At 63.4% G+C, this 56596-nt stretch carries 53 protein-coding genes, 6 tRNA genes and 1 pseudogene (1 of these 60 cut by a window edge); 33 read left to right on the top strand and 27 right to left on the bottom strand.

What is annotated here, in order from left to right; all coding sequences use genetic code 11:
- On the top strand, positions 1–63 hold the final stretch of the coding sequence (locus tag AWB75_RS12260; protein ID WP_061124512.1) for a pyridoxal phosphate-dependent aminotransferase. Its footprint begins 1131 nt before the window's first position; only the last 63 of its 1194 coding nucleotides appear in the window; its start codon lies off the left edge, out of view; its stop codon occupies positions 61–63.
- Between the two features lie 52 nt (positions 64–115).
- Here the strand turns inward: AWB75_RS12260 and AWB75_RS12255 are convergent, their stop codons facing one another.
- Positions 116–1267 carry a transglycosylase SLT domain-containing protein gene (locus AWB75_RS12255; protein WP_061124360.1) on the bottom strand — a complete coding sequence of 384 codons (1152 nt, stop codon included), beginning with the start codon at positions 1265–1267 and terminating at the stop codon, positions 116–118.
- Between the two features lie 22 nt (positions 1268–1289).
- Positions 1290–1598, bottom strand: coding sequence for a hypothetical protein (locus tag AWB75_RS37015; protein WP_143746429.1), 309 nt, complete (start codon positions 1596–1598; stop codon positions 1290–1292).
- A gap of 256 nt (positions 1599–1854) precedes the next feature.
- On the opposite strand from AWB75_RS37015, the gene AWB75_RS12245 reads away from it, so the two are divergent.
- Genes AWB75_RS12245 through AWB75_RS12235 form a run of 3 tightly spaced genes read left to right on the top strand, consistent with a single transcriptional unit; the run spans position 1855 to position 5128 of the window.
- Complete coding sequence (locus tag AWB75_RS12245) at positions 1855–3450, top strand: UbiD family decarboxylase (RefSeq protein ID WP_061124358.1); 1596 nt, start codon at positions 1855–1857, stop codon at positions 3448–3450.
- A complete protein-coding gene (locus tag AWB75_RS12240) occupies positions 3447–4454 on the top strand; it encodes an asparaginase (RefSeq protein WP_061124357.1) in 1008 nt (335 codons plus the stop codon). Before AWB75_RS12245 ends, AWB75_RS12240 begins: the two co-directional genes overlap by 4 nt.
- A 5-nt stretch (positions 4455–4459) precedes the next feature.
- Complete coding sequence (locus tag AWB75_RS12235) at positions 4460–5128, top strand: LysE family translocator (RefSeq protein ID WP_061124356.1); 669 nt, start codon at positions 4460–4462, stop codon at positions 5126–5128.
- A gap of 10 nt (positions 5129–5138) precedes the next feature.
- Here AWB75_RS12235 and AWB75_RS12230 read toward each other — a convergent pair whose 3' ends face one another.
- The 3 genes from AWB75_RS12230 to AWB75_RS38100 form a co-directional block, all read right to left on the bottom strand.
- Positions 5139–6104: a threo-3-hydroxy-L-aspartate ammonia-lyase gene (locus AWB75_RS12230; protein WP_061124355.1), complete on the bottom strand. Its 966-nt coding sequence runs from the start codon at positions 6102–6104 to the stop codon at positions 5139–5141.
- 140 nt (positions 6105–6244) lie between these two features.
- Positions 6245–6568, bottom strand: coding sequence for a hypothetical protein (locus AWB75_RS12225; RefSeq protein WP_061124511.1), 324 nt, complete (start codon positions 6566–6568; stop codon positions 6245–6247).
- A gap of 360 nt (positions 6569–6928) precedes the next feature.
- The gene (locus AWB75_RS38100) at positions 6929–7372 is read right to left on the bottom strand and encodes a hypothetical protein (protein WP_200822969.1); all 444 of its coding nucleotides are present in this window, start codon (positions 7370–7372) and stop codon (positions 6929–6931) included.
- 514 nt (positions 7373–7886) lie between these two features.
- Between AWB75_RS38100 and AWB75_RS12215 the strand changes: the two genes are divergently transcribed.
- The 3 genes from AWB75_RS12215 to trmB all read left to right on the top strand — a co-directional run bounded on the left by AWB75_RS12215 (position 7887) and on the right by trmB (position 9396).
- The gene (locus AWB75_RS12215; RefSeq protein WP_061124353.1) at positions 7887–8447 is read left to right on the top strand and encodes a YggT family protein; all 561 of its coding nucleotides are present in this window, start codon (positions 7887–7889) and stop codon (positions 8445–8447) included.
- A 52-nt stretch (positions 8448–8499) separates the two neighbouring features.
- Positions 8500–8574: transfer RNA gene (locus AWB75_RS12210), tRNA-Gly, on the top strand.
- A 66-nt stretch (positions 8575–8640) separates the two neighbouring features.
- Positions 8641–9396, top strand: a complete 756-nt coding sequence (gene trmB / locus AWB75_RS12205) for a tRNA (guanosine(46)-N7)-methyltransferase TrmB (protein ID WP_061124352.1) — start codon at positions 8641–8643, stop codon at positions 9394–9396.
- A 72-nt stretch (positions 9397–9468) separates the two neighbouring features.
- Here the strand turns inward: trmB and AWB75_RS12200 are convergent, their stop codons facing one another.
- The 3 genes from AWB75_RS12200 to AWB75_RS12190 all read right to left on the bottom strand — a co-directional run bounded on the left by AWB75_RS12200 (position 9469) and on the right by AWB75_RS12190 (position 11320).
- Entirely contained in the window at positions 9469–10302 is an 834-nt protein-coding gene (locus AWB75_RS12200) for an undecaprenyl-diphosphate phosphatase (RefSeq protein WP_061124351.1), read from the bottom strand.
- 63 nt (positions 10303–10365) lie between these two features.
- Positions 10366–10959 (bottom strand): DUF1439 domain-containing protein, encoded by a 594-nt coding sequence (locus tag AWB75_RS12195; RefSeq protein ID WP_061124350.1) that lies wholly within the window; start codon positions 10957–10959, stop codon positions 10366–10368.
- A gap of 55 nt (positions 10960–11014) precedes the next feature.
- The gene (locus AWB75_RS12190) at positions 11015–11320 is read right to left on the bottom strand and encodes a YkgJ family cysteine cluster protein (RefSeq protein ID WP_061124349.1); all 306 of its coding nucleotides are present in this window, start codon (positions 11318–11320) and stop codon (positions 11015–11017) included.
- Positions 11321–11472: 152 nt separating this feature from the next.
- Here AWB75_RS12190 and hemN point away from each other — a divergent pair, with 152 nt between their 5' ends.
- From hemN to guaD, 9 genes are all read left to right on the top strand, one after another.
- Positions 11473–12855 carry an oxygen-independent coproporphyrinogen III oxidase gene (hemN, locus tag AWB75_RS12185; protein WP_061124348.1) on the top strand — a complete coding sequence of 461 codons (1383 nt, stop codon included), beginning with the start codon at positions 11473–11475 and terminating at the stop codon, positions 12853–12855.
- Between the two features lie 150 nt (positions 12856–13005).
- Entirely contained in the window at positions 13006–14391 is a 1386-nt protein-coding gene (locus AWB75_RS12180; protein WP_061124347.1) for an amidase, read from the top strand.
- Between the two features lie 130 nt (positions 14392–14521).
- Positions 14522–15040 carry a disulfide bond formation protein B gene (locus AWB75_RS12175; protein ID WP_061124346.1) on the top strand — a complete coding sequence of 173 codons (519 nt, stop codon included), beginning with the start codon at positions 14522–14524 and terminating at the stop codon, positions 15038–15040.
- A 259-nt stretch (positions 15041–15299) separates the two neighbouring features.
- Complete coding sequence (xdhA, locus tag AWB75_RS12170; RefSeq protein ID WP_061124345.1) at positions 15300–16778, top strand: xanthine dehydrogenase small subunit; 1479 nt, start codon at positions 15300–15302, stop codon at positions 16776–16778.
- The gene (gene xdhB, locus AWB75_RS12165) at positions 16775–19138 is read left to right on the top strand and encodes a xanthine dehydrogenase molybdopterin binding subunit (protein ID WP_061124344.1); all 2364 of its coding nucleotides are present in this window, start codon (positions 16775–16777) and stop codon (positions 19136–19138) included. Before xdhA ends, xdhB begins: the two co-directional genes overlap by 4 nt.
- A 44-nt stretch (positions 19139–19182) precedes the next feature.
- Complete coding sequence (xdhC, locus tag AWB75_RS12160) at positions 19183–20193, top strand: xanthine dehydrogenase accessory protein XdhC (protein ID WP_061124343.1); 1011 nt, start codon at positions 19183–19185, stop codon at positions 20191–20193.
- 44 nt (positions 20194–20237) lie between these two features.
- A complete protein-coding gene (locus AWB75_RS12155; protein ID WP_061124342.1) occupies positions 20238–21260 on the top strand; it encodes an adenosine deaminase in 1023 nt (340 codons plus the stop codon).
- A 5-nt stretch (positions 21261–21265) separates the two neighbouring features.
- Positions 21266–22636, top strand: a complete 1371-nt coding sequence (locus tag AWB75_RS12150; protein WP_061124341.1) for an NCS2 family permease — start codon at positions 21266–21268, stop codon at positions 22634–22636.
- 29 nt (positions 22637–22665) lie between these two features.
- Entirely contained in the window at positions 22666–23994 is a 1329-nt protein-coding gene (gene guaD / locus AWB75_RS12145) for a guanine deaminase (protein WP_061124340.1), read from the top strand.
- Between the two features lie 21 nt (positions 23995–24015).
- Here the strand turns inward: guaD and AWB75_RS12140 are convergent, their stop codons facing one another.
- Complete coding sequence (locus AWB75_RS12140) at positions 24016–25617, bottom strand: hypothetical protein (protein WP_061124339.1); 1602 nt, start codon at positions 25615–25617, stop codon at positions 24016–24018.
- A 378-nt stretch (positions 25618–25995) separates the two neighbouring features.
- Between AWB75_RS12140 and AWB75_RS12135 the strand changes: the two genes are divergently transcribed.
- Positions 25996–26394, top strand: a complete 399-nt coding sequence (locus AWB75_RS12135; protein ID WP_061124338.1) for a hypothetical protein — start codon at positions 25996–25998, stop codon at positions 26392–26394.
- Here AWB75_RS12135 and AWB75_RS12130 read toward each other — a convergent pair whose 3' ends face one another.
- The 8 genes from AWB75_RS12130 to AWB75_RS12095 form a co-directional block, all read right to left on the bottom strand.
- On the bottom strand, positions 26395–27459 hold the full coding sequence (locus AWB75_RS12130) for a 2-aminoethylphosphonate aminotransferase (RefSeq protein ID WP_061124337.1): 1065 nt from the start codon (positions 27457–27459) through the stop codon (positions 26395–26397).
- Complete coding sequence (aepY, locus tag AWB75_RS12125; RefSeq protein WP_061124336.1) at positions 27459–28628, bottom strand: phosphonopyruvate decarboxylase; 1170 nt, start codon at positions 28626–28628, stop codon at positions 27459–27461. The genes AWB75_RS12130 and aepY overlap by 1 nt, the downstream gene beginning before the upstream one ends.
- Positions 28621–30321, bottom strand: a complete 1701-nt coding sequence (gene aepX / locus AWB75_RS12120) for a phosphoenolpyruvate mutase (RefSeq protein ID WP_061124335.1) — start codon at positions 30319–30321, stop codon at positions 28621–28623. Before aepX ends, aepY begins: the two co-directional genes overlap by 8 nt.
- Entirely contained in the window at positions 30318–31106 is a 789-nt protein-coding gene (locus tag AWB75_RS12115; RefSeq protein ID WP_061124334.1) for a phosphocholine cytidylyltransferase family protein, read from the bottom strand. The genes aepX and AWB75_RS12115 overlap by 4 nt, the downstream gene beginning before the upstream one ends.
- A 24-nt stretch (positions 31107–31130) precedes the next feature.
- Positions 31131–32147 (bottom strand): flippase-like domain-containing protein, encoded by a 1017-nt coding sequence (locus AWB75_RS12110; RefSeq protein ID WP_061124333.1) that lies wholly within the window; start codon positions 32145–32147, stop codon positions 31131–31133.
- Complete coding sequence (locus AWB75_RS12105) at positions 32144–32956, bottom strand: HalD/BesD family halogenase (RefSeq protein WP_061124332.1); 813 nt, start codon at positions 32954–32956, stop codon at positions 32144–32146. Before AWB75_RS12105 ends, AWB75_RS12110 begins: the two co-directional genes overlap by 4 nt.
- Complete coding sequence (locus AWB75_RS12100) at positions 32953–33651, bottom strand: CDP-alcohol phosphatidyltransferase family protein (protein WP_061124331.1); 699 nt, start codon at positions 33649–33651, stop codon at positions 32953–32955. The genes AWB75_RS12105 and AWB75_RS12100 overlap by 4 nt, the downstream gene beginning before the upstream one ends.
- A gap of 183 nt (positions 33652–33834) precedes the next feature.
- Positions 33835–34548 (bottom strand): DUF4136 domain-containing protein, encoded by a 714-nt coding sequence (locus AWB75_RS12095; protein WP_061124330.1) that lies wholly within the window; start codon positions 34546–34548, stop codon positions 33835–33837.
- A 225-nt stretch (positions 34549–34773) separates the two neighbouring features.
- On the opposite strand from AWB75_RS12095, the gene pepN reads away from it, so the two are divergent.
- From pepN to AWB75_RS12070, 6 genes are all read left to right on the top strand, one after another.
- Positions 34774–37494 (top strand): aminopeptidase N, encoded by a 2721-nt coding sequence (gene pepN, locus AWB75_RS12090; protein ID WP_061124510.1) that lies wholly within the window; start codon positions 34774–34776, stop codon positions 37492–37494.
- A gap of 150 nt (positions 37495–37644) precedes the next feature.
- On the top strand, positions 37645–38664 hold the full coding sequence (locus AWB75_RS12085; protein ID WP_061124329.1) for a class 1 fructose-bisphosphatase: 1020 nt from the start codon (positions 37645–37647) through the stop codon (positions 38662–38664).
- 94 nt (positions 38665–38758) lie between these two features.
- Positions 38759–38834, top strand: a tRNA-Thr gene (locus tag AWB75_RS12080).
- A gap of 484 nt (positions 38835–39318) precedes the next feature.
- Positions 39319–39669 (top strand): hypothetical protein, encoded by a 351-nt coding sequence (locus AWB75_RS37010; RefSeq protein ID WP_143746428.1) that lies wholly within the window; start codon positions 39319–39321, stop codon positions 39667–39669.
- A gap of 708 nt (positions 39670–40377) precedes the next feature.
- Positions 40378–40527: a hypothetical protein gene (locus AWB75_RS38095; RefSeq protein ID WP_167390499.1), complete on the top strand. Its 150-nt coding sequence runs from the start codon at positions 40378–40380 to the stop codon at positions 40525–40527.
- Positions 40528–40761: 234 nt separating this feature from the next.
- A complete protein-coding gene (locus tag AWB75_RS12070; protein WP_061124327.1) occupies positions 40762–41364 on the top strand; it encodes a chorismate mutase in 603 nt (200 codons plus the stop codon).
- 7 nt (positions 41365–41371) lie between these two features.
- On the opposite strand, the gene AWB75_RS12065 is transcribed toward AWB75_RS12070, so the two are convergent.
- A complete protein-coding gene (locus AWB75_RS12065) occupies positions 41372–42517 on the bottom strand; it encodes an exonuclease domain-containing protein (RefSeq protein ID WP_061124326.1) in 1146 nt (381 codons plus the stop codon).
- A gap of 706 nt (positions 42518–43223) precedes the next feature.
- Here AWB75_RS12065 and AWB75_RS37005 point away from each other — a divergent pair.
- Positions 43224–43667 (top strand): hypothetical protein, encoded by a 444-nt coding sequence (locus tag AWB75_RS37005; protein ID WP_143746427.1) that lies wholly within the window; start codon positions 43224–43226, stop codon positions 43665–43667.
- A 148-nt stretch (positions 43668–43815) separates the two neighbouring features.
- Positions 43816–44976: a porin gene (locus AWB75_RS12060; RefSeq protein WP_061124325.1), complete on the top strand. Its 1161-nt coding sequence runs from the start codon at positions 43816–43818 to the stop codon at positions 44974–44976.
- Positions 44977–45055: 79 nt separating this feature from the next.
- Here the strand turns inward: AWB75_RS12060 and greB are convergent, their stop codons facing one another.
- Entirely contained in the window at positions 45056–45607 is a 552-nt protein-coding gene (greB, locus tag AWB75_RS12055; protein WP_061124324.1) for a transcription elongation factor GreB, read from the bottom strand.
- Between the two features lie 151 nt (positions 45608–45758).
- Here greB and AWB75_RS12050 point away from each other — a divergent pair.
- From AWB75_RS12050 to AWB75_RS12040, 3 genes are all read left to right on the top strand, one after another.
- A tRNA-Arg gene (locus AWB75_RS12050) sits at positions 45759–45835 on the top strand.
- Positions 45836–45892: 57 nt separating this feature from the next.
- A tRNA-Arg gene (locus tag AWB75_RS12045) sits at positions 45893–45969 on the top strand.
- A gap of 57 nt (positions 45970–46026) precedes the next feature.
- Positions 46027–46103: transfer RNA gene (locus AWB75_RS12040), tRNA-Arg, on the top strand.
- Positions 46104–46160: 57 nt separating this feature from the next.
- Here AWB75_RS12040 and AWB75_RS12035 read toward each other — a convergent pair.
- The 5 genes from AWB75_RS12035 to AWB75_RS12015 all read right to left on the bottom strand — a co-directional run bounded on the left by AWB75_RS12035 (position 46161) and on the right by AWB75_RS12015 (position 51087).
- A complete protein-coding gene (locus AWB75_RS12035) occupies positions 46161–46652 on the bottom strand; it encodes a phage protein NinX family protein (RefSeq protein WP_061124323.1) in 492 nt (163 codons plus the stop codon).
- 65 nt (positions 46653–46717) lie between these two features.
- Complete coding sequence (locus tag AWB75_RS12030; protein WP_061124509.1) at positions 46718–49048, bottom strand: RelA/SpoT family protein; 2331 nt, start codon at positions 49046–49048, stop codon at positions 46718–46720.
- Positions 49049–49185: 137 nt separating this feature from the next.
- The gene (gene rpoZ, locus AWB75_RS12025) at positions 49186–49389 is read right to left on the bottom strand and encodes a DNA-directed RNA polymerase subunit omega (protein WP_006999799.1); all 204 of its coding nucleotides are present in this window, start codon (positions 49387–49389) and stop codon (positions 49186–49188) included.
- A gap of 69 nt (positions 49390–49458) precedes the next feature.
- A complete protein-coding gene (gene gmk / locus AWB75_RS12020) occupies positions 49459–50133 on the bottom strand; it encodes a guanylate kinase (protein ID WP_061124322.1) in 675 nt (224 codons plus the stop codon).
- A gap of 9 nt (positions 50134–50142) precedes the next feature.
- Positions 50143–51087 carry a YicC/YloC family endoribonuclease gene (locus tag AWB75_RS12015; protein WP_061124321.1) on the bottom strand — a complete coding sequence of 315 codons (945 nt, stop codon included), beginning with the start codon at positions 51085–51087 and terminating at the stop codon, positions 50143–50145.
- A gap of 251 nt (positions 51088–51338) precedes the next feature.
- On the opposite strand from AWB75_RS12015, the gene rph reads away from it, so the two are divergent.
- The 5 genes from rph (at position 51339) to AWB75_RS11990 (ending at position 55294) form a co-directional block, all read left to right on the top strand.
- Positions 51339–52097: a ribonuclease PH gene (gene rph, locus AWB75_RS12010; protein WP_061124320.1), complete on the top strand. Its 759-nt coding sequence runs from the start codon at positions 51339–51341 to the stop codon at positions 52095–52097.
- Entirely contained in the window at positions 52090–52707 is a 618-nt protein-coding gene (gene rdgB / locus AWB75_RS12005; RefSeq protein ID WP_061124319.1) for an RdgB/HAM1 family non-canonical purine NTP pyrophosphatase, read from the top strand. Before rph ends, rdgB begins: the two co-directional genes overlap by 8 nt.
- On the top strand, positions 52704–53939 hold the full coding sequence (gene hemW / locus AWB75_RS12000; protein ID WP_061124318.1) for a radical SAM family heme chaperone HemW: 1236 nt from the start codon (positions 52704–52706) through the stop codon (positions 53937–53939). Before rdgB ends, hemW begins: the two co-directional genes overlap by 4 nt.
- An 11-nt stretch (positions 53940–53950) precedes the next feature.
- Positions 53951–55159 carry an MFS transporter gene (locus AWB75_RS11995; RefSeq protein ID WP_200822974.1) on the top strand — a complete coding sequence of 403 codons (1209 nt, stop codon included), beginning with the start codon at positions 53951–53953 and terminating at the stop codon, positions 55157–55159.
- Between the two features lie 45 nt (positions 55160–55204).
- Positions 55205–55294 (top strand) — tRNA-Ser (locus AWB75_RS11990).
- 228 nt (positions 55295–55522) lie between these two features.
- Here AWB75_RS11990 and AWB75_RS11985 read toward each other — a convergent pair.
- The 3 genes and pseudogenes from AWB75_RS11985 to AWB75_RS38450 all read right to left on the bottom strand — a co-directional run.
- On the bottom strand, positions 55523–55885 hold the full coding sequence (locus tag AWB75_RS11985) for a hypothetical protein (RefSeq protein WP_235012076.1): 363 nt from the start codon (positions 55883–55885) through the stop codon (positions 55523–55525).
- A gap of 5 nt (positions 55886–55890) precedes the next feature.
- Complete coding sequence (locus AWB75_RS37000; RefSeq protein WP_143746426.1) at positions 55891–56325, bottom strand: hypothetical protein; 435 nt, start codon at positions 56323–56325, stop codon at positions 55891–55893.
- A pseudogene (locus tag AWB75_RS38450) lies at positions 56288–56596 on the bottom strand (hypothetical protein); the annotation flags it as partial. The pseudogene AWB75_RS38450 and the gene AWB75_RS37000, both read right to left, overlap by 38 nt.

Here is a 56596-nt window from a genome sequence, read left to right as displayed (position 1 = left end):
GCGACCGCGTATTCGAAACTGGAGGAAGCGGTCGAACGGCTCGGCACGTTGTTCCGTCGATGAAAAACAAAAAGGCACCTTCTGTGCCTTTTTTTCGTCTGACGCAACGCAGGTCTTAAGCGCCGAGCTCCGCGGAAGCGACGTGCTTCGTATCGGAATCGCCGTCATCCTGCGATGCCGACTTCTTCGCCGTATCGATCGTCATGTGGACACGCTTGTCCGCGGCGGCCGACGCCAGCACCTGCTTCGGCGCGGCGGTCTGAACCGGCGCCTGCGGCGCGTTGACCGGCACGTTGCGACCGCGCGCGACATCGCGCAGGCGCGAACGCTCGGCCAGCACCTTCGCGCCGTAGCCGCCGTCGTCCTGCGTCGTCGAGCCGACGTAATAGCGCAGGCCGCCCGCCACCGAGCCGCCGCGCGCGATGCAGTCCTTCAGCACGAGCGCGCCGACCTTGATGTTCGCGAGCGGATCGAGCGCCGCGTGCGAGCCGCCGAAGTATTGGAATTTGTCGGAATGAACCTTCGACATGACCTGCATCAGGCCTTGTGCGCCGACGCCGCTTTCAGCATACGGATTGAAGCCCGATTCGATCGCCATCACGGAGAGCAGGAGCAACGGATCGAGGCCGACTTCGCGGCCCGTGTCGAACGCGGCGCGCACGAGCTGGCTGACCGGATCTTCCGCTACGCGGTAGCGACGCGCGATGAAGTTCGCGACGAGCTTCTGCTCGCGCGTGGAGACGAGTACGCGGTCGTCGCGGGCATCGGCGGCAATCCGCTGCGCCGGGATCGTGCTCGCCAGCATGCCGACGGACGGCATCGTGCGCGGATCGAGGCCGTTCGGCGAAATCGCGAGGCTGATGCCGCCGGTGAGATGGTGCGTGCTGGCGTCGTCGGTAGCGGCAGCGCCCAGCGACGGCGCGGCGGCGCCCGGCGCCTTCGACTTCACCGACGCGGTGTTCGCGGCGAGGTTCACGGGCAGCATGGGATCGCTCGGTTGGCGATGCACGGCCGCGAAAGGCGGCAGCGGCTGCCCCGCGAGCAAACGCGCCGGTCCGGCCTGAACGGCGGCCGATACGAACGGCATGATCTGTGCGGCAAACGTGGTGCGCCAGGACGGCAGCAGCCACAGAGCGAGCGCGCTGATGACGGCCGCGCAACCGACCACGGCGAAGAGATGGTGACTCAAACGGCGTCCGCGACGCAGCGCCACGCGTATGATTTGCGCGGCGCGAGTGTCCGAACCCCACCAAGCTGAAGCGTTCATCGATACTCCCAATGTTGCTTGATTAGCGCAGATGAATACGAATAAGCGACGTATTCGATGCGCAAATCAGACACCGCTCGCTCTTGGCAAGCGTAAGCGGCATCGGGGATACGGCATGCGCCGTCTGGAAAGCCGATCCGGCAAAGGTCACCGGGTTGCGCGGCACGAACTGCATGCCCTGAACGCGCACATGGCTTTCCACGCGAAAAACCGGCGTGCAAACGCCGGCAATGACAACCAACAGCCATGAGTCGCCGGGCAGGAGCGGCGCAGGCGACGCATGTGCGTCTGAAAGACCTGAGGCTAAGGTAAAAAGTTTCAAAACCTGCAATAGATTCGAAGCGATTCTATCAGGGTTTAATGATCCGTCAATGCTAAAGACTTCTGTTTCAATTACTTACAGTTATATTGAACAGTGTTCAGTGCTCCGAAAGCACGTCTGTTGGGCGATTCGAACCGGAATTTGCTTAATGTCGGGCAACGCACGGACGCCGACGCAGGTAAAATCGACAATCGCTTGGCGCGCAGCCGTCCCGCCCCCGATTGCTTCGTGTTCCGGGCACCTTCGAGTTCAAATTCGACCATCGATGAAATACAAAGATCTGCGCGACTTCACCGCCCGCCTCGAAGCGCTCGGTGAACTGCGCCGCATTCGGCACCCCGTCTCCCCGGTTCTCGAAATTACCGAAGTCTCCGATCGCGTGTTGCGCGCGGGCGGACCGGCATTGCTCTTCGAAGCGCCCACCGGCCACACCATGCCCGTGCTCGCCAACCTGTTCGGCACGACGCGGCGCGTCGCGCTCGGCATGGGCATCGAGACGGAAGCGCAGAGCGGCGGCGATGTGAGCCTCGGCAGCGATGTGGCCGCGCTGAGTTCGCTGCGCGATGTCGGCAGGCTGCTTTCCGCGCTCAAGGAACCCGAGCCGCCTAAAGGCCTCAAGGACGCGGGCAAGCTGCTCTCGCTTGCGAAGGCCGTGTGGGACATGGCGCCGAAATCGGTCAGCGCGCCGCCTTGCCAGGAAGTGGTGTGGGAAGGCGACGACGTCGATCTGAACAAGCTGCCGATCCAGACATGCTGGCCGGGCGACGCTGGACCGCTGCTCACGTGGGGCCTCACCGTCACGCGCGGTCCAAACAAGCCGCGCCAGAATCTCGGCATCTACCGGCAGCAGTTGATCGGGCGCAACAAGCTCATCATGCGCTGGCTCGCACATCGCGGCGGCGCGCTCGACTTCCGCGAGTTCGCGCTCGCGAATCCCGGCAAGCCCTATCCAGTGGCGGTCGTGCTCGGCGCCGATCCCGCGACGGTTCTCGGCGCTGTGACGCCCGTGCCCGATTCGTTGTCCGAATATCAGTTTGCGGGACTGTTGCGCGGCTCGCGCACCGAGCTCGCGAAGTGCCTGACGCCGGGCGTCGATACGTTGCAGGTGCCGGCGCGCGCGGAGATCGTGCTCGAAGGGTTCATCCATCCGCATGACGGAAACGTGCCGCCCGCGCCCGAAGGCGCCCCGTCGCGTCCCTCGAACTCGGCAGCCGCGAAATACGAGCACGCGCTCGAAGGGCCGTACGGCGATCACACCGGCTATTACAACGAACAGGAATGGTTTCCGGTCTTCACCGTCGAGAAGATCACGATGCGCCGCGACGCCCTGTTCCATTCGACCTACACCGGCAAGCCGCCCGACGAGCCCGCCGTGCTCGGCGTCGCGCTGAACGAAGTGTTCGTGCCGCTGTTGCAGAAGCAGTTCACCGAGATCACCGATTTCTATCTGCCGCCCGAGGGCTGCAGCTATCGGATGGCAATCGTGCAGATGAAGAAGAGCTATCCCGGCCACGCGAAACGCGTGATGTTCGGCGTATGGAGCTTTTTGCGGCAGTTCATGTACACGAAGTTCATCGTCGTGGTCGATGAGGACGTCAACGTGCGCGACTGGAAGGAAGTCATCTGGGCGATCACGACGCGTGTCGACCCGACGCGCGACACCGTCATGGTCGACAACACGCCGATCGACTATCTCGACTTCGCTTCGCCGGTTGCGGGACTCGGCTCGAAGATGGGTCTCGACGCAACCAGCAAGTGGCCCGGCGAAACGACGCGCGAATGGGGCCGCCCGATCGTGATGGATGAAGCGGTGAAACGCCGCGTCGATGGTCTCTGGGCCCAGCTCGGACTCGATAAATGATCGCGGCCACGCTCTATCGCGGCGACGTCATCGAGAACACGCACGCGGCGCACGTCGCCGTCGTCGATGCGAATGGACGCCTCGTGCATTCCTTCGGCGATCCGCGTCGCGTGACGCTGCCGCGCTCGGCGGCGAAACCCGCGCAGGCGCTCGCCGTCATCGAAACCGGCGCGCTCGAGCGTTTCGGCTTCACCGATGAAGACCTCGCGCTGATGTGCGGCTCGCATAGCAGCGAGCCGCGTCATATCGAGCGCGCGCTCGCGATGCTCGCCCGATCGAACGCGACTGAAAGCGATTTGCGCTGCGGCGGCCATCCGCCGATTTCTGACGCGGTGTATCGCGACTGGATCAAACGCGATTTCACGCCGACGCCTGTATGCAGCAACTGCTCCGGCAAGCACGCCGGCATGCTCGCGGGCGCGCGTGCGATGGGCGAATCGCTCGCCGACTATCACTTGCCCGGCCATGCGCTACAGGCGCACGTGAGGCGCACCGTGGCGCGCGCCGTCGATCTCGCCGACGAAGACGTGCAATGGGCCATCGACGGCTGCAATCTGCCCACGCCCGCGTTTGCGCTCGACCGTCTCGCGCGGCTCTACATGAAGATCGCAGACGCGCCGGAAGGCTCGCCGCTCGCACGCATTCATCGCGCGATGACGTCGCATCCGGAGCTCGTCGCGGGTGAAGGTCGCTTCTGCACGCTGTTGATGCAGGCGTTCGGCGGCGAACTCGTCGGCAAGACGGGCGCGGATGCGAGCTATGCGATCGGCGTGCGGCGCGCGGCGAGTTCCGATGCAGGCGCGCTCGGCATCGCCGTGAAGGTCGAGGACGGCAACACGGCGGTGGTGAACGCGATCGTCGTTCACGTGCTCGATCTGCTCGGCATCGGCACGCAAGATCAACGCAACGCGCTCGCGGCCTTTCGCAATCCGCTGACGCGCAACACGATGGGCGTGCCGACCGGCCGTCTCGACGTGAGCTTCACGCTTCACAACCATTCATAACAAACATGCATTCGTGGCCGCTGCTGTCGGACGGGTTTTTTCTGTCGCTGTCGCTGTGTCTGGATATCGGCATCGCGAATGTCGCGATCATTTCCCTCGCGCTGACGCACGGTTTCAAGCCGGGCTTCGTGCTCGGTCTCGGCTCGTGTTTCGGCGATCTGTTCTATGCGGCGCTCGCGCTCGCGGGCATGTCGGCGCTCTTGCAGTTCGATGCGGTGCGCTGGGTCGTGTGGATCGGCGGCGCGATCGTGCTGCTGTTTTTGACCTGGAAGATGGCGCGCGAGGCGCTCAATCCGGCATCCGCGCCGCCCGTCGAAGGCGAAGCGGATTTCAGCGTGCCGCGTCCGAAGCACTGGAAAAGCTTCGTGCGTGGATGCCTGCTCGCGGTGTCGTCGCCGAGCGCGATCCTGTGGTTCGCGGCGGTCGGCGGCGCGCTCATCGCGAAAGCGGGCGCCACGAGCCCGGTGAGTGCGTCCGTGTTTCTCGTCGGCTTCTTCTGCGGCGGGCTCGGCTGGACGTTCTTCATCTGCACGCTCGCGAGCCACGGCAGAAAGCGCGCCGGAACCCGGCTCCTGCGCGCCTGCCACGTGATGTCCGCCGTGCTCTTCGCGTATTTCGCGTACAGCGTGATCGTCAACGGCTACCGCGATCTGATCGTGCGCGCGGCATCGTGACGATCCGTCGTTAGGCGAGGTACTGCGACAGCTTCGGCAAATCGACGTTGCCGCCCGACACGATCACGCCGACGCGCTTGCCCTCGACCGGCACGACCTTCTGCAGCACCGCGGCCGCCGCGAGACAGCCGGTCGGCTCGACGACCATCTTCATGCGTTGCGCGAAGAAACGCAGCGTCTCGACGAGCTGCGCATCGCTCACGGTGACGATCCGGTCGACATGGCGCTGGATGATCGGAAAGTTGTATTCGCCGATATGCGTCGCCGCGGCGCCGTCCGCGATCGTGCGCGGCACCTCGATATGCACGATTTCGCCGCGCGCGAGCGACTGCTGCGCGTCGTTACCCGCTTCCGGCTCGACGCCGATCACCTTGCAGTCGGGCGCGAGCGCCGCCGCCGCGAGCGCGCATCCACCGATGAGCCCGCCGCCGCCCAGACACACGAAGAGATAGTCCAGCGGACCGGTTTCCTCGATCAGTTCCTTCGCGGCCGTCCCCTGCCCCGCGATCACGTGCGGATGGTCGTACGGCGGAATCAGCGTCATGCCGCGTTCCTCCGCGAGCTTGCGGCCGATTTCCTCGCGGCTCTGCGTATAGCGGTCGTACGTGATGACCTCGCCGCCGTAGCCGCGCGTCGCTTCCATCTTGGCGGCGGGCGCGTCCTCGGGCATGACGATCGTCGCGCGGATGCCGGCGAGCTTCGCCGACAGCGCGATCGCCTGCGCGTGATTGCCGGATGAATACGTGATGACGCCCGCGGCGCGCTGACGGTCGTCGAAATGCGAAAGCGCGTTGTACGCGCCGCGGAACTTGAACGCGCCCATGCGCTGGAAGTTCTCGCATTTGAAAAAGAGCGATGCGCCCGCGATGGTATCGGCGGTACGCGAAGTCAGGACGGGCGTGCGATGCGCGAAGCCTTCGATGCGCCTGGCGGCATCGGCGACGTCATCGAATGTGGGGGCGGGAAGTGAGGACATCGGAGTCGGGACGCGAGGGTGAAGGGGATCACCATTGTCCCAAGTTCCATCGCGAAATTCAAAAGCCGCGCGCGCATGAAAAAGGCGATGCAGGTTGCATCGCCTTTTGCGCTTTCCGACTGGACCGCTCAGTGGCGCCCTTAGTGACGCCAATAGTCCGGCCCATGCCGGTAATACCCGTGATGCCGGTAATATGGACGGCCATAGTAGCCGTAACCGCCATAGCCGCCGTAACCGGGGTACCCGCCGACGACCACCGCAGGCGGCGGCGCATAAACGACAGGCGGTGGCGGCGCCACGTACACCGGTTGTGGCGGAGCCATATACACGGGAGCAGGCGGCGCGGCATAGACCGGATACGCCGGCACCCCGATTCCCACGCCCACCGAAACATGCGCTTGCGCCGCGCTCACGAAGCCCACGCCAAGCGCGCCGACCACCAGTAAACCATCGAGCTTTTTCACTTTCGTTCTCCTCGTCGCTTCGCGTGTTGGCCGGGTCTGACGGCTCACGAGCGACGGCATGAAACGAATTTATCGAAAAAGTCGCAGGGTCGCCGTGCCCATTTGTTGCAAATTGCAAGTTCCTTAACGCGGTTACCGACCTGAAAGCCGGACGACGCGCGCGGACATGCGCCGATCGTCCGTTCGACGGACCTCGGCGGCCAGCTTGAGAGCGGCAGCATTCGGCCGGATAGCAATTGCGTAACGTCTATTTACAAAAGAACGAAAAACCCCGCCAGACGATTCGCCCGGCGAGGCTTTTCATGTATTACGTGAGATTCCTAAAAGCGCGCGAATCAACCCACCTTTATATAAGCGAATTCACGCGAGACGTTCGGCGGCACATACGCCGCGCCGATCACGACCCGGGGCGTCAGGCGCTTTTTCTGATCCCACCAGCAACGCCGCTGGGTCTGGCTCAAGAATCGCAAATGCTTTCGATAAGAAAAAATGCTCATGGCGACCTCCGAACGTAGCGAATGAAACCCGGAAGGGAAAAGCCGCCCGGTTTCTTTCGCGCGCCCTTTCCCGCTGAATTCGTGTTCTCTTAGTATTGAGCGCCCTGTTCGTCCCTCGATGTTCGCAAAGAAACCAAGTCTTCAGGTGCATGTGCGGTTCACCACATTCAGCAGAAAGCATGCCTTTTTCGCACTTCAGACGTCCGCCGCGAGAAACCGGGTTTCGTTTGACATCCCTGCCTCTGAGCAGTCCGCCCCGATGATCCGCTTTTTCGCTTTCTGTCTTTATATCCTGCCAGTTTTGCATGAAATGCGCTTTTCCGAGATCGTCTCGGAATGGCAACACTAGGGTTTTCCGATGCTGGCGTTCGCCTCCAAAACCAGCTTCCCGCTTGCTTTCACTTCTCTTTCACCGTTTTGAGCGGCCGATCGCTCGTGCCGCGTGCGACAACGTCCCCAAGCCAACTTAAAGCCATGTTATGGTGACGTCCGGCACCCCACCAGACAGGTTGGTGGACGGGGAATTCAGGCGCCGCAATCAGGAAATCGCGAGGCTTCATCGGGCGGCATGCGTGCATTCGAATCTGCACGATGTGGCACGATGCGCCGCGCATTCCGATGACTTCGGTACGCTAATCAAGTCCAGAGAACGAACAATGATCAAGGTCAGCACTCACGACTCACGCGGCGCGGACAGCCGTCTCACCAGCAGGACTCGCGGGCTTTGCATCGTCCGCTAGCGCCGCCTTCTTCTTTATCTTTTCGCTTATTCGACCCGGCGCAAGTCGCGACACTGCGCACCGCATTCCAGAGGACCCGAGATGTTCGGCGAAATCGCCCGCTTTCTGCTCAATACCCTTTTCACGCTGTTCGGCGCGGCGCTCCTGCTGCGCGCATGGATGCAGGTCGTGCGCATGCCGCCTTACAACCCCGTTTCGAACGCCGTGATGCAGGCGACCAACTGGATCGTCCTGCCGCTGCGCAAGATTCTGCCGGGCGGAAAGATCGACTGGGCGAGCATTCTCGCCGCGCTCATCGCGTCGGCGGTGTATGTCACGCTGATGGTCGTGCTCGCCGGCATCGATCCGACGCTCATGCTGCCGATGCTGCTGCTCGTCGCGTTGCTGACCGTCGTCAAGTGGGCGCTGAATCTCATCATCTGGGTGACGATCCTGATGGCGCTGCTCTCGTGGCTTAATCCGCAATCGCCGGCGATGCCGCTGCTCTATCAGATCACCGCGCCGTTTCTGGACCCGCTGCGGCGCATTCTTCCGCGCTTGGGCGGCATCGACCTTTCGCCGATTCTGCTGTTCGTGATCGTGCAGGTATTGCTGATGGTCGTGACGCGGGTCGCCGTTTCAATGACCTTGTTCGGCATCTGAAGCCCGCGCAATTGCGCCGCGAGACGCGTTGCGCTTACAATAGTCGGCTCTCGCGGGCGTCGTATAATGGCTATTACCGTAGCTTCCCAAGCTACAGACGTGGGTTCGATTCCCATCGCCCGCTCCAGAATCATCACGAAAGCCGCCCTAAGTCACGCTTGGGCGGCTTTTTAGTTTCCAGCATCGCCTTGTCATGAACCACGATCCCCAGGACGACGCCACCGACGGCATCGACGATAACGCATCACCGGAAGCGAACGAAACCAACGAAGCCTCCACGCCGCACCATCGGCGCATCCGCAGCTTCGTCACGCGCGCGGGCCGCGTGTCGCCGGGTCAGCAGCGCGCGATCGATGAACTCGGTCCGCGCTATGTCGTGCCCTACTCGCCGCAACTCGCCGACTGGAGCGCGATCTTCGGCCGGCAGGCGCCGCGCATCCTCGAGATCGGCTTCGGCATGGGCGCGACCACGGCGGAGATCGCCGCCACACGTCCCGGCGACGATTTCATCGGCGTGGAAGTGCACGAACCGGGCGTCGGCGCGCTGCTCAAGCTGATCGGCGAGCAAGCGCTCGGCAATATCCGCATCCTTCAGCACGACGCCGTCGAAGTGCTCGAGCACATGATCGCGCCCGACAGCCTGGACGGTGTGCACATCTACTTTCCCGATCCGTGGCACAAGGCGCGTCATCACAAGCGCCGCCTGATTCAGCCGAAGTTCGTCGCGCAGCTCGTATCGCGCATCAAGCCGGGCGGCTATATCCATCTGGCGACCGACTGGCAGAACTACGCGGAGCAGATGCTCGAAGTGCTGTCGGCCGAGCCGGCGCTGGAAAACACCGCCGAAGGCTACGCGCCGCGCCCCGATTTCCGCCCGGTCACGAAGTTCGAGCGACGCGGCCTGCGGCTCGGACACGGCGTGTGGGACCTGATGTTCCGCCGTCGCTGACCACATAACATCGGCTGGAAACGAAAACGCCACGGCAAACCGTGGCGTTTTTTTCATGGCGCTCGAGAAAGCTCAGTCCGCCCAGCTCAACCCACCGCTATACCCGACGATCAGAATCAGCAGGCCGAAGCCGATCCGATACCACGCGAACGCCGTGAAGTCATGCGTCGCGACGTAGCGCAGCAGCCAGCGGACGCAGACAAACGCGCTGACGAACGCCGCGATCAGCCCGATGGCGAACAGGCCGAGATCGTCCACGGTCAGCATGCGCCAGTACTTCGCCATCTCGTAGAGCGTCGCGCCGAAGATGATCGGAATGGCGAGGAAAAACGAAAACTCCGTGGCGACGCGCCGTTCGAGCCCGAACAGCATCCCGCCGATGATCGTCGCGCCCGACCGCGACGTGCCGGGAATCAGCGCGAAGCATTGCGCAAGGCCGACCTTGAAGGCGTCCGCGTAGGAAAGATCGTCGACGCCGTGCACGCGCGTCATCGCACCGCGATCGCGCTGACGCGCTTCCGCCCACAGGATCACGATGCCGCCGACGATCAGCGCCACCGACACCGGCACCGGCGAAAACAGCACCGCCTTGATGTGCTTTTCGAGCAGCAGGCCGAGCACGACGGCGGGAATCGTCGCGATGATCACGTTGATCGTGAAGCGCCGCGCGTCGGCGCGTGCCGGCAGGCCCGTCACCACCGACGCGATCTTCGCGCGGAATTCCCAGCAGATCGCGAGAATCGCGCCGAACTGAATGACGACGTCGAAGGTTTTCGACTGCGCGTCGGTGTAATTCAACAAGCTGCCCGCCACGATCAGGTGCCCCGTGCTCGATACCGGCAGGAATTCGGTCAAGCCCTCGACGACGCCTAGAATCAGCGCCTTCACCATCAATATCCAGTCCATCCGTCAGCCCTTGTTCGCTGTTATCGCCGTTGGTTGTCAAGCACATCGCGCAGAGTTTTCGACTTACTTCTCGACGATCTGCACACGTATGCCGTTTGTAAGGACTGTGATTGTACCGGGTTCGTAAGACACGCCGGCGAACTGGAGTTCTTCGGGCTTGAAGGTGTGGATCGGGTAACGGTCGAGCAACTGCGCGGCGAGTTGCGCGCCGACCGACGCGATCTGCTGGCTGTACTGCGCGGCGTCGCCGGAAAACTGCGCACCGTCAACGGTCGGCGACACGAGGATGACCGAGCGGCCCGGCGCATCGTATCCGAGTTGCGTCGAGAGCGTGAACGCGCCGGTCACGGGATTGGGCATGAAGGGCGTGGACAGACGCGCATCGACCCGCACCGTCACGCGATTGCGATCCGGCGCCATGCCGACGACGGGATTGCTCAGGACCACGTCGAAAATCTGCGATGCGGTGCGTTGCAGCGGGAACTTGCGCGCCACCGCGTCCTGAACCTGCTGCTTGGAAAATGTGTAGTGGTCCGGAATGAAGGGGAATATCGAGTTCGAAGCGGCTCTTGCCTTCGATGCGAGGGCGAGCGCGGGCAGCGACATGATGGTTGCCAGCACGAACCGGCGCCGCAGCGGCGCGACGGGTTCCGTCATGCGTGATTCTCCAATGTTGTTTCAAGTGTGAGTCGGGGGATTGGACTGCATGCCGTCACGACAGTTGCGTCGGCTGCGCCGGCTGCGTCGGCTGCGTCTGATGCTCCAATCGCTCGATCCAGCTCAACGCATATTCCCGCGTCTCTCCGCACATTTCGTTCGAAGGCTGCAAGCCGCCGCAGCACGCCGGCCTGCGCGGATCGCCGAAGATTTTGCAGCGCAGATCGTCGCCGAGCTGCACGCAACGCTCGCCCGCGCGCTTGCCATGCGGCATCCCCGGAATGGGACTCGAAATGGAAGGCGCGATGCAGCATGCGCCGCAACCCTCGCGGCAGGCATGAGACGAAGAAACGATCGGCATGACGATGCGAAAATTACAGGAACAAACCGGCATTTTCCCACGCCTTCGCTTTGCGCTTCGTCAACCACTGCCATCGGGCTGCGACCTTATCACGCAACGGCTGCGCCTATCGGCCGATTACACTCGGACGGTTCCCCGAAGTCCAGTCCGCCATGCCTCCCGCCGCCCCGCTCTTTCGTCCCGATCTGCTCGCGCGCTACGATGCGCACGGCCCGCGCTACACGTCCTACCCTACCGCCGTCCAGTTCAGCGATTCATTCGATCCCGCGCACTACCGCGAAGCGGCGAAGAACACCAGCGCCAGCGCCGACCTCTCGCTCTACTTCCACATCCCGTTCTGCGACACCGTCTGCTTCTATTGCGGCTGCAACAAGATCGCGACGAAAAACCGCGCGCACGCGCGCCCGTACCTCGACCGCATGAAGCGCGAACTGGCGCTGCAGGCCGCGCTTTTCGAACCATCGCGCCCGGTCACGCAGCTTCATTGGGGCGGCGGCACGCCGACGTTTCTCTCGCACGACGAGATGACCGAGCTGATGTCGGCGACGCGCGAGCACTTCGATCTCGTCGATGACGAGCGCGCCGAATATTCGATCGAAGTCGATCCGCGCGAAGCGTCGGCGGAAACGGTCGCGTTGCTGCGCGAACTTGGCTTCAACCGGCTGAGCCTCGGCGTGCAGGATTTCGACGAGCGTGTGCAGCAGGCGGTGAACCGCATCCAGCCGCGCGAAATGACCGAAACCGTGCTGAACGCCGCGCGCGAGAACGGCTTCAGATCGGTGAGCGTCGATCTGATCTACGGCTTGCCACATCAGAGCGTCGATAGCTTTTCGCGCACGCTCGACGCGATCATCGAGCTGAAACCGGATCGCGTCTCGGTGTTCGGCTACGCGCACATGCCCACGCTCTTCAAGATGCAGCGGCAGATCGACGAAAGCGCGCTGCCTTCGCCCGCCGTGCGCCTCGCGATCCTCGAGCGCGTCATCGCGCGCATGAGCGAGGCGGGCTACGTGTATATCGGCTTGGATCACTTCGCGCTGCCCGGCGACGAGCTCGCGCGCGCGCTCGAAGCCGGCACGCTCCAGCGCAACTTCCAGGGCTACAGCACGCACGCCGATTGCGATCTGATCGGCATCGGCGCGTCGTCGATCGGCAAGGTCGGCGATGTCTACGCGCAAAACGCCCGCGAGCTCGACGGTTACGCGAGCGCGATCGACGCCGGCGAGCTCGCCATCGCGCGCGGCGTGCGCCTTTCCGCCGACGACACCTTGCGCCGCGACGTCATCATGCGTCTGATGTGCGGCGGCGAGCTGCGTTTCGACGATATCGCGATGAAACACGGCATCGCCTTCCCCGCCGCCTTCGCCGACGAACTCGCGCGCCTGGCTCCAATGGCCGACGACGGGCTCATCGACCTCGCGCGCGACGCGATCCGCGTGCTGCCCGCCGGGCGCATGCTGGTGCGCAACGTCGCCTCGATATTCGACCGTTATCTCGGGCAAGCCAGCCTCCGGCGTTTCTCGCGCACCATCTGACGCGCGCGAAGGCATGCGTCGGTGGCTTAGAATGACAGCCACCTTGGGCGAGCCCGCTTCGAGTCACGGCGCGCCCATCCCTTCACTGCCGATGCGAAGCGCCGGGCGTGCCCGGACTTCTCGCATACGGCAACGCCACTGCCCGACGCCATGCCGACCACTTCGCCGCAGTTCGCCCCTCTCGCCCAACTCGCCGCCGATCTCCGCGCCGGCCGCACGACGAGCCGCGCGCTCGTCGAGGCCGCGCTCGAGCGCATCGCCGATCCGGCGGGCCAGGGCTCGACCGTCTTCCTTCAGGTCGACGCCGACCATGCCCGCGCCGCCGCCGACGCCCACGACGCGCTCTTTCGCGCCGGCACCGTGCTCTCGCCGCTCGCGGGCATTCCTGTGTCGATCAAGGATCTCTTCGATATCGAAGGCCAGGTGACGCGCGCCGGCTCCAGAGCGCTCGCCGATGCCGCGCCCGCGAAAGCCGACGCCGTGGCGGTCGCGCGCCTGCGCCGCGCTGGCGCGGTGTTCGTCGGGCGCACCAACATGAGCGAGTTCGCGTTCTCGGGCCTCGGTCTCAATCCGCATTACGGCACGCCGCGCTCGCCGTGGCGCGCGGACCCGTCGGACGCGGGCGACGCGCGCATCGCGGGCGGCTCGTCGTCGGGCGCGGCGGCGTCGGTCGCGGACGGCATGGCGGCCGTTGCGCTCGGCACCGACACCGGCGGCTCCATCCGCATTCCCGCCGCGCTGTGCGGCCTCACCGGCTTCAAGCCGACCGCGAGCCGCATTCCGAAGCAAGGCGGCGTACCGCTGTCGAAGACGCTCGATTCGTTCGGGCCGATCGGCGTATCGGTCGCGTGCTGCGCGCTCGTCGACCGCATTCTCGCGGGACGCGATCCCGGTGTGCCCGCAACGCGCCCGCTCGACGGCGTGCGCCTCGGCGTGCTGACGAACTACGTGACCGACAGCGTCGAACCGCCCGTCGCCACCGCGGTGTCGGCCGCGATCAATCATCTCGCCGCGGCGGGGGCGCTGGTGGACGACGTGCGTTTCGCGCCGCTCGACCGGCTGCCGGAGATCAATCGCTATCCGCTCGTCGCGATCGAAGCGCATGCGTGGCATCGCAAACTGATGGCCGAACGCGGCGGCGACTACGATCCGCGCGTGCTCGCGCGCCTGAAGCGCGCCGAAGCGGCGAGCGCGGCGGACTACATCGACCTGTGCGAAGCGCGCGCCGCGATGATCGAGGAAGCCCGCACGACGCTCTGGCAACGTTTCGACGCGATCGTCTGCCCGACGGTGCCGGTGCTGCCGCCGCGCATCGCCGATCTGGAAACCGACGACGACTCCTTCACGCGCGCCAACGCGCTGATCCTGCGCAATCCGACCGCCTTCAATTTCCTCGATGCGTGCGCGCTGTCGCTGCCGTGCCATCCGCGCGGCGCGGCGCCCGTCGGCCTGATGCTCGCGGGCGCGCCGCACTCGGACGACGTGCTGCTCTCGATCGGCCGCGCCGTCGAAGCCGTGCTGGCGACCACGCGCTGAACGCCCGACGATGCGGCTGATTTTGCGCATCCGGCGTTCGCGCTAGAATTCCCCGCGATACTCACGCAACTCAGGTACTTCCTTCTCGAATCGTTGCGAAATAATGAACAACTCTTTACATCACTTCACCATGCATCAGGACGACCGGGTGATGCGCCGCGAGCGACGCCTGCTCGTGCTGCTCGGTTTCGTCAGTCTCGGTCTCGTCGGCGGCGCGCTGTATCTCCAGTTCGTCCATAACGAAGATCCCTGCCCGCTTTGCATCATCCAGCGCTATTTCTTCGTGCTGGTCGCGGTTTTCGCGTTCCTCGGCGCGGCGTTGCGCAGCTGGCGCGGCATCGCGCTCCTGGAAACGCTCGTCGCGATCGCGGCGCTCGGCGGGCTGGTCACCGCGGTGCGCCATGTGTACGTGCAATCGCATCCCGGCTTCAGTTGCGGTTTCGACGCGCTTCAGCCCATCGTCGACAGTCTGCCGCCCGCAAGCTGGCTGCCACAGGTGTTCAAGGTCGCGGGCCTATGCGAGACGCCGTATCCGCCCATCCTCGGACTGTCGCTGCCGCAATGGTCGTTGATCGCGTTCGCGCTGATCTTCGTGCTCGTCGCAGCCAGCCTGCGGTTCAAGCGCAAGCTGCGCTCGACGACTCGGTAATTTGTTCCGGGCGGCCGTTCCCGCGCCGCCCGTTCTTCCCCGCTTTATCACCGCTTCATCCGCTTCCGCGCGCTTTCCCTTTCGCGCATCAGCGCATCCGCATAATCTTGATACGGGACCGCCAATCTTTTTGAGATATTGCGGTGTTAAGGTCGTGTCTGGATGGCGATCTACGTGCGCGCAGTCCGATTCGCTTCGCCCGCTGGCGACGAACGGAAACCGCGTAACGCGCGCCCGGTCCGCAATGTCGACCCTCACAATGACAAAGCAAACCATCCGCTTCCTTCAGCGCGGCGCCGTGCGCGAAATCGGCGACGCGCCTCCTGCGCGCACGGTGCTTCAGCATCTGCGCGAGACCGCGCTTTGCACCGGCACCAAGGAAGGCTGCGCGGAAGGCGATTGCGGCGCATGCACCGTCGTGATCGGCGAACTCGATACGCGCGGCCGGCTCGCGCTCAAAGCCGTCAACGCGTGCATCCAGTTCCTGCCGACGCTCGATTCGCGCGCGCTCTTCACCGTCGAAGACTTGCGCGGCGACGATGGCGCGCTGCATCCGGTGCAGCAGGCGCTGGTCGATTGTCACGGTTCCCAATGCGGTTTCTGTACGCCTGGCTTCGTGATGTCGCTGTGGGCGCTCTATCACAACCATCCGCGCGATGCGGCGCCGCCTTCTCGTGACGAAATCGCCACCGCGCTTTCGGGAAATCTGTGCCGATGCACGGGTTACCGGCCGATCGTCGATGCGGCGCAGCGCATGTTCGACTACCCGCGCCCGCCTTTCGATGCCGACGCCATCACACGACAACTCGCCGCGCTGAAGCGCACGCGGACGTTCGAATACCAGAGCTTCCACGCGCCCGTCACGCGCGCCGAATTCGCCCGGCTGCGCGCCGCGCATCCGAACGCGCGCCTGCTCGCGGGCAGCACCGACGTCGGCCTGTGGGTGACCAAGCAATTCCGCGATCTCGGCGACATGCTCTTCATCGGCAACGTCGATGAGCTGAAGACGATCGAGCGCGATGCGAACACGCTGACGATCGGCGCGGCGGCATCGCTCGAAGATGCGTATGCGGCGCTCGCCGTCGATTATCCCGAGCTCACCGAACTGTGGACGCGCTTCGCCTCCCGGCCGATCCGCAATGCGGGCACGCTCGGCGGCAACGTCGCGAACGGCTCGCCGATCGGCGATTCGATGCCCGCGCTCATCGCGCTGAATGCCTCGCTCGTGCTGCAAAAGGCCGAGAACACCCGCGTGATGCCGCTCGATGCGTTCTATCTCGGCTATCAGAAAACCGCGCTCGATGCGGGCGAATTCGTCGCGGCGATTCGCGTGCCGCGCCCGGTCGCGGCGCTGCGCTTTCGCACCTACAAAGTGTCGAAGCGCTACGACCAGGACATTTCGGCGGTATGCGCGGCGTTCGCGATCCGGCTCGACGACGATAACCGTGTCACCGATGCGCGCATCGCGTTCGGCGGCATGGCGGCGACGCCCAAACGCGCGACACGTGCTGAAGCCGCGCTCGTCGGCCGCTCGTGGGACGAAGCCGCCGCTCACGCCGCGATGGCCGCGCTCGATGCCGATTTCCAGCCGCTCACGGACATGCGCGCATCGAGCGCGTATCGCACGAAGGTGGCGCGCAACGTGCTGCGGCGCTTCTATCTGGAAACGCGCCGGGATGCCCCGCTCGCGCTCGCCGAAGTCAACGCGTTCGCATTCGACGCGAAGGAGTCGCCATGAACAAGGCTAGCGTTCCGATCCAGCTCGAAGACGCCGCCGGCGCCGCGCTGCCGCACGAATCTGCGGCGCTGCACGTGAGCGGCGAAGCGGTCTACACGGACGACATTCCCGAAGCGCGCGGCACGCTGCACGCGGCGCTCGGCCTGTCGCGGCATGCGCACGCGCGCATCGTGTCGCTCGATCTGGATGCGGTGCGCGCGGCTCCGGGGGTCGTCGCGGTGCTTACCGCCGAAGACATTCCCGGCGAGAACAATTGCGGCCCGGTGCTGCACGACGATCCGATTCTCGCCGACGGCCTCGTGCAATACCTCGGCCAGCCGGTGTTCGCCGTGATCGCCGAGACACACGATCTGGCCCGCCGCGCCGCCGCGCTCGCGAAGAGCGAGGACGTCGTGCGCTATGAGCCGCTCGAAGCCGTCCTCACGCCGCGCGAAGCCAAGGCGCGCAATCAGTTCGTGCTGCCGCCGCTGCATCTGCGTCGCGGCGATCCTGCCGGGCGCATCGCTGCTGCTGCGCATCGTCTGAAAGGCGAGTTCGAAGTCGGCGGGCAGGAACAGTTCTATCTCGAAGGACAAGTCGCGTACGCGCGGCCGTTGGAGCAGGACGGGATGCTCGTCCATAGCTCGACGCAGCATCCGAGCGAAATGCAGCAGGTCGTCGCGCATATGCTCGGCTGGCCGACGCACGCCGTGCTGTGCGAATGCCGGCGCATGGGCGGCGGCTTCGGCGGCAAGGAATCGCAATCGGCGGTGTTCGCCTGCGTCGCGGCGCTCGCGGCGCATCGGCTCAAGCGCCCGGTGAAGCTGCGCGCCGATCGCGACGACGACTTCATGATTACCGGCAAGCGCCACGACGCCGTCTACGAATACGAATGCGGCTTCGACGACGACGGGCGCATCGCGGGCGCGCGCGTCGACATCGCGTTGCGGGCGGGCTATTCGGCGGATCTGTCGGGCGCCGTCGCGACGCGCGCCGTATGCCACTTCGACAACGCCTACTACCTGAGCGATGTCGATATCCGCGCGCTGTGCTGCAAGACCAACACGCAGTCGAACACCGCGTTTCGCGGCTTCGGCGGCCCGCAAGGCGCGCTCGTCATGGAAGTGATGCTCGATGACATCGCGCATCGCCTGAAGCGCGATCCGCTCGACGTGCGGCGCGCGAATTACTACGGCATCGACGAGCGCAACGTCACGCCTTATGGCCAGCCGGTAGCGGACAATGTCATCGCGCCGTTGACCGATGAGCTGACCGCATCGAGCGATTACGCAGCGCGCCGCGCCGATATCGCCGCGTTCAACGCGGGAAGCCGCGTCTTGAAACGCGGCATCGCGTTCACGCCGGTCAAGTTCGGCATCTCGTTCAACGTGCCGTTTCTGAATCAGGCGGGCGCGCTCGTGCATGTCTACAAGGACGGCTCGGTGCTCGTGAATCACGGCGGCACCGAGATGGGCCAGGGCCTCAACACGAAGGTCGCGCAGGTCGTCGCGAGCGTGCTCGGCATCGGCTTGCAGCGCGTGCGCGTGACGGCGACGGATACATCGAAGGTCGCGAATACGTCGGCGACGGCGGCATCGACCGGAAGCGATCTCAACGGCAAGGCCGCCGAAGCCGCGGCGCTCACGATCCGCAAGCGTCTCGCCGAACTCGCCGCGAAGCAGCTCGGCGGCAACGCGGCCGATGTGAAATTTCATGGCGGCGCCGTCGAAGCGAATGGCGCGCGCATTCCCTTCGATCAGCTCGTCGCCGCCGCGTACCTTGCACGCGTGCAGTTGTGGTCCGACGGCTTCTATTCGACGCCCAAGGTCCATTGGGACGCAAAGACGCTGCAGGGCCATCCGTTCTATTACTTCGCGTATGGCGCGGCGGTATCGGAAGTCGTGATCGATACGCTCACCGGCGAATGGAAGCTTCTGCGCGCCGATCTGCTGCACGACGCGGGCCGCTCGATCAATCCGGCCATCGATATAGGACAGGTGGAAGGCGGCTACATTCAGGGCATGGGCTGGCTCACGACCGAGGAACTCTGGTGGAACCGCGACGGGCGCCTGATGACGCACGCGCCGTCGACCTACAAGATTCCCGCCGTCAACGACGCGCCCGCGATCTTCAACGTCGCGCTCTTTCGTAACGCAGGCAACGACAACGCCGAGCCGACGATCTTCCGCTCGAAGGCGGTCGGCGAGCCGCCGCTGTTGCTGTCGTTTTCGGTGCTGCTGGCGATCCGCGCGGCGATCGCATCGGTTGCGCCGGATGCCGCCGATGCGCCCAAACTGCGCGCGCCCGCGACGCCCGAAGCGATTCTCGATGCGCTCGACGCGCTCGCCGTCGAAGTGAAGGAAGCCGCCCCGGTAAACTAGCGCCCGCGACGACCTTTCGACGATTTTTCTCTGGAGCTCACTCGATGCAAGTTTGGCTGAACGACCTGCAACACCTGCTCGCGCACGGCGACGCCGTCGTGCTCGTGACGGTCGCGCGTGTCGAAGGCTCCGCGCCGCGCGAGCCGGGCACGAAGATGATCGTCACGCGCGAGGACGCGCGCTACACGATCGGCGGCGGCCATCTGGAATGGAAGGCCATCGAAACCGCGCGGCAAGTGCTGAAGGACGGCATGCGCGCACCACGCATGCGCAGGCTCGAGCGTTTCGCGCTCGGGCCGAGCCTCGGCCAGTGCTGCGGCGGCGCGGTCGTGCTGGCGTTCGAGCGGCTCGATGTCGGCGATCTGAACTGGGTGACGTCGCTTGCGAAACGCACCGCGCAGGGGTTGTCGACCGTGCGCAGCGTTTCCTTTGCGCCGATGCCCGATGCCGTCATGCTCTCCGATCCCGAGCCGGGCGCGACCGACGCCGACTGCCTGTTGTGGGACGGCGCCGGTTTCGACGAAAGCGGCGCGCTGCTCACCGAAACCATCGCGCCGCGCGACTTCCAGGTCGTGCTGTTCGGCGCGGGTCATGTGGGCGCGGCGCTGGTGCGCGTATTGGCGACGCTGCCCTGTCACGTCACCTGGGTCGACGAGCGCGACGCCGCTTTCCCGGCGCCGCAGCTCGTGCCGGACAACGTGACGATCGAGCCGAACGACGCGCCCGACGAAGCCGTCGACAACGCGCTGCCCGGTGCGTACTTCATCGTGATGACGCACAACCACACGGTGGATCTCGCGCTGGCCGAACGCATCCTGCGACGCGGCGACTTCGCGTTCTTCGGGATGATCGGCTCGTTCACGAAGAAGAAGCAGTTCGAGCACCGGCTCGCGGCGCCCGGCATCGACCCGGCGCGTATCGCGCGCATGGTGTGTCCGATCGGCATCGACGGCATCGTCGACAAGGCACCCGAAGTGATCGCCGTTGCAGCGGCAGCCCAACTGCTGCAGGCGGTCGAAGCCAACACGCTTGCAAGGTCGTCGCAGACCGCTTAACCCGTTTGTATCTCCTCTGCAATCGCCCCAACAGAACTACAGCCATGAACCCCACACTCGCCGACAAGATTGCGCACGCGCCCAAAGCGGAGCTGCATATCCATATCGAAGGGTCGCTCGAACCGGAACTGATCTTCGAGCTCGCGAAGCGCAATGACGTGAAGCTCGCGTACGACTCCATCGAAGCGCTGCGCGCCGCGTACGCGTTCACCGACCTGCAATCGTTCCTCGACATCTACTACGCGGGCGCGAGCGTGCTGCTCACCGAGCAGGACTTCTACGACATGACGATGGCCTACGTCGAGCGTGCGCTCGCGGATCACGTCGCGCATACGGAAATCTTCTTCGATCCACAGACGCACACGGAACGCGGCGTGCCGATCGAAACGGTCGTCGCGGGCATCGACGCCGCGCTGGCCGAAGGCGAAAAGCGCGGTCTGTCGAGCAAGCTGATCCTCTGTTTCCTGCGCCATCTGTCCGAAGAAGACGCGCTCGCCACGTTCGATGCCGCCTTGCCGCTGTTCGACAAGTACGCGCATCGGCTGATCGGCGTCGGCCTCGATTCGTCGGAGCGCGGCCATCCGCCGTCGAAGTTCGAGCGCGTGTTCGCAAAGGCGCGCGAGCGCGGCCTCAAGCTCGTCGCGCATGCGGGCGAGGAAGGCCCGCCGTCGTATGTCTATGAAGCGCTCGATCTGCTCAAGGTGGATCGCGTCGATCATGGCGTGCGCAGCATCGAGGACGCGGCGCTCGTCGCGCGTCTCGCGGATGCGCGCATCGCGCTGACCGTCTGCCCGCTGTCGAATCTCAAGCTCCGCGTGTTCGACGACATGACCAGGCACACGCTCAAGGACCTGCTCGATCAGGGCGTCGCGGTGATGATCAACTCCGACGATCCCGCGTATTTCGGCGGCTACGTCAACGCGAACTACTTCGCCATCGTCGATGCGCTGAAGCTCACGGATCACGAGGTCTACACGCTGCTCAAAAACAGCCTCGAAGCCTCGTTCGTCTCCGAAGAAGAACGCGACGCCATGATCGCGCGCCTGGATCAGCACTGGAAGCAGTAAAGAAGATGGACACCACAGCAAGCACTCAACGCGACAACACCGCGCTCGAACGCTTTTTCGGCATTCGCGCGGCGGGCTCGCGCACGAAGACCGAGATCGTCGCGGGCATCACGACCTTTCTCACGGCGATGTACATCATCGTCGTCAATCCGGGCATTTTGTCGGCGGCGGGCGTGCCGTTTCCGGCGGCGTTGACGGCGACCGTCATCGTCAGTTTTCTCGGCAGTTGCGCGATGGGCCTCTACGCGCGCAATCCCGTGCTCGTCGCGCCCGGCATGGGCATGAACGCGCTGTTCGCGTTCGTCATGGTGCACGGCGGCAAGATGCCGTGGCAGACCGCGCTCGGCTGCGTGTTCTGGTCCGGCGTGATCTTCGCGATCCTCGCGGCGTTCAATGCGCGCAAGCTCGTCGTCGATGCGATTCCCGCGAATCTGCGCCATGCGGTGTCGTGCGGCATCGGCCTCTTCATCAGCCTGATCGGTCTGGTGAACGCGAAGTTCGTCGTCGGCGATCCGGTCACGATCGTGCATTCGGCATCGCTGAATCCGGTCGTCGTCACGTTCCTGATCGGGCTCGCCGTCACGACGATTCTCGTCGCGCGCAAGGTGACGGGCGCGCTGATGCTCGGCATCGTGTTCACGACGATCATCGCGATTCCGATCGGCCGCTTCTATGGCGACGGCACCGCGTACTGGCCCGCCGCCATCGCCACGAAAACGCTCGTCAACTGGAACGGTCTCTTCGCCGCACCGGACTTCTCGGCGGTCATGCAGCTCGACTTCATGGGCGCGCTGAAGGTCATCTACTGGCCGTTCATTTTCGTGATGCTGTTCACGTCGTTCTTCGACGCGCTCTCCACCTTCATGGCGATTTCCGAAGCCGGCAAGCTCTACGACCGCGACGGCAATCCGCGCAACATCCGCCAGTCGATGATGGTCGATTCGTTCTCCGCGCTCATTTCCGCGCCGCTCGGCACGAGTCCCGCGAACGCGTATATCGAATCGGCGGCGGGCATTTCGGCGGGCGGGCGCACGGGGCTCGTCGCGGTCGTCGCCGGCTTGTGCTTCCTGCCGTTCCTGTTTCTGTCGCCGCTGCTGTCGCTCGTTCCGGCGATCGCGACCGCGCCCGCGCTCGTGCTCGTCGGCGTGTTCATGATGGAAGCGATCACGAAGATCGAATGGCATCGCTTCGATGAAGCCATTCCCGCGTTCCTCGCGATGATCCTGATCCCGCTGACCTACTCGATCACCGATGGCGTCGCGTATGGCTTTCTCGCGTTCGTCGTGCTCAAGTCGGCGACGGGGCGCGCGAAGGAAATCAAGCCGGCGATGTGGATCATCGCGGCTTTCTCGTTGGTACTGCTTTCGCAGCTTTGAAAGTTTATTAGATACGGAGACGTTGCACCATGACTCAGACCGCCTACCGCGCCCAATTGCTGACCTTTCGCGAAGACCCCGCGCATGCCGCCGATGGCGCGGTCTACGAGGCCGATGGCCTGCTGATCGCCGAGGACGGCAAAGTGGTCGCGGCGGGCGCGTATGCGTCGGTCCGCGACCGGCTCGCGCCCGACGCGACCGTCCACACGATGCGCGACAAGCTGATCGTGCCGGGTTTCATCGACTCGCACATTCACTATCCGCAGACGGACATGATCGCGTCGCCGGCGCCGGGTCTGCTGCCGTGGCTCAACACGTACACGTTCCCGACCGAGCGCGGCTTCGAGAATCCGCAGATCGCGCGCGAGACGGCGAGCTTTTTCATCGACGAACTGCTCGCGTGCGGCACCACGACCGCGCTCGTCTACTGCACGGTTCACAAGCAGTCGGCGGACGCGTTTTTCACCGAAAGCGAATCACGCAATCTGCGCATGGTCGCGGGCAAGGTGCTGATGGACCGCAACTGCCCCGAGTTCCTGCGCGACACGGCGCAATCCGGCCATGACGATAGCGCCGAGCTGATCGCGCGCTGGCACGGGCGCGGACGTCAGCATTACGCACTGACGCCGCGTTTCGCGCCGACTTCGACGGAAGCGCAGCTTGAAGCGTGCGGCGCGCTCGCACAGAAGCATCAGGACGTGTTCATCCAGACTCACGTCGCGGAGAACACCGACGAAATCAAATGGGTCGAGAGCCTGTTTCCGGGGCATCGCAGCTATCTCGACATTTACGATCACTACGGCTTGCTGCGCCGCCGCGCGGTGTACGGCCACTGCATCCATCTCGATGACCGCGACCGCGAGCGCATGGCGGAAACGGGCGCGGTGGCGTCGCACTGCCCGACGTCGAACCTGTTCCTCGGCAGCGGCCTGTTCGATTTCGAGAAAGCTGGCGCGTCCAACATGCCGGTGGCGCTCGCGACGGACGTCGGCGGCGGCACGTCGTTTTCGATGCTGCAAACGATGGGCGCGGCGCACAAGATCGCGCGTCTGACGGGCCATCATCTGACCGCGACGCGCATGTTCTGGCTCGCGACGACGGGCGCGGCGCAAGTACTCGAACTCGACGACAGGATCGGCACGCTGGCGGCGGGCAGCGATGCGGATTTCGTCGTGCTGGACCCGAACGCGACGCCGCTGCTCGCGCGCCGGACGTCGCGCACGGAATCGCTGGAAGAGCTTCTGTTCGCGTTCGCGCTGCTCGGCGACGACCGTGCGGTCTTCGAAACCTACGCGGCCGGCAAGCGCGTGCATGCACGCGATGCGCGCAAGACGGCGAAGCTGGAACTGGCGGCCTGAGCGGGCGGCGTGGCACGCCGTTCAAGGCAGGACGGCGCCGCCCGGCTCCTGGACGCGCATCGGTCCGAGCAAGCTGTTGAACAACAGGTCGCCGTCAGGCAGGTACTGAATTTCAGCATAGAAGCCGTTGCCGACCGGCCCGGGGCCCAGAATGGTCTGGTGCACGGTCGCGCCCGTATTCCAGTCCAGACCGTCGAGCGTCCATCCCTGATTGTTCGCTGGATAGAAGCCGTTGACGAACACCAGGTTCGACGCCGCGCTGACGGACGGGATCATGTTGTCCGAGGAGACGTCCGCGCGCGCCCAGACCGATGACCACGTGTGCGTCTGCGTATCCCACGCGAAACGCTGCACGCCGAGCGGCGCTGGCGGCGCACCCGGTGCGCCGCGCAGGAGATTGTCGACGAGCGGGCTCGTGCCCGTGTTCGACGTGGACACATTGTTGACGACGAACGCGCCGTATCCGTTGGTGGCCACCGACTGATCGGACTGGATTGCGCCGGTATAGGTAGGCGGCAAGCCGCAGGTCACGGGTATCTGCCCCGCGATGCGGTTCGTGAAACCAGAGGGAATCGCGTCTCGCCAGAAGGCGACGAGGTCCATCTGCTTCTTGCCGTCGGTGATGACGACGAGCTTGTCCGGATCGCTGCCGAAGCCCATCAGCGCTGGCGTGCTTCCAGACCCGGAGCCGAACAGCGTGTAGAACGTGTCGCCGGTCGGATACGCCGCGCTCCATGCTCCGTCCGCAGCGCTCTGCGACAGCGTGCTGCCCGTCCAGACGACCTTGCGCATCAGCTTGTCCGATACGACGTAGACGGCATTGTTTTCATCTACCGCGGCGGAATTGCTGATGGTCTCGTCGCTACCGAACGTCACCCTTCCCTTTGGTGTGCCGAAGTTGCGGCCCACGATCGTCAGCGACCGGCTGCCGACGATGGCGAGATTGCCGTCGTAAGTCATGACGACTCCCGTGATGGACTCGCCGCTCTGCAGGATCGTGCTCATGTCGAGCGAACGCAGGATCTGGATGCTCGGTCCCAGCAGGCCGCCGGGCGAGTATCCCAGCGCCAGTATTTGCGCGCCCGCGTTGATGTAAAGCACGTTGCTGTTGTCCACCACGCTATAGGCCGAGGGAAATCCTCCGCCCGCGCCCAGCGGCAACTGCGCGAGGAAAGTCTGCGCCAGCGCGACCGTGGCAATCGGATTGACGAGCGGCAGCAGCGGGTTGTAGACGAGGCCGCTGAGCAACGTCACCAGCGCCGACTGCACGCCGGGAAGCAGCAGCGTCGCGACGCGCCTGAACCCGTTGTTCCTCACGTCGATATATCCGACGCTCGTCGCCGATACGCCCCACATGTAGTCACTCGAAGTCGTTGCGAGTGTCATTAGATTGATGGGGCCGGCGGGCGCCTGCGGAAACGCGAGGGTCGGCGTCGACTGCGTTCCGCTGGGCACAGCATAGGGAAACGCGTTGGACTGAGCGGAATCGAAATGCGTAATCGCGTAAGTCTGTGCAGCCAGATAAGGATTCGGGACGGGACCGGACGCATGCGCTGCCGTCGAGATGGCCAACACGCCGAGCACTTTCGCGAGCATCCTGTTAATCGCAAATCGACTCCTCATGATTCACTCCCAGTTGAGATTGAGCGCGCAGGAACAGCCAGGAAACGACGAGGGAGGATTGATTGAACACGTCCGGACGGACGTTCCACTCAGTATAGGCAAGGGCCGTGGCAATGCCATCGGATGTTGGTATTGACGAACAACGAGACAACGGCGAATCGATTAACTTCGTATACCGAAACAATATTTTCGAACAAAATCGCCAAAACGAGTGATATCAAGCCAATCCGGTTGATAGAACGACGCAACGCTCAATAATGCCGCCAATCGAGTAGGATTTCGTATCTCCGCCGGAGTCCAACTGATATGACCACTGTGAGCCGCCACATCAGTTTCGCCGCAAGACACGCGGCGCCGTTTTCCCGAATCGCCGTATGGATGGCGCTCGCAGCCGTAAGCGCCGTCGCCCGCGCCGAGGCGCTCGACGCGCAGCTCGATTGCAGATCGACGCCACATGATTTCATCGCGCCGCTGCAGGCGAACAATCTGCTGGAAAAGAAGCCGATGCGCGTCGAGCCGAATTCGGTCAACGCGTTCAGGCCGGTAAAAGGCGCGGCGCTGACCGCGTACGGCTTCAAGGTGTACGCGCTGGTGGCGTATCAGAAGGACGACCCGCTGTTCAGGCAGGGCAAGGGCGAGCCGATCGGGGATGCGGCGTATGGCGCCGTGGTCTGGGGCGGCGACATCGAAGTCGCGGAGAAGGTGAAGGCCGCGGGCAGCGACGCGGTCGTGCACCACGTCGCGCCCTTCATCACGGCGATTTTCTGCAAGCCGTGATCAGCGCAGAAGCTCGACGAACGCCGAAATCAGCCGGTCCATGTCGTTCGCATCGAGCGCGCCCATCGTCGAGATGCGGAACAGCTCCTTCGACAAACCGCCCTGCCCCGCGTAGATCACGAAGCCTTTGGCCTTGAGCGCATCGTGCAGCGTTTCGTAGGTCATGCCCGCAGGCAACCGATACGCCCGCAGCACCACCGACGACTCTTCCGGCGGCAACGCGCTCTCGATACCGAGCGACGCCAGACCCGAGCGCACCTGCTCCGCGAGCTTCGCGTAGTGCGCGTGACGCGCGCGCCAGCCGCCTTCTTCCTCGAACTCGCGCAGCGCCTCGACGAGCGCGTAATACGCATGCACCGATGGCGTGAACGGCGTGTTGCGCTGGTCCTGCAACGTCGCGAGCCGCGCGATGCCGAGGTAGTACGTCCGGCTCGCCGCATGCTTCAAGGCGCCTCTCGAAGCGATGACGAATGCCGCACCCGGTACACCGTGCAGACATTTGTTCGCCGTCGCAGCGATCGCGGCGATGCCGCCACCGTCGAAATCGATCGCTTCGGCGCCGAAGCTGCTCACCGCGTCCAGCAGCAGGCCAATGCCGCGCTCCGCGCACGCGCGCGAGAGCTTGTCGACTGCGTTCAGGCGGCCGGTCGTCGTTTCATGATGGATGATCGCGACGTTCGTGAACTTGCCGCCGTCGAGCAGTGCGATGATCGCGTCGAGGTCCGGCGCCTGCATCCACTCGTATTTCACGACTTCGTGGTCGATGCCGTATTGTTTCGCGATCTGCGCGATGCGGTCGCCGTACACGCCGTTCTCCACGACGAGCAGCCGCCCGCCTTCCGGCACGAGCCCGGCGATCATGCTTTCGACGGCCGCCGTGCCCGAGCCCGTCATCAGCACGGCGCTCCATTTGGCCGGATCGAGCTCGTATGCGGCGACGAGACGCTGCCGCGCCTCATCCTGGAGATCGAAGAATTCCGGCTCGCGATGACACAAGTCGGTTTGCAGCAGGCTCCCGCGCACGCGTTCGCTCAGCGTGACCGGACCCGGATTGAGCAGCAGCATCAGCGGCCTCCTATGTGTTGTTGCAAGCGCGCGCGCACGTCTTCCGGCGTGATTTTCGGGCGCGGCAGATCGCCGGGCGTGCCGGTTTTGATGGACAAACGCGCGAACCGGACGCCATCGACATTTTGCGCTTCGAACAGACGATCGATCACGCCGATGTCGTCGCCATCGAGCGCGAGCGCGTAACCGCACGCCGACGCGATCGACGCGAAATCCACGCCGCGCGAAACGGTGGCCTGGCCGCCCGTCGATTCGTGCGCCCCGTTGTCGAGCAGCACATGAATCAGGTTCGACGGGCCGTACGCGCCGAGCGTCGCGAAGACGCCCATGCGCATGAGCGCGGCGCCGTCGCCGTCGAGCGCGACGACGCGAAGATCGGGACGCGAGAGCGCGAGGCCGAGCGCCATCGGCGTGACGCAGCCCATCGAGCCGACGAGATAGAGCTGGTTCTCGCGGTCGTCGATCGCGTAGAGCTCGCGGCCGCAGAAGCCCGTGGACGCGAGCACGACCGTCGAATCTTTCGGCGTGTTCGCGATGATCTTCTGAAGCGCGTCATGGCGCGAAACGCGCTCGCCTGCGAAGCGCTCCACGATCGCCGGTTGAGCAGGCGAACGCACGCCCGACAGACCCGTCTTCTTCAGCTCATAAGGCGCGACGCTGCCCTTTTGCATGACGAGCGCGTAGGGACGGCCGGTGCCGTCCATGTACGCGGTCGCGCGATCGAGCGCCGGGCCGATCTGATCGGCTTCGGTCGGGAACAGCTCCCACGGGATGTCCATCGTTTCGAGCATCCGCGGCGTGACCGGGCCCATCAGCGCGTGCTGCGGCTCGTCGTGGACGCCCGGCTGCCCGCGCCACGTGACGATCAGCAATTGCGGCAGACGAAACGTCCACGTCAGCGACGTCAGCGGACTCACCGCGTTGCCGAGACCGGAGTTCTGCATCATCGCGATGCCGCGGCGCTTACCGTTTTTGCCAAACCCGGCGCCGAGTTCAACGCCCGCTATCAGCGCAACGGCATCGCCTTCGTTCGCCGCCGACACGTAATTGAGCGTGTCGTCCTGCAGCACGTAGTTGATGAAAGGCGTGAGATACGAGCAAGGGACGCCCGCGTACCAGTCGAAACCGCGCTCGCGCGCGGCCTCGACGAACTGGGCGGCCTCAATCACGCGCGTTCTCCGCGCCTTCCGAACCGATCGGCGTCTGGCCGTGCGCGAAATCGCCCGCGCGGCGGAAATCGTCGAGATCGTTCACGCCGCGCCAGTGGCCGTGCACGTATTGCACTTCGATCTTGTGGCCGGCGGCGATCAATGCGTTCAGGAGCGCGGCCATGTCGAGCTTCCGGAAGTTCGGATGCTCGCCGGACAGATCCGAAAGCGCCGAGAGCAGGCGCAGATTCCCCGCGGCACGGGTCCTGAATAGCCCGATCCAGCGGCCTTGCGGCGCGCGGCCATCGGTCAGACTTTGTCCCGCGCCGACCACGCTTTCGAGCCACACTTTCTGGCCGAAGAGCGCGCGGTCGTCGCCGGTCGAGCAGTACGCAAAATCCGTCGCGGATTCACCCGCCTTCGGTGTCTGCGAAGAATCGACGACCACCGTGAACTCGCTGTCCGATTCCGCCAGATCGCGCAGGATGTAGCTGCGGAACAGCAGGTCGCCGTAGGAAATCACGGTATCGCCGTTCAAATGCTTCACCGCGCACCTGAGTGACGCGAGTTCGCCGGTCGTTTCATGCTGCTCGTTGACGACGAGACGAATGCCGCCCGACTCGATCGCATCGGCCCGATAACCGCCTACCACCGTGATGTCGTTGATGCTTTCCTTCTTGAACGCCTCGACGAGATGACGCAGAAGCGGCTTGCCCGCGACCGGCAACATGACCTTCGGACGATCTTCGGTCAGCGCCGCGAGGCCCGCGCCGCGGCTCGCGGCCAGCACGATCGCGCTGCGCTTTTCGTTCGCCGCCGTGAGGTAGAGGTTTTCGGCGGCCGAGTATTCGTCGGCATCCTGCAGCCGGAAGATCTCGTTCACCGACGCGATGCGGTCTTCCACGTTGACGAGCGTCTCGCTGTCGTGGATTTCCTTCGCGATCGCCTGCATCGCCGATACCGCGCCGCGAATCAGATGGTTCGCCCAGATCACGCAGCTGATGCCCGCCTGACGGAACGCGTCGGTCGGCGTGCTGTAGTACTTCGTCGGCACGATGACGAGCGGGCCGCGCCCTGCCCATTCGCGCGCGAACGTGAGGATTTCGTCGGGCTTCGAGAGCTTGCTGTGAATGAGAATGGCGTCCGCGCCCGCCTGGCGGTACGCCTCGGCGCGCTTCAGCGCTTCTTCCATGCCCCAGCCCGCAATCAGCGCCTCGACGCGCGCGACGATCGAAAAGTTCGGATCGCTTTGCGAATCCTTGCCGGCCTTGATCTTGCCGCAGAATTCGTCGATGTCAGCGAGCGGCTGCGCTTCGCCATTGATGAAGCTGTTGGTCTTCGGAAACTGCTTGTCCTCGATGCACACGCCCGCGATGCCGCGCTGCTCCAGCTTCTTCACGAGCCGGCGCACGTTGTTGAAGTTGCCGTAGCCGGTGTCGCCGTCGAGCAGGATCGGCAGATCGCTCGCGTCGGCCATGAATTCGAGGTTGTCGACGACCTGCGTCCAGCTCGCCTCGTTGTTGTCGCGCACGCCGAACTGCGCGGAAATCGAGAGGCCCGAGCCCCAGATCGCCTTGAAGCCCGCTTCCTTCGCGATGCGCGCCGAAATGCCGTTGTGCGCTTCCATCAGGAATTCGAGGCGATTGCTTTGCAGCATCTCGCGCAAACGCAACGTGCGCGAGTAGCCGACGGGAATCTGTGTGGGTGCGTTCATTGTTGCGAGGCTCCTGCAAACTGACTCAGCGCATGCAGTTGCGGCAACACTTCGTCCGCCGCGCGCTTCACGTCGTTCTGAAAATCGATTTCGATCCACGGCGCGCCGGTCACATCGGCGACATCGAATACGTGGGACTTTTCGAGCAACAGGTCGCGCACCGCTTCTTCGTGCGGCATCTTCGCGCGGCCCGTCGCGACGTAATCGGCGCAGATTTCGGCGAGGCGCGTGGCGGTCTTTGCGTCGAAGCGGAAAAAGCCCACCGATTCGCCGATGGTGTCGTACTTCAAGCCCGCCGCGACCTGCTTGCGCAGCTCGACCGGCACGCCGTTCTCGACGCACAGCTTCACGGGCTCGTCGCCCGCTTCGAAATCGCGGTCGATCAACAGGCGGTTCACGCTGCCGCCCGCGACGAGCGGCTCGATGATGCGCTCGTCGTAGAGCACGTCGGCGTCCATCAGGAGGACATCGCCGCCGCGCGTCATCGCGTCGCGCGCGGTGTGCACGGACAGCACGCTGCCGAGCGTGAATTCGTCGTTGACGACGATTTCCGTCTTCGGCTTCCAGTCGATCGACGCGAGCTCCGCCTCGATCTGCTCGCTCTTGAAGCCGGTCACGAAGACGATCTCATCGACATTCGCAGCCTTCAGAAAGTGCAGATGACGCTCCAGCAGCGATGCATCGCCCGAATTGTCACCAAACCGCAGCAGACACTTCGGTTTTTGCTGGCCTTCGGGCTGCACGAGGCGCAAGCCCATCCCGGCCGCAAGAATAATTGCGCGCATGGTTATAGTTCCCTTCGTGGGTAATCAGTCGATGTCCGGCACGCGCGCGAGACGGCGGCGCTGCCAGCCTTTTTCAACGAAATGCAGATAGACGATGCCCGGCACGCCGAGCAGCAGCTCGCGCGCGCGCTTGGCGAGCGAGAGCGCGAGCGCCGCCTCGGGCGGCAGGCCGATCAGACGCGCGAGCAGCAGATAGCCGCCTTCCTGCACGCCGAGCGAGCCGGGAATGGCGAAGGCCGCGCCGCGGACCGCCTGGCCGAGACTTTCGAGCAGGAGCGCCTCGGTCCAGCCGACCGGATGACCGAGCAGATGCAGCGCGAGCCACACTTCGCCCGTGCCGGCGATCCAGCCGATCAGGCTCAAGCCGAAGCTCGCCGCCACCTTGCCGCGTTCGCGATACAAGTCGTGCACGGCGGCATCGACCGCTTCGGCGCGCGTGACGAGCGACGACCAGTCGCGCTTCGCCGAGAATTTCGCGGCGATGCCGGACGCGAAGCGCATCGCGCGGCCAAAGAGACCGCGCCGCTGTGCGAGATAGAAGCCGAAGATCATGAGACCGATGAAGCCGATCACCGCCAGCACGGCGATCATCACCGTCGACGATGAGCCGCCCGCGGCGAAGCTCGTCAGCAGCACGACGCCGACGAGCGCGAAGATCAGCTGCGCGACGGTCTGCATCGTCGTGCTGATGGTGATGACGGCGGCCGCGTCGCGCGCGCGCATGCCGCGCTGGGCGAGATAGCGCACCATCAGCATCGGACCGCCAATCTGGCCGGCGGGCATCAGGCTGTTCACCGATTCGCCGGCCCAGCGCGCGAGCAACGCGTCGCGCAGGGAGACGTCGCGCTCGTTGTGGGAAAAGAGCACGCTGATCGCGACGGCATCGACGACGAGCGGCACCAGGTGAAACGCTGCAACCGCGACGAGGCCCCATCCGGCGGCGGCCAGCGTCGAGGCGACCGAGCCGAAGCCTTGCCAGCCGAGCAGCGCGATGAACAACACCACGCCGAGCGACAACAGGAATGTGCCCGCGCGGCTCATGCCTGTCCGTTCTTGCCGCCCTTGCGGCGAAAAACCTGCCTGAATCCGAAATACGCGATCGAGTCCTTCATGTTCGAAATGAAGCGCTGGAACGGCCGCATGTTGGGATTCGTCACGTATTCGAATGTGAGCGACACGCGCATTTCGTTCTCGCCGAGCGGCGTGACCCGATGGCGCAGCTTGTCGCCGTCGAAGAACACGAACGCGCCGGGCGGATATTGCACGGCGCCCGGCTGCGCGGCCTTGCCCGGTGTCTTCGTGTGCAGCTCGTAGTTGAGCGCGCACGACGAATCGTCGATCACGCCGAGCAGCAGCGTATAGCGGCGGCCTTCGTAATACGAGGTGTCGTAATGCCAGCCGATATGGTCGCCCGGGCGCGTGTAGAAATAGAGCGCGTAGGCGTGCGGATCGTCATCCGGCGAGAGTTGCAGCTTGTCGCCGGTGATCGCTTCCAGCCACTTGATGAGCGCGTCGGACCGGTACAGATCCGCGATGAACGGCGCGAGCTTGTCGAGCGTATGGCGGCTCACGCTGCCGCCCGCCTTGTGACCCGGCAGATAGTTGCGGTTCACGGCCGGCGTCACGTCGTGTACGGCGGCGATCAGGCGCTCGGTGTAGTCGCGCGGCAGAAAGTCTTCGATGTAGAGAAAAGAACCCTGCTGGCCGTACTCGTCCCGCAACTTCGATGTTTGCAACGCGGCAAGACGCGCGTTCAGGGTCGACTCGATGTCGCGCTTCGACAGGCGCGCTGCCGGCGCTGCTTGCGCTTCCTGCATCGGTGTGTTGACCGGAGTTGCCGTATCGCTCATCTCACCGCCTGGAAATCGTTGCTCTTGTCCGCATGCGACGCCTGCGCGCGCTGCTTCATCTGCCGGTTGACGCGCTGATAGTCGATCGCCACGTACACCGCGAAGAGCGGCGCGCCGATCGACGCGGCAACCAGAAACGGCGTCATGCCGTTCAGGATCGTCACGACCGGCAGCAGATACAGCACGTCCTCCGTTTCGAAACCGGCCATCGACGCCTGCTTCGTGCCCGACTTGCCGACCATCGACTCGACGCGCATGCGCAGGAAAAAGATCAGCGCAACGGCCACGCCCGCGATTGCGCCGAGCCATTGCGCGGGCACGATCATGGACGGATGATGCACCGCCACGTAAAACCCGATGCCGAGGAACAGCAGCACGGTCACGAGCGCATCGGCCGCGAGGTCGTAGAAGTGGCCGATCTTGCTCGACTGACCGCTGATGCGCGCGAGCTCGCCGTCGGTGTGATCGACGAGATTCGACAGTGCGATGAGAAGCGCGCCGAGCGTGCACATCCAGAACTGACCGAGCGACAGATAATATGCGCCGGCGAGACCGATGGCGAGGCGCAGCGTCGTCAGATGGTTGGGCGTGACGGGCGTGCCCACGAGGGGCGTGACGAGGCGGCGGGCGAGCCGCGCGTCCCATGTGGAAGGCTCGGGAACGGCTTCAGGATTGGGCGGACACGGTTTTGTCATGTCGGAAATATATCGCTAATTGCACGAAGCTGCATATCTTGCGGCCCCGCGTCACAACGATAAATCCGAGTTTACTCAAGGCCGTCGGGCGTTTTTTAAATGGCGCGCGACGGCGTGAGACGCAACCGGCGCGGCGCGCTCCGGCATTTTTTTCCGATGCCTTGAGCGCGCGCCTCACCACGATCACTCGACGGTCTTCGATGCAGGCGCCGGCGGCACGCCGCGCTCGCTCGAATTCAGCGAGGCGGCCGTCTCGTTCGAGATGCCGCCGTTCTTGTCCACGGGCAGCGTCACCGTGCGCACGGTGCCGTTGCCGAGCGGGAAATCCGCGAGCGCGCTGCGCGTCAGATAGGGCATCGCCTGATAGAGCGATGGGTCGCCCGTCGAATTCACCGCCGTCACCTTGTAGACCTCACGGCCAGTCTGGCGGTCGGTCATGCGAATCTGCAGCGCGTGAATATAGACCGGATAGCTCTGGTCGACGTAACCCGTCGGCCCCCACGGGCCGTAGCCCCCCCAGCCGCCCCACGGGCCCCAGAACGGACGGCCGTAGGGACCGTACATCGGCCACGGATCGTAATAGACGGGCTGACGCACGGTGATCAGATCGCCGCGCACCGAATAGGCGAGCGCCACCTGATAACGCGCGCCCGCGTCCGGCGCCTGACGGAAGTTGTACTTCGACAACTCGTTCGCGACGAGCGCCTCGTAGGTCGTCTGCTCGATGCTGTTCTGCTGCTCGCCCTGACGCGCGAACGCATAGGTGCGCGTCGTGTCGCTGCCGCTCCAGTCGGAGAACGCGGTCACCTGCGTCTGCACGTAGGTCGTGCATCCTGCGAGCCACAGCGCGGCGAGCATCAGCAGCCACCTGTACAGCGCCTTGATCGGAAAATTCATGGTCGTCCTCACTTCGGAAACTGCTCTTCTTAGTTATAGATAGCGCGAGCGATCATAGTGCGCGCGATCCACGCACGTGCCGCGCTTCATGCAAGGCCCGGCGCTCGCCGCTCACGATCGACGGACGTTTTGTACAATGGTTCGACATGCCGCGCCAGCTTTCGTGCCGTGACGAAACGGCCACGCAAAGCGCTCGCGCCGCCCATCCACTTTGAAGATCTCGCCATGTCAACCACGACCGCATCCGCAGTGATCCGCCGCCAGGACTACACGCCGCCCGCGTTTTTGATCGACTCCGTCGCGCTCGAGTTCGACCTCGTGCCAGCGCGCACGGTCGTGAAAAATACGATGAAGCTGCGCCGCAATCCCGACGCAGGCGGAGACGCGCCCCGACTCGAACTGATGGGCGAGCAACTGGAATTCGTGAAAGCGGTGATCGACGGCGTCGCGCACGCGGATGTCCACGTCCATGAAAACGGACTGTCCATCGGCACTATTCCCGCAGCGGATACGTTCGAGCTTAGCATCGAGAGCATCTGCAATCCGGCTGAGAACACGACGCTCTCCGGACTTTATGTCTCCAGCGGCAACTTCTTTACGCAGTGCGAAGCCGAGGGCTTTCGCCGCATCACGTACTTCCTCGATCGCCCCGACGTGATGTCCACCTACACCGTCACCCTGCGCGCCGACAAGACCGCGTACCCGGTGCTGCTGTCCAACGGCAATCTGATCGAAGAAGGCGAGTTGCCCGGCGGCCGCCACTTCGCGAAATGGGAAGACCCGTTCAAGAAACCGAGCTATCTGTTCGCGCTGGTCGCGGGCAAGCTCGTGTGCATCGAAGAGAAGATCAAGTCCGGTTCGGGCAAGGAAAAGCTGCTGCAGGTGTGGGTCGAGCCGCATGATCTCGACAAGACCCGTCACGCGATGGATTCGCTCATTCACTCGATCCGCTGGGACGAAAAGCGCTTTGGGCTGGAACTGGATCTTGACCGCTTCATGATCGTCGCGGTCAGCGACTTCAACATGGGCGCGATGGAAAACAAGGGCCTCAACATCTTCAACACGAAGTATGTGCTCGCCAATCCGGAAACCGCGACGGACACGGATTTCTCGAACATCGAGGCCGTGGTCGGACACGAGTACTTCCACAACTGGACGGGAAACCGCGTGACCTGCCGCGACTGGTTCCAGTTGAGCCTGAAGGAAGGCCTGACCGTGTTCCGCGACCAGGAATTCTCCGCCGACATGGCCGCGGGCGACGTCGAAGGATCAGCAAGCGCGGCGGCGCGCGCGACCAAGCGCATCGAGGACGTGCGCGTGCTGCGCCAGATGCAGTTCGCCGAGGACGCCGGTCCGATGGCGCATCCGGTGCGCCCGGAAAGCTACGTCGAGATCAACAACTTCTACACGATGACCGTCTACGAAAAAGGCTCGGAAGTCGTGCGGATGTATCAGACGCTCTTCGGCCGCGACGGCTTCCGCCGCGGCATGGATCTCTACTTTCAGCGCCACGACGGCCAGGCCGTGACCTGCGACGACTTCCGCCACGCGCTCGCCGACGCGAATCATCGCGATCTCGCGCAGTTCGAGCGCTGGTACAGCCAGGCGGGCACGCCGCGCGTGTCCGTGCGCGCCGCCTACGACGCCGCGAAGAAGCGCTACACACTGACGCTCGCGCAAGGCTACGGCGATGCGTCGGAAGCGGCGCGCGACACGCAGAAAGGACCGCTCCTGATTCCGTTCTCGGTCGGCCTCATCGGCCAGAACGGCGCGGATCTGCCGCTGCGACTCGAAGGCGAGAAGGAGCCGAACGGCACGACGCGCGTGCTCGAATTCACGGAGCGCGAGCAGTCGTTCACCTTCGTCGATGTGAGCGAGGCGCCGCTGCCGTCGCTGCTGCGTAATTTCTCGGCGCCGGTGATCGTCGAATACGACTACACGAACGATGAACTCGCGTTCCTGCTCGCGCACGACAGCGATCCCTTCAATCGATGGGAAGCCGGCCAGCGTCTCGCCACGCGCGAGCTGCTCGGACTCGCCGAGCGTGCGGCGAAGGGCGAGACGCTTTCGCTCGACGATCAGGTGATCGCCGCGTTCGCGCGCGTGCTCGACGACACCACGCTCACGCCCGCGTTCCGCGAACTCGCGCTGATGCTCCCCTCGGAAAGCTATCTCGCCGAACAGATGACCGTGTCCGATCCGGCCGCCGTGCACGCGGCGCGCGTCTTCATGAGCCGTCGTCTCGCGTCGCAATTGCGCGAGAAATGGATCGCGACCTATCAGGCGAACCGCACGCCGGGCGACTATCGTCCGACGCCGGAAGATGCCGGCAAGCGCGGCCTCAAGAACCTCGCGCTCGCCTATCTGAGCCAGCTCGACGATCCGCGCGAAGCCGTCAAGCTCGCGCAGGCTCAATACGACGCCGCCGACAACATGACCGACCGTTCGGCCGCGCTCGCGGCGCTGTTGCTATCGAGCGCGACGAAGGGTGCCGACGCGAGCGTCGCGGACGCGGCGCTGGCGGACTTCTATCGTCGCTTCGAGAACGAGGCGCTCGTCATCGACAAATGGTTCGCGCTCCAGGCGACACAACGCGGCGGGCCGGAGCGCAATGTGATCGAGATCGTGCGCAAGCTGATGCAGCATCAGGCGTTCAATATCAAGAACCCGAACCGCGCGCGCTCGCTGATTTTCAGCTTCTGCAGCGGCAATCCGGCCCAGTTCCACGCGCCCGACGGCTCCGGCTATGCGTTCTGGGCCGAACAGGTGATCGCGCTCGACGCGCTCAATCCGCAAGTCGCGGCACGCCTCGCGCGCGGGCTCGAGCTGTGGCGCCGCTTCACGCCGAAGCTGCGTGAAAAGATGCACGCGGCGCTATCGGAGGTCGCGTCGAAGGCGAAATCGCGCGACGTGCGCGAGGTGGTCGAAAAGGCGCTCGCGGCTTGAGCGCTGTGTCGTCGGAATTTCGATGATCGGCGGCCGCCGCGCGAGGTTCGCGCTGCGGCCGTTCTGACTTATGGCGGCTGCTGTCACATCGGCGCGACAGGTCGACCGGTTAGAATCGTGAATATTCGTCTAACGCTCACGGAGTCCCGCATGTCCTCCATTTCCAGCCGCACCACGCTTTCCAAGTATCTGATCGAACAGCAACGCGAACACCAGAACCTGCCGGCCGATTTGCGCCTCCTGATCGAGGTCATCGCGCGCGCGTGCAAGCAGATCAGCTACCACGTCAGCAAAGGCGCTCTGGGCGAAGCGCTCGGCTCCGCCGGCAGCGAGAACGTCCAGGGCGAAGTGCAGAAAAAGCTCGATGTGCTCTCGAATGAAATCTTGCTCGAAGCCAACGAATGGGGCGGCAACCTCGCCGCGATGGCATCGGAAGAAATGGAAAAGATCTTCCCGATTCCCAACCGCTATCCGAAGGGCAATTACCTGCTGACGTTCGATCCGCTCGACGGCTCGTCGAACATCGACGTGAATGTTTCGATCGGCACGATCTTTTCGGTGCTGCGCTGCCCGGACGGCGTCGAGCCGAGCGAACAGGCGTTCATGCAGCCGGGCTCGCAGCAGGTCGCGGCGGGCTACGCGGTGTACGGCCCGCAGACCGTGCTCGTGCTGACGACCGGTCACGGCGTGAACTGCTTCACGCTCGATCGCGAACTCGGCTCGTGGGTGCTCACGCAGCGCGACATGAAGGTTCCCGTCGAAACGCGCGAGTACGCAATCAACGCGTCGAACTCGCGTCACTGGTATGAGCCGGTGCAGCGCTATGTCGGCGAACTGAACGACGGCAAGGACGGCGCGCGCAAGGAAGATTTCAACATGCGCTGGATCGCTTCGATGGTCGCGGACGTGCACCGCATTCTGACCCGCGGCGGCATTTTCATGTATCCGGCCGACAAGCGTGATCCGTCGAAGCCCGGCAAGCTGCGTCTGATGTACGAGGCGAATCCGATGGCGTTCATCGTCGAGCAGGCCGGCGGCGCCGCGACCAATGGCGAGGCGCGCATCCTCGATATCCAGCCGACGAGTCTGCATCAGCGCGTCGCGGTTTTCCTCGGCTCGAAGAGCGAAGTCGATCGCGTGACCGCGTACCATCTCGATAAGAAAAATTGATTTCGAGCCTTGCCAAGACGAAAAATGCTCTGCATAATCTCACTTCTTCGTTGCTGACGAACCAAACGGACGCAAAAGCGAAGAAAAATTCGGAGCCGGAATAGCTCAGACGGTAGAGCAGCGCATTCGTAATGCGAAGGTCGGGGGTTCGATTCCTCTTTCCGGCACCAATGAATTCAAGCACTTAGCCCAGTCATCGCGACTGGGCTTTTTGCTTTCTGGATTCCGTGTAGGCGCTGTGTAGGCAAATTCGAAAAACACGGCTCCCCTCTGAATTCAGGTTTCGGTGGTCGAAGACGACTCGCACCCGACGAAGACAAATTTTGACACTGCTTTAGAATCGGCATCGCGGGGTCATGTCGTATTCTGGCGCTCCCGGCGCGTGGTGCGCCGGGGACAGGTTTGACGGCCTGTAGCTGTTTCTTCAACCCGTGACCGCCTACGCAATGTAGGCGGCGCGCATGCTGTACCCCGCTTGCCCTCCGACCAAGGGCGATGTGGTGCTTTGGTTCGTCTATGGGCGGGCCGTGGCAGGGGAGCCGAAAGGCTCGCCGGTAATGGTTGTAACAGCCCGGTCCGTCAACCCTGCCACTGTGCCCGCCCGCCCCTTCGTTCGAAGGGCGCGGCTCCGGACTTCACACAGGAGCAGACGGCATGAAAGAAAAGAAGAAGGCGAAAGCGGCGACCAACGAGGCAACCCGCGACCCGAGCACGCTTTCACCAAAGGTACGCAATGCGGAACGTCCGGGGTGGACGTCGATACTTGAACCCGGCGCTAAACCCGGCTATCGCGGACCGCACCATATGACGATGCCAAACATTGACGGTCAGGCACGCGCAGCCTTCGCGCTTACTGGACTCATCGCGCTTCTGCGCCTGTTGTCCGATGAAGAAGGCGCTACACCAGCTATATACAGAACTCTGGACCATTGGGAGCTATCCGCGCTCTTCGGCACGCTCGAATGGATAGCTCGGGATGCGCTCGTGGCGGTTGAGGGGCTTTGACGCATGTCTTCGCGTTCATGCGGGGTCGACTTTCATCGAGTGGTTTTTCGATTCCTCTTTCCGGCACCAACAGGATTCAGGCAGCACAAAAAACCCGCGTACACGCAAGTGACGCGGGTTTTTTGCTTTTAGCGTTTCGAGCAGTCGACTTCGACGCTTCATCATCACTTGCGCGACGCTTCGCGCTTTTGCAACGATCGGCTCTGCTGTACACACGATTGCGACTTACGGTTGAAATCGGCTTCACCGATTTCACGTTCGCGCCCACCGTCCGTTTGATTCGCCTTATATGTGCGGTTACGTACAACAACGAGCCATTTTCCGCCCTGCACCATCAAGCGTCAACGCTGGTTTCCCGGTATCGTTATATCCATAGAGGAAAAGCTACAGTTTAGGTACGCGATGGTCGCGTTCCGTGCGGAGCCAAGCTGGGCGCGGCTCGCCGGCGCAGTCATCGAAGACTGCCAAACAGTACTTTTTGCAGCGACGAATTGAGGGCCGGCAATCAATTACCGATGTGTTGCCGAGCCGGAGACGAACGATCATGCGTTGGTGAATCACGCGCGCCAATTTGGCTCAAGCTGAAGCGGTCGCGATCCGATAACGCATAACGAGAGGGAACCGTATTTGGTTTTCGGCTGTATGTGGCTACGCAAAAACCGCATCGGCCAGTTGGCGCAATTGCCGTAGTCATCAAGGAGAGAAATCATGGACGCGAAACCGACGAAAATCCCGACGCCCGACAAGGTGTATTGTCCGGATCCGGAACCGGTTGGCGTCGAATTTCTCGCGACCGAGCTGCCCGAGCATGTGCGCGCGTTCTTCGACGAACAGCGCAACTCGGCGCAGTCGAAGTAAGGCGGACACACTGGATCACGCCGTCGTCGTGAGAACGACGCCCGCCGCGCGCGGCGCACACGGACCGAAAGGTCCGCACATGGCACACGCCAGGACGCGTCGCGCCCGTCGTCCATGACCGCCCGGGCGAGTCGCGCGGTTCGGCTCGCCTCATCGAAAGCTCTTCTCCGATTGCCGACCATGTTCAGATTCGAGCGGTCGGTGCGCTATTCTGGCGCTTTTGCCCGGACACCGATGCGCCGCCGATCGAACACCTCTCTCCTCGCTTCCGCCGCTTTCGCCTGCGCGCTCGCGTTCGCCGCGCCCGCATCCGTGCACGCCGATGGCGACGACACTCCGTTCACCAATCTCATCGCGCTGGTTTCGCAGCGGCTCGCGCTCGCTGAACCGGTCGCGCGCTGGAAATGGGCGCATCAGGAGCCGATCACCGACGCGCCTCGTGAAGAGGCGTTGCTCAAGCAGGTCGAGGCGAAGGCTAAAGGTGCGCAGGTCGATCCCGAATTCGCACGGCAGTTTTTTCGCGATCAGATCGATGCGAGCAAGGACGTGCAGAACGTCCTTTTCGCCAACTGGCGCGCGCTGAGAGCGGCGCCCGAAGAATCCCCGCCCGATCTCGCCAAGGACACGCGTCCGAAGCTCGATCGGCTGACGCAATCGCTCGTGTCGGCGCTCGCTCACGTCGAGCCCATTCGTCACGCCGACGACTGCCCGATGCGCCTCGCCGAAAGTGTCGCGCGATGGAAGCATCTGACGCGCTACAACTCGTCGATGAACGAGCCGCTCATGCGCGCGCTGTCACACGTCTGCGCGACGGGCGGTGTGGGCGCGGTGGGTTGATCGCGCTTCAGACGGCGGATGCGGGCGCAGCCGCGATGAGCGGCGTCACGGCCAGCCCGCGCGCGAGACGCTCGCTCAGAATGCGATAGGTCGTCGGTTCGAACGGCGTCGTGCCGGCCCCCGCCCGCAGCACCCCGGCCTGCGCCAGTGTGCTGGCCGAGCCGAGATAACACCACTCGTCGATGACATGCCACGCGCGCTGCCCCGATGCGGCGTCGCGCTCTTCTATAGCGATTGCGCCGCCGTACGGCCACGGCGCGCCGCAGACTTCACCAGGACGCGACTTCGGCGCGCGATTATGCGCCGGACGCGCGGTGGCAATCCATTGCGCCTCGGCAAGCATCGCACCGATCTCCCCGCCCGTCGCCTTCCATTCGACGCGGCGCACGAGTGCGGCCAGACGCAAATCCTTCGCTGAACGCCGCGGCCCGACGAGATGCGAGCGCACCCGCTGGCGCAGCTTCACGCTGCGACCCGCGTAGAGCGGTGCGTCGTCATCGCCATAAAACATGTAGACGCCGCAGCCTGCGGCGATCTGCTCGATCGTGTCCTCGTCGATATGCGCGGCGAGCTGGAAACGGCGCGTCACGCGTTCCAGATGCGCTTGCACGACGTCCGGCGCGTGCGCGCGATGCAGGTGTTGCCAGAACTGCCAGAGCAAATCGGCGTCGGCAAGCGCCCGGTGCCGCGCGGAAGGCACGAGCGCGTGCCGGTCGACGAGCGCATCGAGACCATGACGGGTTTCCGACGGGTACACCGCGCGCGAAAGTTGCACGGTGCAGAGCACGTCGGGCGCGAAGCGAAGCCCGAGGCGCCTGAATTCGCCCTTGAGGAAGCCGTGATCGAAGTGCGCGTTATGCGCGACGAACAGCCGCCCGTTCATCCGCTCGAGCAGGCCGGCGGCGAGTTGCTCGAAGGTGGGCGCATCGCGCACCATTGCGTCGGTGATGCCGGTCAGTTGTTGAATGAACGCCGGAATCGACTTCTGCGGATTGACCAGCGACGTCCACTGCGAAACGCCCGACGGTCCGACTTCCACGATGCCGATCTCGGTGATGCGGTCCACGCCAAAAGTGCCGCCGGTCGTTTCGAGATCGACGAATGCGATGGGTGCGGATGGAAAGGCAAAGCTTGAAGAGCGGTCGAGATGCATCGTAGATGGTGCGGGAAACGGCGCGAGAAGGCGGGATGGAGCGTGTGCGCTGGATTGCTCATTCTAACGCAGCACGAGGCACGAGGCTTTCGCCGGCGAGTAAACGCCCTGCCTGGCCGGCATTATCCAACTGCCCAAGCGAGCGGTTAATGCGCCAGCTCATTCTCGGCTGGCAAGCTGTCGATAGATTCGCGTGAAAAGCAATAGCGGGTAACCCGTAATAACTTCACCTGATTAACAAGCAATTTTTTAGCATTCCCCGAAGATCGGACTGCTGATAACCACGACCGGTCGCTCGGCCCTTCGTCGACTACCGTCCGTGGCCAGAGAAGCGAGGAGTCGTACCGCAGGCCACGCGGGCGGAGAAGCGTCCGCAGCGTTGGCGACTCTTAGTGCCGAGCAAATAAATGTTTGAAACGCGGTAAATCGCAAATATAGTATTTGCGAGGCTCTCCCCCTGAAACGTTCAAGCGCGCACGTTTTAATTCTCTAAATCACTAACTGAGATTTCAACGATAAATAAGCAAAGCGCGATCTCACTCTGTAACCAGGTTATTCGACTTGGAAGAGCCTATTCGAATTGCCCAATTCTCCGGGATCAAGCAACGCGGAAACTAAGTCGCAAATTAAATGTAATCGACATTAGCGACCTTGATTCAACCCGATCAAGTTGCACAGTGGTGGAAATCGCTCGCGGCACGAATTAATGACACCCGAAACGCAGACCGCCGCTTCCGGAACACTCACCGCCCGCTCGCCCTTGTCGCACGGACTTGGAAGCGCGACACGGGCGAACAAAAAAAAGCGCGACCGGAAAGTCGCGCTGACAAAGTTTGGAGATCTTTTTCCGTCAACGAAAAAGTCTGCTTCGGAAAGCAGCACCGTCAGTATAGCGATCCGGTCCGCATTAATTACCCGCAAAAGCCGCAATCTTCTTTTTCAAATACCTCAACAATGTAATTTCGGATGTTTCCCATTGATCGCGGCCACAATTGATGTAGCGCATTCGCAACGCCGTTTGGTTGACACTTCCCGCCCTTCGCCTTTATTCCGCCATAAATCGTTGTATATAAAGAAAAATATGGGCGCGGCCGATCATTGCCGCATCAACAATGGTTTATTGCGGAATTTGGAACGCCCCGTCCTGTAACCCCGTCTTTACACTTCTTCTGGTCCGGAAACAAATGTGTCGCGACGCCGACGCATTGCTGCTCCGCCCCGCGCCTCTCGCAGCGCGCCGGAGCGAGGTTTCCCAAAGCCTGGGTCCTCGGCCCCTATCTGCTCTCGGAGTTACAAAGATGAAAAAGACTCTCATGGTCGCCGCCCTGTCGGGCGTTTTTGCTACCGCCGCCCATGCGCAAAGCAGCGTCACGCTGTACGGCCTGATCGATGCGGGCATCACCTATACGAACAACCAGATCACGACGGTCGGCGGCCCTGGCCACAGCAACTTCAAGGCGACGAGCGGTTCGGTCAACGGCAGCCGTTGGGGCCTGCGCGGTTCTGAAGACCTCGGCGGCGGCCTGAAGGCGATCTTCACGTTGGAGAACGGCTTCAACATCATGAACGGCACGAACGGCCAAGGTGGTCGTGAGTTCGGCCGTCAGGCGTTCGTCGGTCTGTCGAGCAATCAGTTCGGCGCGATCACCCTCGGCCGTCAATATGACTCCGTCGTCGACTTCCTCGGGCCTCTGGCTCTGACGGGCACGCAATACGGCGGCACGCAGTTCGCTCACCCGTTCGACAACGACAACCTCGACAACACGTTCCGCGTGAACAACTCGGTCAAGTACACGAGCGCGAACTACGCCGGCTTCAAGCTGGGCGCGATGTACGGCTTCTCGAACGAAGCAGGCGGCTTCGCGGATAACCGCGCGTACAGCGTCGGCGCATCGTATAACTACGGTCCGTTGAACGTCGCTGCGGCGTACATGCAGTTGAACAACGTCGGCTCGCCGACGAACAACATCAACGGCGCGATCACGACCGACAACACGCCGTTCGTCGCTGGCCGTCAGCGCATCTTCGGCGGTGGCCTGAGCTACGCGTTCGGCCCGGCAACGGTTGGTTTCGTGTTCACGCAGACGATGCTCGACAACGCTTCGTCGATCACCAGCGTCGGCACGCAAGGCGCCGGTTCGATCAACCTGACCGACGGTCACGTCCGCTTCACGAACTACGAAGTGAACGGCCGCTACAACCTGACGCCGGCTCTGTCGCTCGCGGGTGCGTACACGTACACCGACAGCCGCATCGACGGCGAGAAGCCGAAGTTCCATCAGTTCAGCCTGCAAACGGCGTACGCGCTGTCGAAGCGTACCGACGTGTATCTGCAGGGCGAGTACCAACACATGACCGACAAGGACAACCTGCCCATCGGCGCGGTGATCAATGGCGTCGGCATGTCGTCGAACTCGAACCAGGTTTCGGCAACGGTTGGCATGCGTCACCGCTTCTAAGCTTCACCGGCAGTTCTGTTGTGAAAAAGCCGCTCTCCGGAGCGGCTTTTTTTCGTCTGCAAGTCTTGCCTGAAGCGACTCAGCGCGGATAACGCACATCCACGATATCGATCTGCTGCACGCCCGCAGGCGTGTGCAGTGCGACCGTATCTCCGATCTTCGCCTTCAGCAGCGCACGCGCGACCGGCGAGATCCAGCTCACGTGGCCGCGCTCCAGATCGACCTCGTCCACGCCGACGATCGTGACCGTCTTCACATCGCCGTCGTCGCCCGCGTAGTCGACCGTCGCGCCGAAGAACACCTGGTCGACGTTTTCCTGCTTGCTGCTGTCCACCACTTCCGCGAGATCCAGGCGCTTCCCCAGAAAGCGGATGCGCCGGTCGATTTCGCGCAGCCGCCGCTTGCCGTAGATATAGTCGCCGTTCTCCGAGCGGTCGCCGTTGGACGCAGCCCAGGAGACGAGCCTGACGACTTCGGGGCGCTCGGTGTCGAGAAGCTGCAGGAGCTCGTCACGCAGCCGCTGATGGCCCGCCGGCGTGATGTAATTCTTCGTGCCCGCCGGAACGTCAGGATGACCGAGTTCGAGGTCGTCGTCGGTGTCATCCGACTCTTTGACAAATGCCTTGTTCATAATACGAATGAATGTCGAATTCTCGGGTGTTCTTGCTTTCCAAACATCAACTTACCACGCCGCGCGGTGCTTTCGTCGACAGAAACATCGATAAACCGCCCGAAACCTCTTCCTTTTTGGAATGGGCTTGGCTATAATTCCGCTTCTGCGTGCGGCTGTAGCTCAGTTGGATAGAGTACTTGGCTACGAACCAAGGGGTCGTGGGTTCGAATCCTGCCAGCCGCGCCACCTAATTTGCAGTATCTCCGCGTTCGCGGAAACAGACTTCGCAGTACCGTTTTGCGTGCGGCTGTAGCTCAGTTGGATAGAGTACTTGGCTACGAACCAAGGGGTCGTGGGTTCGAATCCTGCCAGCCGCGCCACCTAATTTGCAGTATCTCCGCGTTCGCGGAAACAGACTTCGCAGTACCGTTTTGCGTGCGGCTGTAGCTCAGTTGGATAGAGTACTTGGCTACGAACCAAGGGGTCGTGGGTTCGAATCCTGCCAGCCGCGCCATTTTTTGAAGGGCCTTCCAAAGGGAAGGCCCTTTTTGTTTCTGTGCGTCGAAGTCGTCTAGACGCGCGGAACCGGGCTGATATCGCCGATATGCCGTCCCGGTGAAGGCACGTCTTCCACCGACGCAATCGCGCTCGATTCCCCGATCGGCTCCGCGCGTGCGCCGAGCAGCGACTGCGGGCGTCGCAGATACTCGTCCTCGACCGTATCGCCGAACGCATGCCGCACGAACGCGCGCAACAACGCGATCCGCAACGACGGCCCTCGCCCTTCAACAGACTCGCCGTCCTTGCCGAAGGTCACGGCGCAGACCACCTCGCCGCGCCCGTGATCCTGCATCTCCAGCTTGCAGGCGCGCTCAAGCACGACCGATGCAGCTTCCCATGACGTCGACGGTAAAAAGCGCCCGTCCCACGGCTTGCCGCGGTCGTTGCCGCGTATGGAGAGCGTCTCTCCGCTATCGGTGAAGTGAATCTCGCGGATGAATTCGTGCAGCCCGCGCGCCACCCAGTAATCAAGTGCGGGGCCTTCGAGATCGGAAGTATTCATTGCGGCGCTCTCTCCTGTTCGTCGGAGGACGACAGGCATGCATGCCGCGTACCCGCGCCGGCGCGTCAGTAGTCGGCGCGCTCGCGGTCGATGCGCATGCCGCCGTCCTGATTGCGGTGATGCGGTTCGTCGCTCGGACGCTCGCGCGCGATGCGCATCACGTCCGGATTGGTGCGCACGCGGCGCATGACGTTCGCCAGATGCACGCGGTCGCTGACCTGGATCACGAAACGCAGCAGTTTCGCTTCCTGCGACACGTCTTCGTCCATCGCGATATGCACGATGTTTGCATCGGCGGATGTAATGTCTGCGGCCACACGCGCGAACACGCCCTTCGTGTTCTTCACGAGCACCTTCACGGCGACATCGAAAAGACGGCCCGGCTGCGGCGCCCAGGCGACGTCGATCCAGCGGCCCGGATCGCGCCGGTGGATGCGCTGCGCGACGCGGCATTCGGTCGTGTGGATCGCCATGCCGAGGCCGATGCCGATGTAGCCCATGATGTCGTCGCCGGGAATCGGGCGGCAGCACGGCGAAAGCTGCACCGACATGCCTTCCGTACCCGTGATGACGACCGGCGGCGCGGTGTTGGTGCTGTGATGCTCGCGATGCGGATGATCTTCGTCGTCGGCGATGCCGTTCATCAACACTTCGATGCGCTTGGCCATCACCGCCGCCACGCGCCGGCCGAGACCGATATCCGCGAAGATTTCCTGCCGCGTCTTGTTGCCGGTCCACAGCACGAGTTTTTCCCACACTTCTGGCGTGACATCCGACAACGCGAGACCGTAGCCCTTCAAACTCTGATCGACGAGCCGCTCGCCCAACTGAACCGATTCGTTCAGGCGCATCGTCTTCAAATAGTGGCGGATGGCCGAGCGCGCCTTGCCGGTGCGCACGAAGCCAAGCCATGCCGGATTCGGCTTGGAATACGGCGCAGTGATCACTTCGACGATATCGCCGCTCTTCAGCTCGGTGCGCAGCGGCAGCAACTCGTTGTTGATCTTCACCGCGACGCACTGGTTGCCGAGGTCGCTGTGAATGGAATACGCGAAGTCGAGCGCGGTGGCGCCGCGCGGCAGCGGCATGATCTTCGACTTCGGCGTGAACACGTAGACCGCGTCCGGAAACAGGTCGATCTTGACGTGTTCGAGGAATTCGCTCGAATCGCCCGCTTCGCTCTGGATATCCAGCAGCGATTTGAGCCATTGATGCGCGCGCTTCTGCACGTCGTTCAGATCCGCGCCGCCGTTCTTGTAGAGCCAGTGCGCCGCGACGCCGGCCTCGGCGATCTCGTGCATCTTGCGCGTGCGGATCTGGAACTCGATCGGCGCGCCGAACGGGCCGACGAGCGTGGTATGCAGGGACTGATAGCCGTTCACCTTCGGAATGGCGATGTAGTCCTTGAACTTGCCCGGCACGGGCTTATAGAGCGCATGCAGCGCGCCGATGCACGTATAGCACTCGAGCGCGCTCTCGACGACGACACGAAAGCCGTAGACATCGAGCACTTGCGAAAACGACAACTGCTTGTCGCGCATCTTCTTGTAGATGCTGTAGATCGTCTTTTCGCGGCCGGTGACTTCCGCGTTGATCTTCGCATCCGCGATGGTCCGCTGCACGGCTTCGAGAATCTTGCCGACCACTTCGCGGCGATTGCCGCGCGCCGCCTTCACCGCTTTTTCGAGCGTGGCGTAGCGATTCGGATTGAAGTTCGCGAAGGAAAGATCCTGCAGCTCGCGATACGTATTGTTCAGACCGAGCCGATGCGCGATCGGCGCGTAAATATCGAGCGTCTCGCGCGCGACGCGCCGGCGTTTTTCCGGCGGCACCGCGCCGAGCGTGCGCATGTTGTGCAGCCGGTCGGCGAGCTTGACGAGAATGACGCGCACGTCGCGCGCCATCGCGAGCAGCATCTTGCGGAAATTTTCCGCCTGCGCTTCCTCGCGGTTGCGAAATTCCATCTTGTCCAGCTTGGACAAGCCGTCGACCAGTTCCGCGGCCTTGGCGCCGAAGCGCTCCGCGATTTCCGTCTTGGTGACGCCCTGGTCTTCGATCACGTCGTGCAGGAGCGCCGCCATGATCGATTGCGCGTCGAGCTTCCAGCCCGCGCAGATTTCCGCGACCGCGACCGGATGCGTGATGTACGGCTCGCCGCTCTGGCGATACTGCCCGAGATGCGCTTCGTCGCTGAAATGGAAAGCCGCCTTGACTTCCTTGATCTCCTCGGCGGAGAGGTAGCTCGCAAGCGTGTTCGTCAGCTTCGCGATGGAAACGACGTCGTGCTTGCGCGGCTGCTCGGGTGTCGCGGTCGGGCCGAACAGATGGCGGAACGACTGTTCGAGGACGGCGTCGATGTACTTGCGCGCTGCATGCGGCTTGTCGGCGTCGAGCATCGAATCCTGATCGATTTCGATCTCGGGATCCACGGCGGCGGAGATGGGCAACGGTGTCTGACTCATCCTGGCCTCCGTGGTGACGTGACGCGTGGTGTCGTCGGTTGCAAAAACTGAAACCGGTGTTGCCGAAGCCCTTAGACGGGCACCTTCTTCAACATTTCGATACCAACCTGGCCCGCCGCGATCTCGCGCAGCGCGACGACGGTCGGCTTGTCGCGGCTTTCGATTTTCGGCGTGTGGCCTTGCGCGAGCTGGCGCGCACGATACGTCGCCGCGAGCGCGAGCTCGAAGCGATTCGGGATTTGTTTCAGGCAATCTTCGACGGTGATGCGGGCCATGTTTAGTTCCTTCTCGATATGGGTTTTATTCTACCTTATGTGACCGGATCACCCGGCCACGGCAATGCGTCAGGATTGCGGCGCCGAATGAATGCCGAGGTCCACGAAAAGCTGTGTATTGCGGGCGTATTGCGACGTGAAGCGCAGGCGCGTCGCGGCCACGAGACAACGTAGTTCGTTGAGCGCGCGATCGAAGTTTTCGTTGATCACGACATACTCCGCCTCCGATGCATGGGCCATCTCGCTGCCGGCCGCCAGCAAGCGCCGCACGATCACTTTTTCGGAATCCTGGCCACGTTTCTTGAGGCGGTCTTCGAGCGCATCGAGCGACGGCGGCAGGATGAAAATCTCCACCGCGTTGCGGAACTGCTTCTTGACCTGCTGCGCGCCCTGCCAGTCGATTTCGAGCAGCACGTCGTGGCCCTGCTTCATCTGGTCAGCGATCCAGAGCTTCGACGTGGCGTAGTAGTTGCCGTGCACTTCGGCCGACTCCAGAAACTCGCCCTTTTCGCGCCGCTCCATGAATTCATCGACGGACACGAAGTGATACTGCACGCCGTTGGTTTCCTTCGTCCGCGCTTCGCGGGTGGTGTACGAAACCGAGAGCAGAATGTCCTTGTCCTCGGCGAGCAGCGCGTTAACGAGCGTGGACTTGCCCGCGCCCGAAGGCGCGACGACCATGAACAGGTTGCCGGGATAGATGCCCGTGTAGTGGCTATGCGAGCGGTGCGAAGTGTTCGGCATGATGTTGCGTTACTCCAGATTCTGTGCTTGCTCGCGCATCTGTTCGATGAGCAGTTTGAGCGTCATCGATGCATCGGCGAGTTCCTTGGCGGCCGCCTTCGAGCCGAGCGTGTTCGCTTCGCGGTTCAGCTCCTGCATCATGAAGTCGAGGCGCTTGCCGACCTTGCCGCCCTTTTGCAGCACGTGGCGCGTTTCGTTCAGATGCGCGGTGAGGCGCTGCAATTCCTCGGCGATGTCGATGCGAATGCCGTACATCGTCACTTCCTGACGGATGCGCTCGGCGATTTCCTCGCGCGGCGCGCTCGTCGGCGTTGCGCCTTCGGCCGTCGCGATGCCCAGCGCATCCTGCAAGCGCTCGACGATTTTCTGCTGATGCTTCGCGATCAGTTCGGGCACGAGCGGCGTGATGCGCGCGACAATCGCTTCCATCTCCGTCACGTTGCTGATGAGCACGTTGCCGAGCGCCGCGCCTTCGCGCGCGCGCACTTCGATGAGATCCGCGATGGCCTGCTTGCCGCACGCGAGCACCGCTTCGCGCAGCGTTTCCTGCGATACCGCGCTTTCCGCGAGCACGCCGGGCCAGCGCAGGATTTCGCCGGTGCGCATGCGCTCGGCGTCGGGGAAGACGTCGAGCACGGCGCGCTCGAGCGTCGCGAGTTGCGAGAGCGCTTCGCGGTTCAGCGCGCCCGCGTTTGCCGACTGCTCCACGCGATTCAGGTTGATGCGGATATCGACCTTGCCGCGCGAGAGCTTGTTCATCAGCATTTCGCGCAATTGCGGCTCGGTTGCGCGCACGTCTTCGGGCATGCGGAAGTTCAGATCGAGAAAGCGCGAATTCACCGTGCGCAATTCCACCGATACACCGACGCCCGAACCGCCCGCGCCATTGGGTCCCGCGCCATCCGCGACGACTTCGCGCGTCGCGCTGGCATAGCCTGTCATGCTGTAGATCATGGTACGTCTCGCGATGTGACCTTCCTTGCGAAGGCCGATTCAACGAAACGCCCGGCGCTCTCGAAGGTGCTTTGGGGATGGCACGTGTTTGGCTGCCGGGCGAGGAATCCGCATTATCCCATTTTTGTCACGGAGCCCGCCCGCACGGCATGTGCGCGACCGACGCCTGCCGGTGAATGACGATAAAATCGTCCGTGAATGACGATAAAAAACGCCGGGAATTTCCCGTCCAACTCTCTCGAACACCATCCATGACCGACTCTCCCCTGCTCAAGCCTTCTCCCCCGCGCCCGAGCGGCCGCCGCGCGAATCAGTTGCGCGACGTGCGCATCACGCGCAATTACACGAAGCACGCGGAAGGCTCGGTGCTCGTCGAATTCGGCGATACCAAGGTGATCTGCACGGCGAGCATCGCCGAGCGCGTGCCGGAGTTTCTGCGCGGACGCGAGCAAGGCTGGCTCACCGCCGAATACGGCATGCTGCCGCGCGCGACGCATACGCGCAGCGACCGCGAAGCCGCGCGCGGCAAGCAGACGGGCCGCACGCAAGAGATTCAGCGGCTGATCGGCCGTGCGCTGCGCTCGGTGTTCGATCTCAACGCGCTCGGTGCGCGCACGCTGCACATCGATTGCGACGTCATTCAGGCCGATGGCGGCACGCGCACGGCGAGCATCACGGGCGCGTTCGTCGCGGCCCACGATGCGGTAAGCAAGCTGCTCGCCGCGGGCAAGATCGCGAAGACGCCGGTGAAGGAGTTCGTTGCGGCGATTTCGGTCGGCGTCTTCGAGGGCGCGCCGGTGCTCGATCTCGACTACGACGAAGACTCGCAATGCGACACCGACATGAACGTCGTGATGACGGGCGCGGGCGGTTTCGTCGAAGTGCAGGGCACGGCGGAAGGCGCGCCGTTCACGCGCGACGAGATGAACGAGCTGATCGCGCTGGCGGACAGCGGCATCAAGGCGCTGATCCTGAAACAGAAGGAAGCATTGGGGATTCAAGGTGTCTGATGTCAATGGCCTGGGCCGCGTGGTCCTTGCGTCGAACAATGCGGGCAAGCTGCGCGAGTTCGCGTCGCTGCTGGATGCGGCGGGCATCGAACTGATCGCGCAGGGCGAACTCGGCGTGCCCGAAGCGCCCGAGCCGCACGCGACCTTCGTCGAGAATGCGCTGGCGAAGGCGCGGCACGCGTCGACGCTCACCGGCCTGCCCGCGCTCGCCGACGATTCCGGCCTGTGCGTGCGCGCGTTGAACGGCGCGCCGGGCGTGTATTCGGCGCGCTATGCGTCGATGAACGGCGAAGCGAAGAGCGATGCCGCGAACAACGCAAAGCTCGTCGCCGATCTCGCCGATGAAACCGATCGCCGTGCGTACTACTTCTGCGTGCTCGTCCTCGTGCGTCACGCCGACGATCCCGAGCCGCTCATCGCGGAAGGCCGCTGGCACGGCGAAGTGATCGATGCGCCGCGCGGCGCGAACGGCTTCGGCTACGACACGCACTTCTTCCTGCCGACGCTCAACGCAACTGCCGCGGAACTCGATCCCGCGCGCAAGAACGCGCTGAGTCATCGCGCGCTCGCGCTGCGTGATCTGCTGCAACGACTGAAGGAATTGGCGTGAGCGCCGGACCCAACACAACCAGACGCGCCATCAACGTCGTGCAGGCGTTCACATCGCCGGGCAGCATCCGGCTGACATCGCTGCCGCCGCTCTCGCTGTACGTGCACTTTCCGTGGTGCGTGCGCAAGTGTCCTTATTGCGACTTCAATTCGCACGAATGGAAGGACGACACGTTCCCCGAAGAACGTTATCTCGATGCGTTGCGCGCCGATCTCGAAAGCGCGTTGCCGCTCGTGTGGGGACGGCAGGTGCATACGATTTTCATCGGCGGCGGCACGCCTTCGCTGCTTTCCGCGAAGGGCCTCGATCGCCTGCTTTCGGATGCACGCGCGCTGCTGCCCCTCGACGCCGACGCCGAAATCACGCTCGAAGCCAATCCCGGCACGTTCGAAGCCGCGAAGTTCGCGTCGTTTCGCGCGAGCGGCGTGAACCGTTTGTCGATCGGCATTCAGAGCTTCAACGAAGCGCATCTGAAGGCGCTCGGCCGCATTCACGATGCGGAGCAGGCGCGTAAGGCCGTCGAGATCGCGGCGAAGCACTTCGACAACTTCAATCTCGATCTGATGTTCGCGTTGCCGCAGCAATCGCTCGACGAGTGCCGGCACGATATCGAAACCGCCATTTCCTTCGCGCCGCCGCACCTGTCGCTGTATCACCTGACGATGGAGCCGAACACGGTCTTCGCGAAGTATCCGCCCGCCCTGCCCGACGACGACGCTTCCGCCGACATGCAGGACTGGATCCACGAACGCACGCGTGCGGCGGGCTACGAGCGTTATGAAGTGTCGGCGTATGCGAAGCCGCACCGGCAGAGCCGGCACAACCTGAACTACTGGCGTTTTGGCGATTACCTCGGCATCGGCGCGGGCGCGCATACGAAGCTGTCGTTTCCGTCGAAGATTCTGCGCCAGGCGCGCTTCAAGCATCCGGCGAGCTACATGGATCACGCGCTTTCGCCAAAGGAAAGCCCGATTCAGGAAGAGCGCGAAGTCGGCCCGCGCGATCTGCCGTTCGAATTCATGCTGAACACGCTGCGGCTCGTCGAAGGCTTTCCGGTGCATTCGTTCGTCGAGCGCACGGGTCTCGCGCTGTCGGCGATCGAGCCCGCGCTGGCGCAAGCGGAGAAGCGCGGACTGATTACGCGCACCATCGAGCGCATCGCGCCGACCGAGCTCGGCCAGCGCTTTCTCAACGATCTACAGGAGCTGTTCTTGAAGGACTCGAAGCATTGAGCGCACCGACGATGACGCCTGGCTCGGTGATGCGGCATCGCCCGTTCGCGCTTTTCTGGACCGCGCGGGTGATGTCGTCGGTGGCGTTTCAGATGATGTCGGTCGCGATCGGATGGCAGGTGTATTCGATCACACACAGCGCCTACGCGCTCGGCTTCGTGGGGCTCGCACAGTTTCTGCCGATGTTCGTGCTGACGCTCGTCGTCGGGCACGTCGCGGATCGATACGACAGGCGCACGATCGCATATGTCTGTCAGGCGATAGAAGGCGTTGGCGCGCTCGCGCTGTGTCTGGGCGCGTGGCATGGCTGGGAAACCGTCGCCCCGATTTACGCGATCGCGATGATCACCGGCGCCGCGCGCGCGTTCGAATCGCCGTCGATGGCGGCGTTGCTGCCGAATCTCGTCGCACGCTCTCAATTGCAGCAGGCGACGGCGTGGTCGACTTCCGCCAATCAGACCGCGATGATCCTCGGTCCCGCGATGGGCGGCCTGCTGTACGGCCTCGGCGCACTGACCGTGTACGGCGCGGTGACGATCGCGTTTCTTGGCGCGGCTTTCGCGGTGGCCGCGATCAGGATCGACGCAGCCGTGCGCATGCGCGCGCCCTTGTCGTTCGAAGCGCTGTTCTCCGGCATCGGGTTCATCAGGAGCAAGCCGGTGATTCTCGGCGCGCTGTCGCTCGATCTGTTCGCCGTGCTGCTCGGCGGCGCGACGGCGCTTTTGCCGGTGTATGCGCGGGACATTCTGCATACCGGCCCGTGGGGGCTTGGCGTGTTGCGCGCGGCGCCGGCAGTGGGTGCGCTCGCCGGGTCGATCTGGCTCGCGCATCGCCCGCTGCGTCAGCGCGCGGGCACGGCGCTGTTCGGCGGCGTGATCGCGTTCGGCATCGCGACGATCCTGTTCGGCCTGTCGCGCGATATCGGGTTTTCCTTGCTCGCGCTCGCGGCGCTGGGCGCATCGGATGTGATCAGCGTGGTCGTGCGCTCGTCGCTCGTGCAGTTGCAGACGCCCGATGAAATGCGCGGACGCGTCGGCGCGATCAATTCGCTGTTCATCGGGACATCGAATCAGCTGGGCGAATTCGAATCGGGGATGACGGCGGGGCTGTTCGGCGCGGTGCCGGCGGTGCTGATCGGCGGAATCGGCACGATCGCCGTCGCGCTGCTGTGGATGCGGTGGTTTCCCGCGCTGAGAGCGACGAAATCGCTCGAAGGGTGAACGTTCCTCCGCCTCGATGACTTGCGCTACAATACGCGCCTTGCTGGAGGTGTGGCCGAGCGGTTTAAGGCACCGGTCTTGAAAACCGGCGAAGGAGCGATCCTTCCGTGAGTTCGAATCTCACCGCCTCCGCCAAAACACCAATTAAAACCCGTAAATCCAAGGACTTACGGGTTTTTTGTTTTCAAGCCTATCAAATAGCCCATCAACAGGCGGCGGCTACGGTCGTCTATCCTGACCATCGGCGCGGAATGTCTTGGCGAAACGATACATAGGATAGAACCCCATACTCCCAATTTTTAACATACGATAGAACCCCATACTCCCAATTTTAATAACGTAAAATTTTTCGCCCAACGCTGCCTACTCACGCGTCCGAACTGTTTCCTTGATTTCTAGCGCGTTAAATTCAACAACGATCTCGGCTCCGGCAGTGGCAGCAACAAGCGCAATCTTCTCTCCGGGAATCTTAGAAAATCGATCTGATTTCGTAAGGATGGAGAGTGCCTGTTTATACTGAGAATCGTCCGGCTGAAGGATTGTAATGTCATAGACGATATTCAACATTCCAAAGTGTTCGACTACGCAACGACTAGTACCTTCGAACGTGACTTCGGCTTGTCTGCCGTCGAAGCAAAGACTTAGAATCAATCGATTCTCTTCGCTTGCGGAAATCGAATCAATCTGCCAGTCATGAAAGAAGACGTACTCTTTTAGATTATCCATAGTATTCAGAAAATAGAGACGGGGTTTCCTTTGTCGCGCTTACCATTCTCCCAGTTATGAGAATGCGGCGCGCCAAATCCGTGATCATGTCCGAAGTCAATATCGACAGCGGCATCGCCGTTTCCGTCGTAGTATCGCCATTGCTTTTTCCCGGAAGGATTCTCCAGCCAGCTATTAGGAGGACCGTCGGTACTTGGCAACCACGCCGTCTGCATATCGTCGTCGATATCGTCAGGCACGTACTCAAACGGTTGCGCGTCGCCAAGCAAGCTATCGCTGTCACTGTCTCCAAAGCGCTTCAGCATTGAATTGCCGCCGCCATCGTCGCTCGAACCCGCGCCGCTGAGCATGGCCCCGGCGACCGTTTCAGCCGCGCCGAGCCAGTCAAAACCGCTTTCGCTATCATCGCCGCCGGAACGTGCGCCCGCTTTCGCTATCATCGCCGCCGGAACGTGCGCCCGCTTTCGCTGCTGCGGCAACTTTGGCCGCGCCCCGAACGGGGACGTATGGCGTGTCTTCAATAAAAGACCCGTCCGCGTCAAGCGGTACATACTTACCGTTGTGGAACCCGTAGACGGTCGGTTTCGGGTCTGGTTCCCGCTTCGGCCAGCTTTGCGGCGCATATTGCCGGGCGACCCGCCGACTACCCCGCCACTCACGGTGAATAGCAGGAATGAGATGGCCGTCGCGTACCGCATCGCGAAGGATGCG

Origin of the sequence: Caballeronia catudaia (assembly GCF_001544755.2) — a bacterium.
In the GTDB taxonomy this organism is placed as follows: Bacteria; Pseudomonadota; Gammaproteobacteria; order Burkholderiales; family Burkholderiaceae; genus Caballeronia; species Caballeronia catudaia.
This window is presented reverse-complemented; position numbering and strand designations above follow the sequence as displayed.

Bases quoted from the DNA above. Each gene is read 5' to 3' on its own strand.
- aepX (WP_061124335.1), bottom strand. From the start codon at position 30,321: ATGAACGCACCCACACAGATTCCCGTCGGCTACTCGCGCACGTTGCGT.
- AWB75_RS12060 (WP_061124325.1), top strand. From the start codon at position 43,816: ATGAAAAAGACTCTCATGGTCGCCGCCCTGTCGGGCGTTTTTGCTACC.
- AWB75_RS12105 (WP_061124332.1), bottom strand. From the start codon at position 32,956: ATGAGCGATACGGCAACTCCGGTCAACACACCGATGCAGGAAGCGCAA.
- AWB75_RS12035 (WP_061124323.1), bottom strand. From the start codon at position 46,652: ATGAATACTTCCGATCTCGAAGGCCCCGCACTTGATTACTGGGTGGCG.
- trmB (WP_061124352.1), top strand. From the start codon at position 8,641: ATGAACCACGATCCCCAGGACGACGCCACCGACGGCATCGACGATAAC.
- AWB75_RS12255 (WP_061124360.1), bottom strand. From the start codon at position 1,267: ATGAACGCTTCAGCTTGGTGGGGTTCGGACACTCGCGCCGCGCAAATC.
- gmk (WP_061124322.1), bottom strand. From the start codon at position 50,133: ATGCCGAACACTTCGCACCGCTCGCATAGCCACTACACGGGCATCTAT.
- AWB75_RS12140 (WP_061124339.1), bottom strand. From the start codon at position 25,617: ATGAGGAGTCGATTTGCGATTAACAGGATGCTCGCGAAAGTGCTCGGC.
- AWB75_RS12240 (WP_061124357.1), top strand. From the start codon at position 3,447: ATGATCGCGGCCACGCTCTATCGCGGCGACGTCATCGAGAACACGCAC.
- AWB75_RS12070 (WP_061124327.1), top strand. From the start codon at position 40,762: ATGCGCCGCCGATCGAACACCTCTCTCCTCGCTTCCGCCGCTTTCGCC.
- AWB75_RS12110 (WP_061124333.1), bottom strand. From the start codon at position 32,147: ATGAGCCGCGCGGGCACATTCCTGTTGTCGCTCGGCGTGGTGTTGTTC.
- AWB75_RS12190 (WP_061124349.1), bottom strand. From the start codon at position 11,320: ATGCCGATCGTTTCTTCGTCTCATGCCTGCCGCGAGGGTTGCGGCGCA.
- rph (WP_061124320.1), top strand. From the start codon at position 51,339: ATGACCGACTCTCCCCTGCTCAAGCCTTCTCCCCCGCGCCCGAGCGGC.
- xdhA (WP_061124345.1), top strand. From the start codon at position 15,300: ATGACAAAGCAAACCATCCGCTTCCTTCAGCGCGGCGCCGTGCGCGAA.
- AWB75_RS12180 (WP_061124347.1), top strand. From the start codon at position 13,006: ATGCCGACCACTTCGCCGCAGTTCGCCCCTCTCGCCCAACTCGCCGCC.
- AWB75_RS12150 (WP_061124341.1), top strand. From the start codon at position 21,266: ATGGACACCACAGCAAGCACTCAACGCGACAACACCGCGCTCGAACGC.
- AWB75_RS12175 (WP_061124346.1), top strand. From the start codon at position 14,522: ATGCATCAGGACGACCGGGTGATGCGCCGCGAGCGACGCCTGCTCGTG.
- AWB75_RS38095 (WP_167390499.1), top strand. From the start codon at position 40,378: ATGGACGCGAAACCGACGAAAATCCCGACGCCCGACAAGGTGTATTGT.
- AWB75_RS12015 (WP_061124321.1), bottom strand. From the start codon at position 51,087: ATGATCTACAGCATGACAGGCTATGCCAGCGCGACGCGCGAAGTCGTC.
- AWB75_RS12235 (WP_061124356.1), top strand. From the start codon at position 4,460: ATGCATTCGTGGCCGCTGCTGTCGGACGGGTTTTTTCTGTCGCTGTCG.
- AWB75_RS12245 (WP_061124358.1), top strand. From the start codon at position 1,855: ATGAAATACAAAGATCTGCGCGACTTCACCGCCCGCCTCGAAGCGCTC.
- AWB75_RS11985 (WP_235012076.1), bottom strand. From the start codon at position 55,885: ATGGATAATCTAAAAGAGTACGTCTTCTTTCATGACTGGCAGATTGAT.
- xdhB (WP_061124344.1), top strand. From the start codon at position 16,775: ATGAACAAGGCTAGCGTTCCGATCCAGCTCGAAGACGCCGCCGGCGCC.
- AWB75_RS37010 (WP_143746428.1), top strand. From the start codon at position 39,319: ATGAAAGAAAAGAAGAAGGCGAAAGCGGCGACCAACGAGGCAACCCGC.
- AWB75_RS12130 (WP_061124337.1), bottom strand. From the start codon at position 27,459: ATGCTGCTGCTCAATCCGGGTCCGGTCACGCTGAGCGAACGCGTGCGC.
- AWB75_RS12200 (WP_061124351.1), bottom strand. From the start codon at position 10,302: ATGGACTGGATATTGATGGTGAAGGCGCTGATTCTAGGCGTCGTCGAG.
- AWB75_RS12100 (WP_061124331.1), bottom strand. From the start codon at position 33,651: ATGACAAAACCGTGTCCGCCCAATCCTGAAGCCGTTCCCGAGCCTTCC.
- rpoZ (WP_006999799.1), bottom strand. From the start codon at position 49,389: ATGGCCCGCATCACCGTCGAAGATTGCCTGAAACAAATCCCGAATCGC.
- AWB75_RS11995 (WP_200822974.1), top strand. From the start codon at position 53,951: ATGACGCCTGGCTCGGTGATGCGGCATCGCCCGTTCGCGCTTTTCTGG.
- pepN (WP_061124510.1), top strand. From the start codon at position 34,774: ATGTCAACCACGACCGCATCCGCAGTGATCCGCCGCCAGGACTACACG.
- AWB75_RS12195 (WP_061124350.1), bottom strand. From the start codon at position 10,959: ATGACGGAACCCGTCGCGCCGCTGCGGCGCCGGTTCGTGCTGGCAACC.
- xdhC (WP_061124343.1), top strand. From the start codon at position 19,183: ATGCAAGTTTGGCTGAACGACCTGCAACACCTGCTCGCGCACGGCGAC.
- AWB75_RS12230 (WP_061124355.1), bottom strand. From the start codon at position 6,104: ATGTCCTCACTTCCCGCCCCCACATTCGATGACGTCGCCGATGCCGCC.
- AWB75_RS12085 (WP_061124329.1), top strand. From the start codon at position 37,645: ATGTCCTCCATTTCCAGCCGCACCACGCTTTCCAAGTATCTGATCGAA.
- hemN (WP_061124348.1), top strand. From the start codon at position 11,473: ATGCCTCCCGCCGCCCCGCTCTTTCGTCCCGATCTGCTCGCGCGCTAC.
- AWB75_RS38100 (WP_200822969.1), bottom strand. From the start codon at position 7,372: ATGCAAAACTGGCAGGATATAAAGACAGAAAGCGAAAAAGCGGATCAT.
- AWB75_RS37000 (WP_143746426.1), bottom strand. From the start codon at position 56,325: ATGATAGCGAAAGCGGGCGCACGTTCCGGCGGCGATGATAGCGAAAGC.
- AWB75_RS12215 (WP_061124353.1), top strand. From the start codon at position 7,887: ATGTTCGGCGAAATCGCCCGCTTTCTGCTCAATACCCTTTTCACGCTG.
- AWB75_RS12095 (WP_061124330.1), bottom strand. From the start codon at position 34,548: ATGAATTTTCCGATCAAGGCGCTGTACAGGTGGCTGCTGATGCTCGCC.
- AWB75_RS12135 (WP_061124338.1), top strand. From the start codon at position 25,996: ATGGCGCTCGCAGCCGTAAGCGCCGTCGCCCGCGCCGAGGCGCTCGAC.
- AWB75_RS12155 (WP_061124342.1), top strand. From the start codon at position 20,238: ATGAACCCCACACTCGCCGACAAGATTGCGCACGCGCCCAAAGCGGAG.
- guaD (WP_061124340.1), top strand. From the start codon at position 22,666: ATGACTCAGACCGCCTACCGCGCCCAATTGCTGACCTTTCGCGAAGAC.
- greB (WP_061124324.1), bottom strand. From the start codon at position 45,607: ATGAACAAGGCATTTGTCAAAGAGTCGGATGACACCGACGACGACCTC.
- AWB75_RS12115 (WP_061124334.1), bottom strand. From the start codon at position 31,106: ATGCGCGCAATTATTCTTGCGGCCGGGATGGGCTTGCGCCTCGTGCAG.
- AWB75_RS12065 (WP_061124326.1), bottom strand. From the start codon at position 42,517: ATGCATCTCGACCGCTCTTCAAGCTTTGCCTTTCCATCCGCACCCATC.
- AWB75_RS12030 (WP_061124509.1), bottom strand. From the start codon at position 49,048: ATGCTCGACGCCGACAAGCCGCATGCAGCGCGCAAGTACATCGACGCC.
- AWB75_RS37005 (WP_143746427.1), top strand. From the start codon at position 43,224: ATGACACCCGAAACGCAGACCGCCGCTTCCGGAACACTCACCGCCCGC.